This window comes from Carboxylicivirga linearis, assembly GCF_018271995.1.
Classification (GTDB): Bacteria; Bacteroidota; Bacteroidia; order Bacteroidales; family Marinilabiliaceae; genus Carboxylicivirga; species Carboxylicivirga linearis.
In genome coordinates this window covers 115343-173013 of sequence record NZ_JAGUCO010000002.1, presented here as the reverse complement: position 1 = coordinate 173013, position 57671 = coordinate 115343, and the positions used below count along the sequence as shown (strand labels likewise).

Sequence of the window (57671 nt, the reverse complement as noted above, 5' to 3'; positions counted from 1 at the left end):
AATGAAAAATAGGTTCTGCAACACTCCAGAATAATAACCCTATCCCCATACCAGCACTAAATAACATGGCAAACCATCCTTTTTTCGAAAATTCCGGCTTTGCTCCTTTTCCTCCAAGTCTGATATTACCATATTTACTGAATCCCAGATACAAAGCAAACATCAGTAGTATATTTACCAGTAGTATAAAAAACCAACCAGTATTATTAGCTACTTTAGTCTGAATCAGCGAAAAGTACTTTTCCATTGGTTTACCAACTATCAGTGTAGTAAGCACTAATATAAAGATAACCAACAAGGACGTGACAAAAACAGGTCCGTTTGCTTTAATTCCAAAAAATGTACGCTTATCGCTTCTTTTATATTTTTGATCCATATTATCTTATTTTCACCTAAATAGAAAACACCAAGGTTATTATTCCTAATTGCTATCAATAAAATCCACTCAAAACTCAACGTTATCGCATTTGAGCAATAAAAATTATTCTCATACAAACAAAACAGGTATCGTAAGTAAAGGTTTTACCTGCTTTTAAGTATTTCAATGAATGATTCTACCAGAAGTTAATTTAGCGGCACAAAAGTAGATATATCCTCTCAAATGAACAAATGTGTCGTATGCAAACTACAGCTAGCAAAGCATTCAGCATACAAATCCATATCATGTTTAAAGATGATTATCAATACAACACCATCGCAATCGGTGAGATTATTAAGGCTTAACATCCTTTAATCCTAAAGAACGTATTAAGCTTGAATTACACTTCAGAAATTCCAGGTTGATAGGCAAACATACCAAAATACGATCCGAAAAATATTTTATCCATTGGAATAGTAACATGGTTATCTTCTGTAAAAACAACAAACAATTGATCAGCGTCTTGAACAAAGTCAACATCCAACTAGATTGAAAAGTTATTTCCTCCTTACACTGTAGATGAGCGTTCACTACTTGTTCAACTTTAAAAAAAAGATCCCCAACCTTTATACGTTTATAAAAGTTGGGGATTAAGTTTTATTAATTGTCCTATTCATTAATAAAAACGACTCAAATATAATAGAACAACTGTTCAGAAAAATGAACTTTTATAATTATTTTACAAAATATTTATCAATTTGTAATATTATAGGAAGAACTACCTTATTAATTACCTGTTTCTACAATTTGAATAGGATCTACAACTCTAATTTTCTTTGATCCATCATAATAATAGCTTCTTTTTCTTTTATCATACTTTATTGATACCCCCATCGATTCAATTTCTTCAAACAATTGATACATTGATGTTCTTGATATATTAACTCTCTTTGCAAACTCAGTAGATGTACCTGTTTGCTCTTTTTCAATAAGTTCACTTATTTGTTTGATAATCTTAATTTTCGCAATTATTTTCATGCTATTAGTTTTGGTCGTAGGATTAATATGGTTAATTATGCACAGCTACGCGCAACGTTATATATCAATAATAATTACAATTATTAAACACAAATATAATAAAGTTCCTTTCCTAATCCTCAAAAAACTAACAAATGTCATGTTTTATTGATAATCTCAACACTACTACCAAAAGCTTTAGCTATTTTTTTATGAACCTGACTATTTTCAGCATATTTCTGATTCATCTCAAATTCCAAACCAAGATATTTTTCTTCTTCTCGATCCCTAAAATATCGAACATGGCCATCGGGTTTGCCTCGATAGGGATAATTAAATCGTACACAAAATTCCGGCAACAGTTTCACTAATTCCTGCTTCCAGATTTTAGCAAATTGTTTCTCTTGTTGACGACCGGGATGATATAAAATACCAAAATCAGTTTGCCGAATTTCACCGTTTAATTCAGGAGCAAACGAATGAATCGATAAATGTAAAACCGTATGATTTTGCTTCCAGAATTGATAGATTTTCTCTTCAAACAGGCGACGAAAACCGTAATAATACTCTTCTAAAATTTCATCTTTTGCTGACTGATTCAGAGGTTTGGTAAATTCAGAAAAAAGCGTCCTCCGATATGGCGAACGGTTTATATCTATTAATAAACGTGACACCGTAGCGAACTGACTAAATGCAATATCACTATTTTGAAGCATTTTAAACAATTCCAGTGCTCCCAGATCGTATCCTCGGTGTGTTTGAAGTATTTTTTCAGCCCCTTGAAACAGAAATTTATACTTTTCTGGAACGGTATTTACAGCATGCTCGCAACTTAAAACTACTTTCATTTACATCAGACTATTTATTTAAATATGCTCAAAAATTAATCCTTTTTAAGCTGTTGGATTAACAAATCGCGATTCAATATTTTTATACTTTTTCCATGCGCCTCAATTATTCCATCGTTATGCAAATCCCTTAATGCTCTTCCTAAAGATGGCCTGGTAACTCCAAACAACGAAGCCAACTCTTCCTGACTTTTTGGAAGTATAATTTCACCTTCTAATGGACCAGCCAACTGTAATAAATAATGAGCCAGCTTTCCTCTAATGGTTTGAAATGTCAGAAACCGAATTTTATCAGATAAGAATTGAGCCCTGTTGGAAATGTTATTCATAAAATTCTGCAGAAAGGGTGCACTTACCTGCATCAACTGAATAATAGACTCTTTAGATAACTTAAAAATCTCAACCTCTGTATTGGCTATAATATTCACAGGATAATAGTTATTCTGTCCAAATATAAAGGCTATTGCCAAAGGTTTCGGAGGTTCTATATCTTCAATTTTAATAGCTTTCCCCGAAGGATCAATCATCTCCCCTTTTACACTTCCTTTTAACATGATCATCAATGAATTGCACTGATCTCCTGCCTGAGCTATAATTTGATCCTTATTGTATTTCTTTACCTGGTAATGAATATTAGATAAGTATTGATCCAAATCATCGGCATTAACACCTTTAAATAGCGGGCATTTGTATAATTTATCCATATATTAAAGTAATAAAGTTCCAAAATATGAATTAAATTCGATTTTGTAACAATTGTTACAGCTTTCTGGTGAAGCACGTCTTACTTTTGCTAATGTAAAACTGATATAAAAACATTAAAAAATATATACAATGATTCGGGAAGTAGTAAAAATCGACGAGGAGAAATGCAATGGTTGTGGGGTTTGCATTCCGGAGTGTCATGAGGGGGCTCTTCAGATAATCGACGGTAAAGCTCGATTAGTAAGCGATTTGATGTGCGATGGATTAGGCGCCTGCCTGAACCATTGCCCACAAGACGCAATGACCATCGAAAAACGAGAAGCAGAACCCTACGATGAAATTAAAGTGATTGCATTAATGGTTGAAAAAGGTATCAACACAGTTGTAGCCCACCTGAAACACCTTAAAGATCATAACGAAACAGTTTATCTAAAACAGGCAGTTGGCTGGTTGAGAGAGAATGAAGAAAAGCTTGATTTTAAAGTAGAAGATGTAACTCGTCAGGTTCATAAGCCAAAAATATCTGTGATGAATTCTGGTCATGTTGGTGGTGGATGCCCCGGATCGCAAGCCAGAAGCATTGAAAGACCAACTGCTGTTACCACTCCTTCTGCAAATACTGATGCACCTTCAGAATTGCGTCAGTGGCCGGTTCAGATGCACTTGATCAATCCAATGGCCAACTACTTTATTGAATCGGATATGGTATTAGCTGCCGACTGTGTTGCTTTTGCAATGGGTAATTTCCACAGCAAATATTTGAAAGGGCGAAGTGTTGGTATTGCCTGCCCTAAATTGGATGAAGGCCATAGTGTTTACATCGACAAGCTGGTAAAACTGATTGATGATGCAAAAATCAATACGCTGACCGTTACCATTATGCAGGTTCCATGTTGTGGAGGCTTACTTCAAATGGCCAAACAAGCCGTTGATTTGGCTTCGCGCAAAATTCCATTAAAGAAAGTGGTGGTATCCATCGAAGGAGAAATTCTTTCTGAAGAATGGGTATAAAACATTAATCAAAATATAATTAAAAAGGTAAAAGGTTAAAGCCCTTAATGGGATTCGTATGCTCTATTCTAAAGCTTCTTAACAACTGCCATCTACCTTAAAACGAATCAACTAAAAGAATAATAACCAAGTAAAAAAAGAAATCATGAGTATGTTCTGTTATCAGTGCCAGGAGGCTTCAAAAGGCGTAGGTTGTTCAATAAAAGGTGTATGCGGGAAAACACCGGAAGTAGCCAATTTGCAGGATTTATTATTGTACACTACAAAGGGGGTAGCCATTTGGAGCCAACTGGGCGCTGATAATGGCATAAACACAGATAAAGCCGACAAATACATTATTGATGCTTTATTTATCACTATCACCAATGCCAATTTCGATAGTAATAAAATTCTAGAAAAGATTAAAGAAGGATATGCCATTCAAGATGAATTAAAAGCACAACTTGATGCACCGGTAGAATTACATGATTCAGCTGTATACCGCGCCAAAGATGAGAATGAAATGGAATCGAAAAGTTTGCTTATTGGTATTCTTTCCATTGAAAATGAAGATATCCGATCATTAAAAGAGCTTCTGACATATGGTTTAAAAGGAATGGCTGCTTATGGCGAGCATGCCTGGAACCTTGGATTTGAAAATCCAGAAATTTATGCTTTCATCCGCAAAGCTCTGATTGCAACAACAAAAGGCGACATTACGGCCGATGAATTATTGCCTTTAGTGTTGGAATGTGGAAAATTTGGCGTTGATGTAATGGCATTGCTTGATAAAGCTAATACAGAATCGTTTGGACATCCTGAAGTAACATCAGTAAATATTGGGGTTGGTAAAAATCCGGCTATTCTAATCAGCGGACATGATTTAAAGGATTTGGAAGAGTTATTGGAGCAAACTCAGGGAACGGGTGTTGATGTATACACGCACAGCGAAATGTTACCGGCTCATTACTATCCAAAGTTCAAAAAATACGAAAACTTCGTTGGTAATTACGGAAGTGCCTGGTGGAAACAAACTGAGGAGTTTGAAACCTTCAACGGCCCTATCCTGTTCACTACTAACTGCATTGTTCCACCCAAAGCATCTTATAAGGACAGAGTATATACTACCGGAGCTTCAGGTTTTGGTGGCTGCACTCATATTGCTGATCGCCAGAACGGACAGCCAAAAGATTTCTCAGCCGTTATTGAACATGCTAAGAAGTGCGCTGCTCCAACCGAAATTGAATCCGGTTCAATTGTGGGTGGCTTTGCTCATAATCAAGTATTGCAATTGGCAGACAAAGTTGTGGACGCTGTTAAATCGGGCGCAGTTAATAAGTTTGTGGTTATGGCTGGTTGCGACGGACGTATGAAAGACCGCGAATACTACACCGATTTTGCCAATGAATTACCTAAAGATACCGTGATTCTTACAGCAGGATGCGCTAAATACCGTTACAATAAGTTGCCGTTAGGCGATATAGGTGGAATTCCACGCGTATTAGATGCAGGTCAATGTAACGATTCTTATAGCTTAGCGGTTACGGCTCTTAAATTAAAAGAAGTATTTGAATTGGAAGACATTAACGACCTGCCAATTGTTTATAATATTGCATGGTACGAACAAAAGGCGGTAATTGTATTATTAGCCTTGTTACACCTAGGAGTTAAAAAAATCAACCTGGGGCCAACATTGCCGGCATTCTTATCTCCTAATGTGGCAAAAATATTGATTGATACATTTGGTATTGGAGCCATTTCTACGGTTGAAGAAGACATTAAAAATTGGATAGTATAACGATAAGATGACTTATCCATATCTGATATAAATAACACACTATCTGTATTTTCCACTGGAATTTACAGATGGTTTTTTTATTTTAAAAAAGGATCCCTTAAATCCTTATTAACTTAACTTATTGTCTATGTAAAAAATGTTCTTCGACTTTCTTAAGCCACCCGAACATTGGAAGATTCCGGTTATTCTTGCTCTCGGTATCTTTATGGGCTTAAGCTTTTACTTGCTCTATGTATCCAGAGCTCACTCCTATCTTTCGTTCCAAAATTATTACTTCAAAAAAAGCAGGATATCATCATAATATCCCGGGATACGACATTTATATCCCAGGATATTATGATGATAATTCGGGATAGGAGCACAATATCTCAGGATATGTTCATAATATCTCGAGATAGGAAGCCTCTATCCCATAAGATGGAGATCATATCCCGGGATAGAACCATACTATCTTAAAATATTGTCTTAATAATTGGGGATATGGTAATCATATCCATAGATATTATCCCGACAAATTGAGATAAATAACTAAAATTACATTATTTGGTATAGTGTTTGTTAGATTTAGGCTATTAAATAAACCTACTCAAATAATAGATATGAAAAACCTAGCACCTATAATTATTGCATGCCTGTTTGTTATTTCATTCTCGTCGTGCACCAGTTACCAGATTATTACTTTAGAGAGCACTCTTAATAAACCTTCTTCCGACGGTTTTATATATGAAGATGATACAGTATCGGTACTATACACATTTAATGGTGCCAATGCCCCTTTAGATGTAAACATATACAACAAGTTAAACACTCCTTTATACATCAACTGGAATCAATCTTCTGTAATTATAAACGGACAATCTTTTCCATTAAATCCAACTCAATCAAAAGTAAATATTGAATATTCCGAAGTTAGTACCGAGTATATATACAACTCATATACACAAGGATCGGGTGATGGCACAATATATCATAGTGACAGATCTGGCTTTATTCCACCTCAATCAAATATTACCATTCAGGGAATGAATATTTGGAATTCATTTCTTTCTCCGAATGATGCGATAAGTGAAAACAAAGTAATAAAAGCCAATGGTAGCAAAATCACTGAATATACTTATGATCTACAATCTAGTCCTTTGGATTTTAGGTGTTATTTGACCTACAGCGACTGCCCGGAAGAAACATGGAAATCATTGGATCATCAGTTTTGGATTGAGAGTTACTACAAGTGTATTGACTGTAAATTGCCTACTACTGGTAACACTTTTTACCTTTCAAAAACTACCGGAGCCGGAACAGCTGTAGGTGCTGCCGCTCTAATTGGATTAACTGTGATAGCTATTAGTGCTGATCCCGAACCATTGGACACTGAATTTTAATACAAGTTACGGACATTAGAATACCATCTACAAAAACACCGAGGTAACAATTTATATACCCCGGTGTTTTTATTTTGAATCTATTCTATTTTTTACAATCCATAATCCTTACCATACTTCTCAACCACATAGTCAATGTCTTTATCTCCTCTACCAGATAAATTGACTAAGATAGTTTGATCTGGCGATAAGGTTGGTGCCAGTTTCATTGCATAAGCCACGGCATGCGAACTTTCCAAAGCCGGAATAATTCCTTCTTTTCTGGCTAATTCAATAAACGCATCAATAGCTTCTTTGTCGGTGATAGTTTCGTATTTAACGCGTTCAACATCTTTCAGATATGAGTGCTGAGGCCCCACCCCAGGATAATCTAATCCGCTGGCAACTGTATTTACAGCCGCTGGTTCGCCTTTTTCATCCTGCAATAAATAACATTTAAATCCATGAATCATTCCCGGTTTACCCAATGTAAGTGTTGCTGCATGATCGCCGGTTTTAAAACTGGTACCAGCAGGTTCAACACCAAAAATATTTACATCATCCTGTAGAAAAGCCGAAAATAAGCCCATGGCATTGGATCCTCCACCTACACAAGCAACCAGATTATCAGGTAATTTCCCTGTCATTTCCTGAAATTGCTCCTTAGCTTCGCGACCAATTACAGATTGAAAATCTCGAACCATCATAGGAAACGGATGCGGCCCCACAACTGAACCGATAGCATACAACTGATTTACCGGATCCTGTACATAAGCTTCAAAAGCAGAGTCTACCGCCTCTTTTAATGTTTTTAAACCGTGAGTTGCAGGAATCACATTGGCTCCTAATATTTTCATGCGAACCACATTAGGATGCTCTTTGTAAATATCTACCTCTCCCATATGTATATCGCATTCCAGTCCAACTAAAGCAGCTGCAGTAGCTAATGCCACACCGTGCTGACCAGCTCCAGTTTCAGCAATAATTTTCTTTTTGCCCATTCTTTTGGCCAAAAGAGCTTCTCCTAAACAGTGATTAATTTTATGAGCTCCGGTATGGTTCAGATCTTCGCGCTTGAGGTATATTTGGGCGCCGCCTAATTGTTTTGAAAGGTTTTGTGCATGGAACACAGGTGACGGACGTCCGGTGTAGTGTTTTTGAAGATAGTATAGTTCTTCTTTGAATACAGGATCATCCTTAATCTTTTCATAAGCTTCAGTAATTTCCTTCATAATAGGCTCCAGCATGGGTGGAACAAAACATCCACCATACTCACCGAAGAAGCCATCTTTATTAGGCATCACCGTTTCGCTTAACTGAGCATTGTTTTTATTATCCATATTTTACTTTGTTTATATAAAATAAAAGCCGTAGGCGGACACCTACGGCTTAGTATATTTTAAATGTAAGTTGGCCCACCTAAATGCAATTTAAGTTGCGCCAATAATATTTGCTATCTAATTCAATCATTTATTTCTATTATTGAAACAATGATAATTATTTAAATCTTAATCTCAAAGCATAGATTGAATTTTACTTTTACTTCTTATATAATAAAAAACCCCGCTAAAAAGCGGGGCTTCATATAATAAAATCTTCTTTTTAGTAGGAGAAAGTTGTAAAAATAGGCTGTATTCCAACTTCGTATTCACTATTAAAAATATATTGTTGCTCATCATCATAAGTAAATAGCAGCAAACTACCGTTACTACCTCCATTTTCGATCAAACCATATAAATTTCCTGTGCTATAATCGAAATCAATACCATTTAAAATAACATCACTATTCTCACCAACAAAAGCCTCTTTATCAGCCGAGTCATCTTCTTTATGAACACTTCTAACAAAGGTTTTACCATCTATATAATAAAGATAACGCCCTGTTCTTGACATAGCCAAAGCATTTGGCCCCGTTGCTTTTTCTGCACCTAAATCAATCATTAAATGCGGAATATGAACCAAACTATCAGTTACTATTGTATCTGTTACAAATTTTCTTTCTATCTTAAACAGGCTTCTAGCATTGCCCACTTCACCACCATTACAATACACCCATATATTACGATCAACATCCACTTCCATATCAATAGGTTCAATTCCCACTTCAATTTGATCAATTAATGAATCTTTACTCATGTCGTAAACAGTGATTGTATTTCCATTTTGGAGCTCTCCGCCACTATTTGCAACGTACAGGAACTTACCTGATGTAATCATTTTAGTTGGACCTTCACCAACAGGCAAACTATTTGTAACAGTATATGTTTCTAAATCAACCTTGGCAACAATATTATCTTTGTCTGAGTCAGTAACTCCATTTCCACAACTAACATACGCTGTATTTTCATTGGCCAAAACAATATCGGTTGGATAAGATAAACCATCAATAGAACCCTCAATTTTATAAGTTTCCATATTGATCATATCAATACTACCGGCTTCCGGAAAAACAATATAGCCTTTGCCTTTGGTATAATCTTCATTGGGTTTAATGGTAAACGTAGTAGCGCCAGCACCCAACTGCTGACCATTGTTATTTTCTTGAAAAATATTATTGGTAACTTCTTCCGTTTCGTAATTAAAACGACTGATAGTACTTGTTTCACTATTACCTTTATTAAGTATAAATGCACCTTGGTGATCTTCTAAGGTTAAAGTATTTATTTCATTGCAGGAAGACAATACAAGTGCACCCAGGGTTAGTATAAGGAAGCCTTTCTTCATAATTTTCATCAGTTTTTAAATTCTTATGCAAACTCTATGCAAAAAACGACTTCAAAGATAATCTTCCTTTTTAAATTATTGGTTGTATCGATTGAATTTCTGATTATACTTTCATGTATAAAGCAACAAAGGCCTGCCGAAGCAAGCCTTTATACAAGGTTAAGGTAGAATTCCAAGAAGGAATTTCATAAATAATCTATTATTAATAACTAAAAACTACTGATCTGGGATATGTTGCGGTTTCGGTTAGTGATGAAATAACAGATGCATCATCTGCATCCATAATTACAACTTCATTATTGATAGCATCCATACAGTATACATTCCCATTCTCTGGGTTAATCTCTATTCCATAATATACAGTTGATGTCCAGGCTTCAACAGGTAATTCTTCATCATTAATTCCCATCTTATAGGTAGCATCAGCAAAGTAATATACATAACCGTCATCCGATGTTGTCAATAAGTTACTTCCCCAAGAATAGAGTGTTTTACCAATATTATAAGACTTAGTCACTTCATCAGTGATGGTATTCACCTTAAATATTTGTGGATTTGTATAGTTCCAATTTACATCCATTTCGCTTCCTTTACTATATACCCATAAGTTGTTGTCCTTATCAGCTTTCATTGTAACACTAGCCTGGCCTACTGTAATTGTCTTAATAACTTTACCTTCTGTAATATCAATAACTGAAATAGTATTGTCTACATCCCAGCCACCAGAATTTGCAACATACATTTTATCACCTACCTTTACCATCATTTCAGGACCATTGCCAACCGCAATATTTCCGGTTAATTCCAATGTTTCAATATTATATACCAGAACTTGTCCTGCAAAACTACCATTACTGATATAGATAGTATTTTCAGTTGCCTGTTTTACAAAACGTGGGTACGATAATTCTGCATCATCAAGGGTTGCAACACTTACAAAGTCACGCATTCTTACTACTTCTACCTTTTGTGAATTATTAGCCACAATAAATCCTAAAGTATCAACAACGGTAAAATCTTGTACTACATCACCCAATATACGACCGTTAACAGAATTAAATAGGTCATTTTCTTCAACTTCATCGTTATAAAATCCAATAGCGCCATTGTTATTACCATAACTACCTTCACTAATTACAAAGGTTCCTTTTAATGCTGGATAAGATGGTGTTGGATCATCCTCGGAACAAGATGCTAAAACAGCCGCTATTGCTATTACGGCCCACTTTAGTTTAAATAAACTTTTCATGATTTGTATTAATTATTAAATGAATATTTCAGATTTACTTGCCAGATTCTTCCTGGCATTGGATATGATCGAACAGTCTGGTAACGATGATTAAAAAGGTTATCTACATTAATCATTGTTGCGAACTTATTTTTTCCAAAATTGATTTCTTTAGCCAGATTCAGGTTTATTATCCAATATGGATCGAGGTATTTTTTCGAATCATCAAAATAACTTTTTGAGGCGGTTCGGAATCCAAAGTCCAATGAGTATCCACTATTATGAGATATGGATGAGTTAACATTACTAATCCATTCAGGAGCATAATATAATGGTCGGCCTTCATTTCGCCCGTCTGCCGATGATTCAATAGTTGCCTTATTATATGAAACAGAAATTACATTGTGCCAATTTAAAGCTGAGCCAGTTATGGAGTGATCCAATCGAAAATCAATCCCCCTTGATAAAACGTTACGGTAATTATTTGCATACCACGTGGCACCTTCAGGACGCCACACTATCATATTATCAATAGGTGAATAATAAAAGCCTAAATCAAATGAGAAAAGCCCAAATAAATCACTCTGCTTCTTATACACTAAACCTGTTTCAATAGAATAACCGCTTTCGGGCTGCAAATCAGGATTACCTCCGGGAATCCAATACAAATCATTGAAAGTAGGACGACGAAATTTTTGAGAATAAGCCCCTCTTACATTTAATTGATTTTGAATTAATTCATAATCAACACCCAAATTTATTAATACATTTGAATTAACCGTATTAGCCCAGTCTTTCCTTACCAGCAAATTAACTTTTAATGCTTTGTTATCATACTTCAAACCGGGTATTAATCCTAAAACCTGTTCATGTTGATCACCACCATAAGCATCAACAATAGCTGTTGTATATTGATAGGCAAATCCAAAATCAAAACTTAAATGATAAGGTAAATAAACACGGTAACTGCCATCGGCAAACCACGTTTTACTTTTTATCCTTGATTCTGTGGCATAAAAATCATCATCTGGTTTTGTCTTTTTTATATAATGCTGATCGGCATAAAACCAAGCAGCCTTGGCATTCAATACACCAATAGTAAAAAGCTTTTTATAATGTAAGAAAATGCGTAATGTCGAATCTTTTTGATTTTCGTAATTATCTAACGAAGCCCCCTCAATGGATGGTAGATTTAAATCTTTTGCCTGCGCCCAAATACCACCTTTTAATTCAGAATAATTACTATTTTTAAAACTGAAATATTGTTGCACGCCCATTTGATGGTAGTCTGCATTTTGTCGTTTGAATTCATCTTGCTTTATAGCATCATAGTAGGTAAAATCGCCATCGGATATATCGCCCCAAACCGTACCAGACAATTGCAACTTTGAAGCCTGAACCTGATAACCTGCAGCTCCTTTGAAAGTGCCCATTGAACCAGTAGCCAGATTAATTAAAGCATTGGGAGCATCTGTTTGATTACTTTTCCAATCAATATTAATAGCTCCTCCAATTGCTCCACTTCCATAACTGGCACCTGCGACACCAGTAGCAATTCCCACAGATTGCCCCGATGCTAATGGAATATTAGATAAATCGGCTGAACCTAAGGTGACCGAGTTAACAGGAAAACCATTCCAGTTAACTTGCGTTTGGGAGGATCCTAATCCCCGGAATGATATAGAAGACAATGCACCTGGCGATCCGTTAGAACGAATATTTAAACCACTAGAGTATTGGAGTAATTCACCTAAAGTTCGATTAGCGAAATTCTTTAACAGTTTATCTGTTATTTCTTTATAATTATAGCCTTCGATAAAATGCTTCTTACGTGGCGCATCAATCTGTACTTCTTCTACCAATACTGAATCACGAAATTCGCCTTCAGCATAAGCAAAAAAACTCATACCAAATATTAATAATCCGACTACAATAGTTCTATACATCCAACATCACTTTTTACAAAAAGCCGGATATCAAAAAAGAAAAGGAAAACCTATCTTGTGTGATCGCCTAGCTCCCGAAGCATTAGTTAAGTTTATTGGCAGGTCTTCTGACTTATTCCGACTACTAACCGCCTTCCCGTTTTTAATTTCTTGTGTGTTCAGAAACCCTATCCCCATTCGGACCTTAGAGGTAACAGTGGCATTGTTGGTTGTAGCATACTATCCTGTTCTTTTACAGGATCGGAACTTACAGCAGCGGGTACTGTTGCCGAATCTCACGGCATTCCCTATTATCTCAGAGTGCTGATACACACCCCTTGAACCAAATTCGTGGCAAAAGTAATGGTTTTTTTTAACCTGAAGAATGGATGCTTATTTATTTTCTGAAATTTTACTTTAATGATTGGTTTGTTAGATATTAGCCAGTGGTCAGTAGTTTATAGAGTTCAAAGTACTAAAAATACATCTAACACAAAATCTCACTAAACACCTATTAATCTACGATATATCAACCACAAAACTTCCACACCAACAATATTCAACTATTCTAAGCCTTATAAAATTTGCTCTTAATTGGCACGTCAAATAATTGAAAATTGTCAAATCAATAGATAAATAAATTGAGAAAAGGGCGATTATCCTACTGCCTCACTACTGAATACTCACTACAGACTACTTATTACATTAATGACAGCAGGCAGGTTTGCTCATATCGGGACTGATAAACGGAATACCCAAATTCATTCCTCTCAGAATAAAGATGATTCCTAATAGAATGATAAACACAGGTATAAACTTCTTTAAATGATATAAATACCGGCTTTTTATAATATCAGAAAAGAATGCAACGGAAAACATCATGGGTAAGGTTCCCAAACCAAAGAAAAACATTGATAAAACACTTTCGGCCAGACTTAAAGATAAAACTGCTTTTGAAATGGCTACATAAACTAATCCGCATGGTAAAAAACCATTCAAAATTCCAATAATAAACAGGTTTCCTATTTTTCTACGATTCAATGAATCACCAATCTTCTTTTTCAGCGTGTTGTAAATTGAATTAGTTACTTTATTGCTTCCTTTAGGTAATTTTATAATACCTGGAAGAACCACTGAAAGTATCATTACAACGCCACATAGAATAGAAACAACCTGCTGAATACCAGAATGCTTTAAACCTACTCCCACAAAACCAAAAATTAATCCTAATACACTATAGGTTATGGCTCTACCTAAATTATACAATAAAGCACCCACAACCTTTTGCCATACTGAATTGGTTGGTAATGGTAAAGCTAAAGCTAATGGTCCACACATACCTACACAATGCAGGCTGCCGAAAAAACCAATTACAAATCCTTCTAAGATTCCCATGTTAGTTTATAATTAATCGATGTATAGTGGCATTTTGGCAAAATATGGTTGATTATTGGCTTGCCATTCAATTATTACCTCGTATTTACCTGACTGTAAAGCTGATTTATTAAACATTGTGGTAAAAGTAGTATCTAATTGTATTTCTTTTTGAAGATCTAAGCGTTTATCTGAAGGACGATAGATATGAATATTACCAGTTATACCTTCAGGTTTATCTGTCAATTTTGGAAAAACCACTGCCAAATCACCATTCACTTTTAATTCAATTTTCTGTGTCAGCGCATTATAGTTTTTAGTCTTTTCAATCTGCTTCTGGTATTTTAATTCCTTTGGATAATATTCATCAGTAACCATATCAATACGCTCCTGCGTGGTAATAAATACTAATGTCAAAAAACCAGTTATTCCCAGTATTATCACTACAAACAAACCGTGTCCCCAGTTAAATTTCATATTATTTTGCTTTTCTTTTAACTACTTAATTTGGTCCAACAAAGGTAGATTCTATGGTATCTATTAATTCATCTTCATCATATATACCAATCAGCACTTTGGTGCTAGATCCATCCAATTGGTCTTTTGATAGCTTTAATAAAAAGGCTCCCTGAAGTTTTTCCTGTTCTTTTATTTTATTCATACTACCAGCCAATTGCACTTCGCCTCCTTCCGGAGAAATGAGCTTAATTGATAAATCCGCTTCTTTGCTGGTTTTATTAACAATTTTGTAATTATAAATGTTGCTCAAGCGCCCATCCTCTAATGTTTGATAGAGTGATCCCTGCACTCTTAGGATGGTAGTTTCAAAGTCGGAACGCAAATTAAATAACACTACTAACACCCCAACCAAAGCAACCAATAACGCTGTGTATGAAATTATTCGGGGAGTCCATCGGAAACTTTGTCCATTCTCAATATTATTCATTGAGGTAATACGGATGAGACCTTTAGGCAATTTATATCTTTCCATCACACTGTCGCAAGCATCTATACAAGCTGTACAATTAATACATTCTAATTGAATACCGTCCCTGATATCAATACCCGTAGGACAAACGGTTGAACACTTATGGCAGTTTACACAATCACCTTTACCAAGAGCTTTACGATCTTCATTTTTGCGCATTGGTCCACGTGCCTCACCTCTTTTATAATCGTAAGTTACCATTAAGGTATTATTATCGACCAGAGCACCTTGCAGCCTTCCATACGGACAAACCAACGAACAAACCTGTTCGCGGAAAAAGGCAAATACAAAATAGAAAGCTCCGGTAAAAATCATTAAGGCGATAAACACGCTAAAATTCTCGGATGGCGATCCTGTAATGTATTTATGAACTGTTTCCACTCCCACAAAATAGGAAAGCATGGTATGCGTAATTAGCAATGATATAAGAATAAAAATACCATGTTTAAGTACTTTACGCCAAAGTTTGTCAAAGCTATCTTCACCATTATTTCTTATTCGTTGCTGATCGCCACTTCCTTCAATCCAATATTCAATTCTGCGGAAGATAAGTTCCATAAAAATAGTTTGTGGACAGGCCCAACCACACCAAACTCTTCCATATACAACTGTAAAAGTGACAATTGAAATAATGATTGTTATTAATCCTATCACAAACAAATGAAAATCCTGTGGCCAGAATACTACTCCAAACAAAACAAATTTTCGATGAATGATATCAAACAATAGCAAAGGCTCGCCATCAATTGTAATATGAGGTGCTGCAAATAAAAAAGCCAGTAGAATTATTCCAACTAAAGTGCGGGCATTATAATACTTTCCTTTGGGTTGATTAGCATAAATCCAGTTCCGCTTTCCTTCGTCATTCATAGTTGAAATCCGATCGCGAAACGTTTGGTTCTTTTCATTAGTCATGGATATGGATTTAATTCGGATTGTGTTGTAATAAAAATAGCAATTTTATATGAAAACAAAACGGGCAATGCCTTAACATCGCCCGAATAATTTATAATCTAGCAATACATTTTACATTATTCTGCTTCCGGCACGTATTTTTCGCCTTCAGGAGCCTTTGGATTAGGAGGATTCGTACCTTGAAGAGTAGTAACATAACTGGCTACCTGGTGTATTTGCTTATCAGACAGCTGTCCTTTCCAGGCAATCATTCCCTTTTCAATAACACCATTATTAATAATCGTCATGATATCTTCGAAACTACCCCCATGAATCCAGTATTCATCCGTTAAATTAGGCCCAACTAGTCCCTGTCCTTCAGCCAAATGACAAACCGCACAATTGGTAGAAAAAACCTTAGCTCCTTTGTCAATATCGGTCTGAGCAGTTAATGGTACACTATAATCCACTTCCACCGTTTCAATGGAAATACCACCTCCTTCACCTGTTGCTGCAACTTGAGCCCCCTCAGCTTCCAGCTTGGCCATTTCTACTGCATATAATTCAGCTTCATATTCATTTACTCCTACTTTTCCATCACTAAAAAAATGATATTTAGCCAAATAAACGTAGGCAAATAAAATGCTGAAAATAAATATAAAGGTCAGCCACCACGGCGGATTATTAGCCAATTCGCGGATACCATCAAATTCGTGTTCCGGAACAAATTTGTCGTTGGTTAAGGGATCAACCTCCGGCATTTTTTTGTCTTTTTTATTCTCTTCCATAGATGTGAAAAATATTTTAAAGACTGTTTTTTCTTTTGTCTTTGTATAGATTTAGTTAACTCTGATTCTTATGTGGCATTTCATCATTTTCATCAAGGGCATAATTCGACACTTCTTCTATCACATCCTTATCCATTTTAATTACATACCACGTGATAAATAAGAACAGTGTAAAAAACAGTACAAACGAAATAATCGGATACACCTCTATTCCTGCTATGTTTTCAAGATAATGCCTAACTAATTTCATATGCAACCTTTTATTCTGTTTCTTCTTCTACCGGTGCCACCTTATAAATATCTGTACCTAAGCGTTGCAGATAAGCAATTAAGGCAATTATTTCTTTCTCGCTACTTGTTTCGATACCCGCTGATTTTAATCCGGCCGTAATCTTATCTGCCTGACTCATATAATCCTCAATAGCTTTCTCATCATATCCCTCTTCGTAAGGAACTCCCATTGTTTGCATAGCTCTGATCTTAGCTGGTATGCTTTCAATATCAGCATCATCGCTAATTAACCATGGATATTTAGGCATGATTGAGTTTTCGTTTAACACCTGAGGATCTAACATATGGTTAAAATGCCAGGCATCCGGTTTGTATATCTTTCCTGTCATCACACCTTCTCGAGCCAAATCAGGACCGGTACGTTTTGATCCCCACTGGAATGGATGATCATACACAAACTCACCGGCTTTGGAATATTCACCATAGCGTTCTGTTTCCGACCTAAACGGACGAACCATCTGAGAGTGACAATTATAACACCCTTCGCGCAAGTAAATGTCTCTTCCCTGCAATTCTAATGGTGTGTAAGGTTTTACACTTGCAATAGTTGGAACATTCGATTTTATTAAAAAGGTTGGAATCAACTCAACAAAAGTACCTATCAACACAACCACTAGTGAAAGCACCATAAACTGAACTGGTTTTCGTTCTAGCCATCCATGGAACTTCTCTCCCGGCTTTTTCTCGGTGTGCGTTTCGTCCACCGCAGTGGCTTCCTCATTGGCTTCAGATTTACCTAACCGAGCTGTTTTAATAAGGTTAAATGTCATCAGTATAGCTCCTGACAAATAAATCAAACCACCAAAGGCCCTCATATAATACATAGGTCGTATTTGAGTAACCGTTTCCAAAAAGTTTGGATAAGCCAATAATCCGTCAGCCGTAAATTCTTTCCACATTAAACTCTGTGTCAAACCGGCCCAATACATAGGTATCACCCAGAATAAAATACCTAAGGTACCAATCCAAAAGTGAGCATTGGCTAATTTTTGAGAATATAATTTGGTTCTGAATATTTGTGGTACCAACCAATACAAAATACCGAAGGTTAAGAAACCATTCCAACCCAACGTTCCAACATGAACGTGTGCCGGTGTCCAATCGGTATAGTGACTGATGGCATTTACATTCTTTAATGATAACATAGGACCTTCAAAGGTTGCCATACCGTAGGCTGTAACTGCAACTACCAGGAATTTTAAAGTAGCACTCTCGCGAACCTTATCCCATGCACCTCTTAAAGTCAATAATCCGTTTAACATACCACCCCATGATGGAGCTATCAGCATAATTGAAAAAACGGTCCCCAGCGATTGAGCCCAATCAGGTAATGCTGTATACAATAAATGATGCGGTCCGGCCCATATGTATACAAATAAGAAAGACCAGAAATGCACGATGGATAAACGATACGAATAAACCGGACGATTAGATGCTTTCGGTACAAAATAATACATCAACCCTAAATAAGGGGTTGTTAAAAAGAAAGCCACCGCATTATGTCCATACCACCATTGCACTAATGCATCCTGCACACCGGCATACCATGAATAACTCTTCATTAAAGATACCGGTAACTCAACAGAGTTAACCACGTGTAATAATGTAACGGTAACAAAAGTTGCGATGTAAAACCATATGGCAACATATAAGTGCTTCACCCTACGTTTAACAATGGTTCCAAACATATTCCAGCCAAAGGCGAGCCAAACCACTGCAATCATAATATCAATAGGCCATTCCAGCTCGGCATATTCTTTGCCCGTAGTAAAACCTAAAGCCAGCGTTAAAGCAGCCAATACAATAATAGCCTGCCAGCCCCAGAAATGAAACCAACTAAGTGCATCACTAAACATGCGGGTTTTTAACAACCGCTGCAATGAGTAATAAGCACCAGTAAAAATTCCATTACCTACAAAGGCAAAAATGGCAGCATTAGTATGTATCGGGCGCACCCGACCAAAGGTGGTAAATTCCAATTCAAAATTAAATACAGGCATTGCCAACTGAAGTGCTGCTAAAACGCCGGCGAGCATTCCAACAAGTCCCCATGTTACAGTGGCAAATAGAAAGTACTTGACAATTTTATTGTCATAATAAAACGTCTCTTGCTTCATTTGAGATTTTGGATTTTGTATTAGACTTTTTCTTTTTGTTCTCTTGCTGATCAAACAGGATGCGTACAGACGGAGAATAATCGTCTTCATATTGCCCCGATTTTACTGCCCATATAAACAATGACAGAAAAAACAGTGCTATTAATAAACTGGCAATTACTAAAACAAAAATAATCTCCATACGCCTAATTAGTTATCATTGAAAATGATAGAATAAACTGCGTAAATATAAAAATATTTCAGATTTTAACGTCTTTATTTCTCTATTTACTTTTCAGTTTTTCGCCTTTAAATACAATCTGATAATGCGAATTGTTCTATAGAAATCAGACTAATTGCCTTTTTTTTGCAACCAACATTACACTCAAACTGGTAAAAACGACTACCGAAGCGCTACTCAACGGCATTAAAACGGCTGCAAACAAAGGGCTTAACTGCCCTGCAACCGCATAATACATACCTATTACATTGTATAAAAATGATATGGATATAGCCAAATAAACAATTTTTTTAGCTGACCGCGCAAACCGAATAAATTTAAGCAAACGAACTAACTCCGAAGCGTTAATTATTGCATCGCTCGAGGGTGAAAATTGATATACATCATCGGCCACAGCAATTCCAACATTAGCTTCTTTTAGGGCAGCAACATCATTCATTCCATCACCTAACATCATTACGTATTTGCCTTGTTTTTTAAGGTCAGCAACATATTTTTGTTTGTCTTTGGGCGATTGAAAAAAGTGTAAATTACTTTTATTCTTTAGTTCCTGTTCTAAAACTTCCCTTTCTGCATCATTATCACCCGATAAAACATGAACATCCGACGACTCCTGCACGCTCGCCAACATTTCTTTCCAGTTAGGTCGATAAAAATTATGAATTACAAAGTAGCCTAGCTGATTACCATCCACAGAAATATAAACTTTTGCAGCCTCATGCATACCTTCTTTCTTATTGCCAGTGTATGATGCAGAGCCCAGCCTTACTTTATGAGTCATTATTACAGCCTCAACTCCTGCTCCTTCCGACTCTTTAAAATCTAACACTTCAAATTCTCCGGCATCCTTCAAATGCTGAAATAAAGCTTTACTTAAGGGATGACGAGATTGATGAGCCAATGATTTAATTAAAGATGAATTAAAATGATCGAGTTCCTTACCATAATATTCCACTTCAAATGCATCAGGATCGGTTAATGTACCTGTTTTATCAAAAACAATAGTATTTGTTTTAGTTAATCCTTCTATAACGGCAGTAAGTTTTAAATAGAAGTTGTTTTTCCCCATTATTCTGCTGGTATGCCCAAATGCAAAAGGAACAGACAAAGCCAATGCACACGGACATGCAATAATCAAAACCGAAGTAAATGCCAACACAGCTTTTGATGGATCGGTCCACAACCAATATAAACCGGTTAGAGTCGCAATTAATAAAATAGCTATGGTAAAGTATTTACTTACAGCATCCAAAGTAACAGAAAGCATAGACTCTTTACTTTCCTTATCCGTTTTTTCTTTCCAAAGCTCCGCCAAATAGCCCGTTTCCACTTTTTTCTCCACTTTCAAAAACAAGGCATTTCCAATCACTCGTCCACCTGCGTAAATTAAATCGCCTTTGTTTTTTCTCACCGGAACAGACTCCCCCGTTATAAAACTATAGTCAATCGATGCTCCTAAGGATAACAAAGTTGCATCGGCCGGTATAATTTCACCGTTACGAACGGATATCTTGTCACCCGATTCCAGTTGATTAATAGGCACAATACTTTCCTCATTATCTTTAATGCGAGTAATACCTAAAGGGAAATAGGATGAAAAGTCATTATCAAAGCTTAATGCTTCATATGTTTTGGCCTGATACCATTTACCTATTAAAAGAAAAAAAACTAATCCTGTTAATGAATCCAGATAACCCGGGCCGGTAGAAGTAACAATTTCATAAGTACTTCGAAGAAATATGGCCAATATTCCTATAGCAATAGGTAAATCAATAGATATTAGCTTCTTTCTTAGATTCTTCCAGGCAGTAATAAAATACTCATTACCCGAATAAACCATTACCGGAATGGATAAAAACCAGCTAATCCATTTAAATAAGCCAATCAGTTCAGGATGAAGTGCAACATCTTCCGATAAGTAATCCGGAAAACTCAACAACATTACATTCCCAAAAACAAAACCGGCTACCCCCAGTTTTACAATTAGCTTTCGACTCTTCTTAACCGCTTTTTTCTGTTCTTCTGTTTTGATATGAGGCTTGTAGTTAATGGATGATAAAAGAGCCATTAGTTCACTCAGCTTAATTTCTTCCTCATTAAATGTAATACTGGCTTCTCTTCTGTTAAAATTAACCGATGAGTTAATTACTCCACTATGAAGCTGTTGCAAGTTTTCAATTAACCAAATACACGAACTGCAATGAATAGAAGGAATATAGAGCTTCACACGTGCTACCGATCCGTCATAAAAGTCCAAAACAGACTTTTTTATATCCTCCTGATCGAGATAATCATAGTATTCAGCACTTACTGCCTTTTTTCGAATACCGGGAGCCTTATTTATGTCATAATAGGTTCCCATTTCTTTCTCCTTCAGGATATCATAAACCATCACACAGCCATCGCAACAGAAATCTTTTCCGTCGTGTTGAACCCATGTTTGTGAGGGACTTCCACAGTGGTAACAGGTTTTGCTCATTCGTCTTTATAAGAAGTTAGCTGTTATTACAGCCTTCAAATTATATAAAAATATGACTGATTGTAAATTTCAGTCTCTTTTTTGAACAATCTAATGAGCAAAATGATCTGCTGTTACACGCTATAAATTGTTGTTCCTAAACAATGAGATGTTCCGGGTTGAATAGTAATCGTGTCATTTAAGCTATTGGCAGATTCTACACAAACCATCTTTTTATAATTTTCCTTACCTAAATCAGCCATTTGAGAAGCTAATTCAGCACCAGGATTCCAAACTACTGTAATCTTACTACCTTTTTTTCCTACTTTAATGGTTTTATTAGCATCAATAATTGAAACTTCAGCTTCTGTTTCTTTATATCTTCTATCGGTGCGCCCGGAGAATGTTACCATTTCATCTTCTTGTAATGCATCAATTCCTAATACATCATCTTTATAGGCCATTTTATGCAACCCTCGTAGTTTAACGGTTGCAATATCAGATATATTAAAATAGGTATGCAATGCTGCACTCACATCAAAAGGTTTAGAATCCACATTTTTTGTAGTTAACTCTACATTAAGCCTTTTGCCAACAGTCACTTCAAGCACGGCTTCAAAATCATAAGGTAAGAAGTCTTTAGTTCTGTCATCCGATTTTAATCCTAATGAAATAACAACTTCATCACCTTCCTTCTTTGTGGATAACACTTCCCATCTTGAAATACGTGCAAATCCATGGGAAGGCTTGGTACTATCTGTTGGATGCGCATTGAACCAAGGCCAACAAACCGGAATTCCACCCCGGATCGCTTTACCTTCCTTATAAACTGATTGACTACTTACAAATAACAAATCATCTTTTCCTTTAGGAATAAAACTAAGTACCTGAGCACCATAGATAGATACTTTAGCTGTTGAGTAAGCTGTTTTAATATATGCCATTTCAGTATGTTGCTCTGACTGAAATTCCAAAGCCCCATCAATTCCGTATTGTTCGTTTAGTTCTTTAAGTCGCATAATAATCTCTTAAGGTTTAAATGCGAAATTACTCATTTTTACGTTCTACTTCCAGATATCATTAATTTGAAAACATATAAGCATTTAGCCTTATATAATCACTTTATAAGTTTATATGCTTATATTTTGCCTTTATAAGTTGTTATACTTATATATTTATTCTATATTTGGATAAACCCTATTGAAATTATGTACGTTGCAATTACTGGAGATATCATCAACTCAAAACAGCTTGATGAAGAACAAAGAGATATAGTTATCTCTGAAGTTCAGAAAGGTTTCATGACAATAAGTCAGAATGTAAACTTTGTTTTTCAACCCGAATTTGTTCGTGGAGACAGCTTTCAATGTGTTCATAATAAAACCATTAAAACCCTGCAAATAACTCTTTTATTTAAAAGCATCTTTAAAATGCAGGCATCTGATTCACAAACAAAAGATAAGAGTGGAAGCGATATTACAAGGAAAAGCATACGATCATATAAGAACCTGGATATAAGGTTATCTGTAGGAATTGGTGAAATTGAGTATTTAAAAGATAAGCTCTCATTATCAGATGGTACTGCTTTGCAAATATCAGGGAGAACTCTAGATACTATGAAGCGAAAAGCGCAAAAAACCATTATCACAACAGAGATTGAGAAGCTAAATAAAGAACTAGAAGTTGAATTAAAGCTTTTAGATGCCATCATGGATAAGTGGACACCCCAGTCTGCCGAAGTTGTATTTTATTTATTACAAAACAGAAAAGAGACTGAAATTGCCTCTATCCTATCCATTTCACAATCAGCTGTAAACCAACGCAAACAAACAGCCAACTGGGATGCCATCCTCCTATTATTAAAACATTTTGAGTATCTTGCTCAAATACATTTAACCTGAACTTATGCATATCATTATATTGTTTAAACTGCTACTTGCTCATTTTATCGGAGATTTCGTAATTCAAAGAGATTCGTGGGTTAAAAACAGGCAAGAAAAAGGTTTGAAATCCTTTTATTTTTATCTCCACATATTTTTAACAGCTGTATTATCGTACATGTTAATTGGTCAATGGCTTTTGTGGTGGATAATTCCATTAATTTTTGTTGTTCACCTTATAATTGATGTTTGGAAAAACTTCCGAAAAAGCACTATAACTACATTTGTTATAGACCAGATTTTTCATATTATATCATTAATAATAATCTGGCTGTTACTGTTTTCTGAATTGAATTATATTCACTTGACAGATATTTGGGCAAATGCAGACAAATTCTGGATTTACTTGTTTGGCTACGCATTTATTATCTGGCCATGTGGTATATTTATAAGAGAATTCACTTCAAAATGGCGTGCTCAACTCGAGACTAAAAATCCAGAAACCGAAGGATTATCAAATGCCGGAAAATGGATTGGATACCTTGAGCGCATTCTGGTTTTAACCTTTATTTTATCTAATATTTATTCTGCTATAGGCTTTTTAATTGCCGCAAAATCAATTCTCAGACTTAATCCTAAAGAGGAAACCAAATCAAGGCAATTTTCAGAATATATTCTGGTAGGAACCCTTTTAAGCTTTACAATAACTATCATTTTAGGGTTATTATTAAAGTTGTTAGCAGAAAATTAAAGAAAATAAATCTATACTTAATGAAAAGATCTAAATTAATCTACACAATCATCTTTATATCAATAGGTTTATATATCAATGCCCAATCCAATATTCCTATAGATTCAAGTTATAATATTCCGCGAGAACAACGCAAGTTTGCAAAAAAATATCCTTATGCATTTGCAGCTAAAGACAGCTTACCACAAGGTGTTGACGAATACAGGGATGTTGTTTACCTGACATTAAACGACACTCCGTTTGGTAAACGAGACCTGCATCTTGATATATTTAAACCAGAGAAAAAAGGACTTTACCCTGCTTTAATAATGGTTCATGGTGGAGGTTGGCGATCAGGAAATAAAAACATGCAGGTTCCCATGGCACAAATGATAGCCCAACAAGGATTTGTTACTATTGCAGTGGAATATCAATTATCGCTGGAAGCCCAGTACCCTGCAGCAGTACATAATATTAAGGCTGCCATTCGATGGGTGCGGGCCAATGCTGAAAAATACAATATCAATCCGGATAAAATTGCTATCTCAGGATGTTCAGCTGGCGGACAATTAGCGGCATTAATTGGCATGACCAATGGTATTGATCAATTTGAAGGAAATATGGGCAATTTAGAGTATTCAAGTGATGTTCAAGCCATATTGGATATTGATGGTGTTTTGAATTTTCTTGCCCCTTCATCACTTAACCTGAAAAGAAAACCCAATTCAGCCGATATCTCATGGTTTGGTAGTAGTTTTTACGAAAAACCCGAAATATGGAAAGAAGCCTCTTCAATTTACTGGGCAAACGAAAACTCAGTTCCCATACTCTTTTTAAATAGTGGATATTCGAGATTTCATGCCGGACAGGATGAATTAATTGGCATGCTAAAAGAATGGGGTGTTTATCATGAAGTATATAAATTCAATATCAAAGTTCATCCATTCTGGCTTTTCCACCCTTGGGTTGACGAAACAGTTTTATACATGACTGATTTTTTAAATAAAGTTTTATAAACAGACAAAAGTGGGGAATTTACCTCCCCACAATCATTTCCATAACCTTATTTGTACGAGCCGCCGATACCCCTGTACTTACACAGTTACCTTTACCCTGCAGTTGTTCAACTACTTGTTTGATTAAATTATACTGTATATTTTCAGGATTCAGATAAGGAAATTCAAACTCTTCACCATTTTTGTACATCATAATTGGATGATGCTTAAAACCTGAGAATATAATTTTTCCTTCCGATCCTACGATCTCCATCCTATCTTCATCAACATGATCATTCGTCACAAAAGACCATAAGCCATTGCCCAAAACACCATTTTCAAAACGAAACGATGCACTTACTGTGTCTTCAACAGCATAATACCCACCCCTGTTGGCAGTTAAACCTGTTGCTTCCACAATGTGTCCAAATAAATAATCTAAATAATCGAACTGATGGGAGGCCAAATCATAAAAAATACCGCCACCAGCCTTCTCTTTATCTAAACGCCAAAAAGAATCACCTCCCTGAACTTCGGAATCCAATGCCGGACGCGTCAATCGAATATTTACATACAATGGTTTACCTATCTCACCATTATCTATCAACTCTTTAACCTTTAAAAATCCAGGCAATGATCTTCGGTAATAGGCTACAAACAATGGCACCCTCGTTTCTTCCGATACTTTTATCATCTCAAGACATTGCTCATAAGTAGCACCCATTGGCTTCTCAACATACACAGGTTTTCCTGCTTTCATAGCTTTAATAGCATATTCAGCATGACTTCCAGGCGGGGTAGCTACATAAATAGCATCCACATCATTATTATTTATAAGAGCATCAGCATTAATGGTCCATTCAGGTACATTATGTCTATTCGCATAATCCTGCACTTTCAATAAATCGCGACGCATGACTATTTGCAATTTACTTCCTTCAACCTTGCTAAATGCTGGTCCGCTTTTAAGCTCAGTTACATCTCCGCAACCAATAATACCCCAGCGTATATTTCTCATACTCTCAACTTTTTTATGTTTATTTCTATAAAGAATAACTATCTGTAGTGTTTTAAAAAAGTAAAATTAATATCAAATGAATCTTAATTTACGAATGATTTTTGAATATACTTCATCAATTTTTATTTTGCGCATTATTCAGATTATTTATTTTTGAATTGTGAATTTTAGGGATAACATAGAGGTAAAAGATATCAACGACAATAATAACTACTCTCAAAAAGGTGGTTATGACATTATTGGAGATGTTCACGGGCATTATAGTGAATTGAAAATGCTTTTAAAAAGAATGGGATATTCCAGAGACAATGGTTTTTGGGAACACCCTGAAAGAAAAGCTGTTTTTGTTGGCGATTTCATTAATCGTGGCCCAAACAGCCTGAAGGTGATTCAGGCCATTAGAGCTATGGTGAGTAATGGCTCTGGTTATGCTATTTTAGGAAATCACGAAATTAACGCTATCACCTACTTTACCAAGAGAAGTGACGGACGTCCGATAAAAACTCCACGAAACAATAACCGCAAATTACTAGATAGCTTCTTTGCGGAATACAAAAACAATTACGAAGAATTACAAGCTGATATCAAGTGGATGCGTACTTTGCCTTTATTTCTAAATTTAGGGAAAATAAGGGTGGTTCATGCCTATTGGAATGATAATCACATAAAAAAGGTAAGCCGAATGTATGAAAATGGCCGACTAAGAAAGAAATTTCTCAGGGATGCCACACGAAAAGAAAGTTCACTTTACACTCCTTTTCTTCAAACCATTAAAGGAGTTGAAATAAACCTACCTAAAGATTTGGTTATTAAAGATTCAAACAATATTGCACGAACCAATTTCCGGGTTAAATGGTGGGTAGAACCTCATGGACATACATTTGACAGCTTGAGCTATGGAAACAAATTTTCGCTACCCAAATACACTATTCCCAACGAGTTAATTACCCAGTATGATATCTATCCAGAAGAAGATCCTTTGGTTTTTATTGGACATTATTGTGCTGGAAATGGAGGAATGATTCCGCAGAAAAACATATGCTGCGTTGATGCCTGTGTTGCCAATGGAGGTAAATTAGCAGCTTACCGATATAGTGGTGAAAAAAGTATGGATCCAAACCGACTGGTGTTTGTTGACAAAAAAGTAAAAATAAGTAATTAAGCTCTAACTAATTCTTTCTCACAAAGAAGGCTACCACAGCGGATGTTAAAAAACCCATCATTAAAGCACTCATCACACTTATATAAATATAGCTTGTTAGATTAAAATAGCCTTCTGCTTCAACCTGGGTTGCATTTCCCATTTTTACCGAATAAGCAATAATGTTCTCGAAATAATGAGGTGATAATAATTTATGTGTAAGAATCTGTCCAAAAGGAGTCAACAATGCTACAACTAAAGTAACTATCAAACCACTTACAAAACCTTGTAACCAGGTCATCTTGTTATTGAAATCTTTTTTCCTTTTATCAATTAAGGCTAAAATAAAGATTAGGACGGCTGGTATAGCAAAGAAATTTGTAATGGTTGAATGCATATCAATATTCACATCGTGCAAGCCAATTAACTTTTCAAAAACAGTCCATAACAATGTCATGGCAAAGAAAATAATCCCCCATTTAATTTCGATAGCAAACTTCTTCATTTCTGCATAAATTGATTGTAATTATTTTATAACAAATCTGTATTCAATTAGTTTATTAATCAATTAAATATAGCCTAATATCTTAAGTATTTGTTTTACAACTTCAATTCTCCGGTTATTATTAAACTCTTTAAATTCATCAGCTAACATATTCATTGCAAACACATAGGGTCCCCGCGGAGTCTCAACAAAACCTACATACCAGCCAATAACCTGATCAGGCCAACACTTACCTCCACCCGTTTTGCCATACAATGTATAGTTTTCACCTTTCTCATATAGCATTATGGCCTTTACCTTTTTAATATTCTCTTTTGAAAAACCTGTCAGCTTTTCGTTATAAAGCTTTCTAAGGAATTGAGTTTGCTCAACTGCTGATATACGCATTGATCCGCACAACCAAAATCGATCTAATGCACTAGAAATATCTTTATTTCCATAGTTTAAATCATTAATAGCTGATTGCATTTGGCTTTCGCCAACTCTTCTGGCTATCTCCTGATAGTACCAAACGACAGAATACTTCAAAGCCGATTGCATCGTTTGATCCTGACACCAAAATTTAAATGGAGCTTGCTTATCCATCCAGGCTTCATGAGGATTACGAATACTATCCCATTTTATAACAAAATTGGTATCTATTGCCACACCCGTCTGCAAAGCAATTAACGAGTTTGGCACTTTAAAAGTTGAGCATGGCGAATAACGCTGTAAACATTGCTCCTTATTGAAGTAATAGTGTTCAGAATTATCAAACTTTGAGATAACAAAACAGCCTTTCGATCCTTTAAAGAGTTTGGCTATTTCAATTTCTTTCTGCTGAGCGATAATTGCACTGGCTAAAAAGGTAAAAATGATGACAAAATGGAAGATTTTGGGCTTGAGATACATACTTAAAAGTTATTTAGAACAATTCTTTTATCAATATTAAGGATTTAAAATATTTTTTCAAACAATTGATACATAATAATTAAAGCAATAATTCCTAATCTAAAAATTTGTTATTAATCAAAAAAAATATAAAATGGAACGAAATTTGTTTGTTTTTTTATAACCTATTTAAAATTAGGCAGTATAAAGACAAAACAAATTAATTAAAAACTAAAAAAGGGAAGCTTATGAATTTGTATATAACACCAGTTGCTAAGAAGAGCCAGATTTCCTTTTTACTTGCGCTTGATAACTATCTTTCAACAAGAAAGCAAAATCACACATCGCAATTGCTTAAAAGATTGCATCAATTTATAGCCAAGCACAATCCGGGATTTAAATTTCAGGTTCAGGAAGCATCAAATCAAATTGAATTATATGCCGAAGATGCATTGATAGGATATTATCCAAATAACTAGAAAAAATCTGAAAGGTGGCCATGTGTCACCTTTTTTTAACTCTGCATGAAAGATTAAGCTTTTAAGATTAGCCATTAAAAAAGCTTAACCGAAATAAATAGGACAATTAAAAATGCAAAAGCCGACTTAATTCATATTAAGCCGGCTTTTTAAGTATTTGGTAAATTCTTTTATCCTATAGCTTTGCCAAAATTGAATTAAATGTTTCACTTGGTCTCATAGCCTTAGAAGCTAAGTCAAACACAGGTTGGTAATATCCACCAATATCCATTGACTGCCCCTGAACTGAATTTAATTCTTCAACAATCTTACTCTCGTTAGCTGCTAATTCTTTAGCAATTGACTCAAAGGATTTTTTCAGCTCTTCATCTTTTGTTTGATTAGCTAAAGCTTCAGCCCAATACATAGCCAAATAAAAATGACTACCACGATTATCCAATTCGTTTACTTTACGCGAAGGAGATTTTCTGTTATCTAACACCTTACCTGTTGCCTCATCTAAAGTTTCAGCAAGTATTTGAGATTTAGCATTATCATTTACCTTACTTAAATGTTCTAATGAAACAGCTAAAGCCAAAAATTCACCTAATGAATCCCAGCGTAAGTGATTCTCTTGTTCAAATTGCTGCACATGCTTAGGTGCCGAACCACCTGCACCTGTCTCAAACAATCCACCACCGTTCATTAATGGTACAATCGACAACATCTTTGCACTGGTACCTACCTCTAAAATAGGGAATAAATCAGTAAGATAATCGCGCAATACATTACCTGTTACCGAAATAGTATCTAAACCTTGTTTGATTCTTTCCAATGAAAACTTAGTGGCTTCATACGGTGATTTAATTAAAATCTCTAAGCCATCTGTATTATGATCGGCCAAATAACTTTTAACCTTTTTGATTATTTCAACATCATGAGCTCTGTTTTCGTCTAACCAAAATACAGCAGGAACACCTGTTGCTTTTGCTCTGTTAACAGCCAATTTCACCCAATCCTGAATTGGTAAATCTTTTACCTGACACATACGGAAAATGTCGCCTTCTTCAACAACTTGCTCCATCACAACCGATCCGTTGTTGTCAAATACTTTTACTACACCCGATTCTGCAATCTGGAAAGTTTTATCGTGCGAACCGTATTCTTCTGCCTTTTGAGCCATCAAACCAACATTTGACACACTACCCATTGTTGAGGGATTAAAGGCGCCATTTACCTTACAGAAATCGATCACTTCCTGGTAAACTGAAGCATATGACCTGTCTGGAATTACATAAAGAGTATCTTTCTGATTTCCGTCCGGTCCCCACATCTGACCTGATGTACGAATAGCAGCAGGCATTGAAGCATCAATAATTACATCACTAGGTACATGAAGATTGGTAATTCCTTTATCAGAATTAACCATTGCCATATCAGGACGCTTAGTGTATACTTCTTTAATAGCAACTTCAATTTCGGTACGTTCAACTTCAGGTAAATTCTGAATCTTTGCAAATAAATCACCTAAACCGTTATTAGCTGTAATTCCCAACTGCTCAAACTTATCTCCGTATTTAGCAAAAACATCTTCGAAGAACACTTCCACTACCTGACCAAAAATGATTGGGTCTGAAACCTTCATCATGGTAGCTTTCAAGTGCACTGAAAATAAAACATCCAGCTTTTCAGCTTCTGCAATAGCATCAGAAAGGAAGGATCTTAATGCGTTTTTGCTCATAACAGCAGAATCGATTATCTCATCAGCCAATAACGAAATCTTTTCTTTTAATACAGCTACCGTTCCGTTTGATGAATGCAATTCAACTTTAACATCACATGCACCATCAACAGTTAATGATTTTTCGCTTCCATAAAAATCACCTTCAGTCATACTCATTACCTTTGACTTAGAATCAGCTGACCAGGCACCCATTGAATGTGGATGCTTTTTAGCGTAATTCTTAACCGCTTTTGGAGCACGACGGTCTGAGTTTCCTTCACGCAAAACAGGATTTACCGCACTTCCCTTCACCTTATCATACTGAGCTCTAACAGCTTTTTCTTCGTCTGTTTTAGGCTCTTCGGGATAGTTAGGTAAATTATAACCTTTTGCCTGTAATTCTTTAATGGCAGCCTGCAACTGCGGAATAGATGCACTTATATTTGGTAGTTTTATAATATTAGCTTCCGGAGTCTTTGCCAATTCACCCAATTCAGCTAAGGCATCGCCAATACGCTGATCTTCTTTCAAGTATTCAGGAAAATGAGCAATAATACGGCCAGCTAGCGAAATATCCCTGGTTTCAACTTCTACACCTGATGATTTAGTATACGCTTCAACAATAGGCAACAAAGAATACGTTGCTAAAGCTGGTGCTTCATCAGTTTTTGTGTAGATAATTTTTGATTTTTGTGTTCCCATTTCGATTTTATCTTTTTTTGATGCATGATAAGTTTAACACTTAAGATGTATCTACTGTTTTAGAGTATTTTAATTTATTAATTATTCAATCTTAAATTCAAACAAAACTAAAGCATCTATTCAATAAAACACATGATTTTAAATGAATAAATACATTAAAAAGATCTTTTTTCAGTCTTGAATTATATTTTGTCAATTGAGTTACTCTAAATCCAAACCAAATTCTTGTTTGAATTTTATCAAATCAGGATTTTTTTCCAACATCAGTTTAAACTTATCAGCCACAGTATAAGCTCTTTTTGGCGCATCACTTTCATCAAACGAAATTTCAAATTCCAATTCAAGACGTGCGTTTTTCAATGCGCGCTTTAAATATCCCGACATTGCACTTTTTTCCTTCTGCAATTCGGTCTCTTGAAGCTTATTTTTTAATTTAATAAGCAACTTTCGCTCACCCACTAAATTGGGTTTGTGATTATCAACAATACTATAAAGACGTGGGTTACTGCTTTTAACCGCCATGCAATATTTTCGCCATGCTTCATCAATACCTTCCTGGGTAATTAATTCATTCCACGACATATCAATAGGTTCCTCCTGAGGCTCCTCAACCTTTAAAGAAGAACTTGAAGCAGGGGTTTGTTGAACCTTTTTAGCTAAGTTTTTAAGCGACATAGAACGCAATCCTGTTCCTGCACCCTGAGAACTGGCTGATGTGGGAGAAGCCGGTATCTTAATATTACTTTGAGGTGATTTAGGCGTCGCTTTAGCTTGCGGCTTTGGAGTTGGCTTTGCAGAACCAACTGTAATTATTGGAATATCATCTATGAATTCCTCTTTTTTTTTTCGGTTTCGATACGTGAAAGACGTATCAGAGCAAATTCAAGATGAAGACGTTTATTTTTTGCAGCTTTATATTGCTGTTCGCTTTCGTTAATTACTTTTAAAGCATAGTATAAGAAATCAATATCGCATGAAGCAGCTTGTTTTACATACTTCTCTTTAGCGGAATCTCCTATTTCCATCAACGCAGCTGTTGACTGATCTTTACACATCAGCAAATCACGAAAATGACTATTTAGTCCTGCCATAAAATGCTGAGCATCGAATCCTTTTAAAAGAATATCATTAAAAATCAATAAAGCCTGCTTATAATCTTCGGCCAGAAAAGCATCCACCAACTTAAAGTAATAATCGTAATCTAAAACATTAAGATTCTCTATTACTTGCTGATATGTGATTTCTTTTCCTGAAAAAGCAACAATCTGATCAAATATCGAAAGCGCATCACGCATGGCTCCATCAGCCTTTTGTGCAACAACAGCTAACCCTTCTTCTTCAACTTTTACTCCTTCACTTTCGGCAACATATTTCAAATGACCAACAGCATCAGCAATGGTGATTCGGTTAAAATCAAATATCTGACAACGTGAAAGAATGGTAGGTAGAATCTTATGTTTTTCAGTTGTTGCCAACACAAAAATAGCATGGCGAGGCGGTTCTTCAAGTGTTTTCAGGAAGGCATTAAATGCCGCCTGAGACAACATATGAACCTCATCAATGATATATACCGAATAAGAACCTAACTGAGGCGGAACGCGCACTTTATCAATAAGGCTACGAATATCATCTACCGAGTTATTACTGGCAGCATCCAGCTCATGAATATTGTATGATCGATTTTCGTTAAACGATTTACACGATTCACACTCATTACAAGCCTCAAAATCTTCGCTTACATTGGCACAATTGATTGTTTTGGCAAAAATACGGGCACAAGTTGTTTTACCTACTCCACGCGAACCACAAAAAAGGTACGCATGCGCCAAATGATTGCTTTTTATAGCATTCTTTAGCGTTGTAGTTATATTTCCCTGTCCTACAACCGACTTAAATGTCGCGGGTCTGTATTTTCGTGCCGAAACAATATATTCCATTCTGCTCTTATTCTGCGCCAACAAATATATAATTTCCGATCAGGCCAGCCAATTCAGCCTGAAGGAAGTTATCAACAATAAACAGAAAGTTCTTAAAATCAATCTGTAGATATTCCCTTTACCATTCTTGAGTTAGTCTCAATTTTACGTCAAACCAAGTTTATTAATTACAAGGAACCAATGTGCAGGCTTTTTGCATGGCGTCGTTAAAATTATCTAATATATATTCTTCCGAAACCAGATCAACAAGATCTAACTTTCTTAAATCTTCTTTTACTTCAGCATTAATACCTGAAAGAATCACTTTAACACCTTCTTTCTTTAAAATCTGAATGGTGTCTTTAAGGTTGTGCAATCCCGTATCATCAATAAACGAAACATGACGCATACGGATAATCAGGACTTTACTTTTCAAACCAATTGACTCTAACAATTCAGAATATCTTCTGGCTGAGGCAAAAAATAACGGCCCACTGATTTCATAAATATTCAACTCCTTAGGAAGACTTGAGTAATCATCAATTATATCGTTGTCCACTAAATTATCAATACGCTTTTCGCTAATATCAGACATGCGTTTCATAAATAATATTGCAGAAAGCACCACCCCTACTTCGATTGCCAGCGTTAGATCAAAAAATACAGTGATAAAGAAGGTTGAAAGCAAAATGAGAATATCAAAATAACTTCCTTTTAAAATAGCCACAAACGATCTCCATTCGCTCATATTATAAGAAACAACAATTAGAATACCGGCCAAGCAAGACATAGGTATTAATTTGGCCATTGGCCCAAGAAATAACATTATCAAAAGTAAAGTAACTGCATGTATCATACCGGCCAACGGCGTTCTTCCACCATTCTTAACATTAGTTGCTGTACGAGCAATGGCTCCAGTGGCAGGAATTCCACCAAAGAAAGGTGTAACAATATTGGCTATTCCCTGAGCAATCAACTCGGTATTTGACCGGTGCTTACCTCCGATCATGCCGTCTGAAACCACCGCAGATAACAAAGACTCTATTCCTCCCAACAAAGCAATTGTCAAAGCAGGTGCCAAATAGTTCTGTATTTCCGATAACTGAATAGACGGTAAACTAAAGCTTATTCTGTTAGGAATATTTCCAAAGAATGTTTCGATGGTTGACACATCTATATCAAAGAAATAAACAAGGGGTGTAATTATTACGATTGCCAAAAACGATCCCGGAATACGATTGGTTATCTTTTTAGAAAAGACAGTAATAAGGATGGTTACGATGGTTATAGTGAAAGCTATCCAATTTACATTTGACAGCTCGCTGAAATACAATAACCATTTTTCATGAAAAACGGATGGTACTTTTTCGATAGGTAAACCCAGGGCATCTTTTATTTGAGTAGAAAAAATTACCAATGCAATACCACTGGTAAAACCAACAATTAATGGATGCGGAAAGAATTTTAACAGTGAACCCAACTTCAGCAGTCCAAAAGCTACCAATATAAAACCGGCTAAAATAGTTGAGATAATCAATCCATCAATACCGTACTGCTCAAGTATTCCGTATACAATTACAATAAAGGCACCTGTTGGTCCCCCTATCTGCACTCTGCTTCCTCCCAAAAGTGAGATAATAAAACCAGCTACAACAGCCGTAATTAATCCTTTTTCGGGAGATACACCCGATGCTACTGCAAACGCAATAGCCAATGGCAAGGCAACAATACCTACAACAACTCCAGACAGAATATCTTTAGAAAGATTCTGCTTGACCAAACCCGACTGCAATAGCGTGAAGAATTTGGGTTTAAAGATTTTGATCATTTTGTTTAAGTTAGATTACAAAAGTAGAGCTTAATTGCTCTCGTTGTCATCCAACTTGTATTAAATGATGTTAACACCGCCTTTTAATTCGCTTCTTCACGCCATTTAGTACTATTTATTTTTTGCTACTCCCCACAAAATAATCTTCCTTCTCAGCAAAAAGCACATTAAAAGTAGTTAAGCTACCATAGGCTCTTGTTATATATTGTTGGATATGTACTTTTTCTTCATCATTTAAACTGGATGATGAATTAATATTCTGTTCCAGTACGCGCAATCGATCACGCAACATCACTATCTTTTTAAAGAAGGTTTCCATTGGAATTTCTTTAGCCTGAAGCGATTCATCCGCTGGTTGAAGAATCATTTTTCCACCAATCCACTTATTACCCAATTCAACCTCCGAAGGAAGAGTTCCATACTCATCTAAAACCGAAGCAATGGCTTTACGCAGGTCTCTGGCAGTAACGGTCTCACCTTTTCCTTCTTCCGGACTTTCAATAATAGTTAAGTTATCGCTTGTTTTAGGAATTTCCATTTTACCACCCTGCTCGAAATAAACAACATAAGCACCCAGTGTAATTTTAGCAATGATTCCTTCACCATATCTGGGATGCTCCACTCTTGTTCCTACTTTAATATCTATTGAATCCATAAACTGATTTATTTATCTATACGTTAATTTTGGCATGATTTTTATGCCTAATTTAGCCAAACAATCTAAATTGACAGGATTATGAAGAATTTATTTTTAGCAGTTCTTTCAGTATTTATTATGACAAGCTGTAAAACAATGCAAAAGAATACACAAAGTGCATCGGAACTTTTTACAGAAGATAATCAATGGGAAATGACCTTATTTCAAGGACAAACCATTGAAGAGGCTGGTTTTAATCAAAAAACACCACATATAACCATCAATAAAGCCGAAAGTAAGATAGGTGGTAACAGTGGTTGTAACTCTTTTGGAGGTAATATCACAATAAAAGAAGACGCCATTGAATTCGGACCACTTATGTCTACCAAAATGTATTGCGATGGAGTGCCTGAGGTGGAATTTTTTCAGATTCTAACAGGTGAAGTTGTTTATTCAATCAAAGGAAAAACACTACTCTTTACGAAAGAAGGTAAAACAGTAATGGAATTTCAGCTAAAAGAAAATTAAACCATATAAAAAAGCCATCCTTTTGAGATGGCTTTTTTAATGTTTTACCCTTTAGCTTCGGTTATTCACTAATTAATACCTTATCCTTAAAACTATTAGTCAGATCCTTATAGTTATTAAAGGCTCCAAGCACTTCCAAGCCATATTCCAGATAGTTTGCAAATCTTACATCCGTAAATTCAATATCTGACACATTCTCAATTTGAACAGCTGCTCCTGATTGAGGATAAATAGCTACATTATTTAAAGTAATATTCTCAGCTTCACAAAACTGTGCTCCAATTTTAGCCGACATTACGGCATTTTCGATATGAATTCCACTGATCTTCAATTCGGGCAAGCCATTAAAATACATGGCTCTGCGAGAATCTTTAGATACAATATTATTAAAGTACAAATTTCTAAAGCAAGGCGTCTCTTCAGTCACCTTCGGAATATTCGTTTTTGCAATCATTTTTCCTCCTTTACTCAACTCTTCGGAAGCCGAACGCCCGCCATAGTATAAATTAAAGGACAATGCATCTGTTACAATGTCCTGCATGGTAATATCTGAGACATAAATATTCTCAACTACTCCACCACGGCCTCGCCGGCTTTTAAAGCGTAAACCCACATCGGTTCCCAGAAAAGAACAATTACTTACTTTTATATTTTTAACACCGCCCGACATCTCGCTTCCGACAACAAATCCACCGTGACCTTTATAAACAACGCAATTCTCAACAATTACATTTTCCGTTGGACGACCACGACGGCGACCATCTTCATCCTTACCTGATTTAATGCAGATTCCGTCATCACCCACATCAAACTGACTATTTACAATTATTACATTTTTACATGATTCTAAATCCAATCCATCACCATTTTGGGCATAAGAAGGGTTACGCACTGTAATATTATCAATGATTACATTTGTACACATCAGAGGATGAATATTCCAACTTGGCGAATTTGAAAAACAGGCATCTTGCAAAAGCACATTCTCACATTCTATTAAGCTCACCATCACAGGGCGCAGAAAATCTCTTATCTCCATCCATTCTGCTTCTGTGTGTAAATTCTGTGGTACATTCATATTACTTAACGCATCACCTTTTAGCGCACCTACGCTTGGAAACCAATAATCATCGCGCTTAAAAGCACCGCCTTTGGAAGTAATCTGTTTCCAATGCTTTGCTGTAACCTTTTGCTTTTTCACGGGGCGCCAGGCATCGCCAGAACCATCAATACTTCCGGGACCTGTTATGGCAATATTTTTCAAATTTCGTCCCGATAGAGGCGACTGACATCGACGAGTATCCAGACCTTCAAAACTGGTTTCAACAATAGGATAATCATCAAAATCGCGACTAAAAACAATTAGTGCACCTTTTTGGAGATGAAGGTTCATATTGCTTACCATTTCAATCGGTCCTGTCAGCCATATGCCTTGAGGAACAACCAAAGTTCCACCACCGTTTTCGTTAAGCGCTTCAATTGCTTTTTTAAATGCCACTGTATTTTTGAATTCGCCATCTCCTTTTGCACCATAATCTGAAAGGTTAAATTCCCGTTCAGGAATCTGAGGCTTTTTCACCTCCTGCATTTCAAAAGGCAAGTTCTCATACAGATATTTATAACCATTCTCTTCCTCTTGCTTATTAATTGAACAACCTACGAGTAGCAGGCAAAAAACTAGCGTTCCTAAAAATTTCATGACTGATTTTTTTCTGTTATTTCCCCAATTCTAAACAGCCCATAATAAATGGTCCGGTTGCTTTACTGTCGTTTTCTCTTATTCTTTCGTTGATGTAATATTCATAACTGCCATCACGGTATGGTTTTCCACCCAAGCCTGCTACTGCACAACATTGAGTTAAAGTTAAAGTACCATCTTCATTTTCAACAATCAGATTTTTCATTAATCCTTCATAAGCTCTAAGAGCAATTTTTCGATACTTTTTATTAACGTATTTTTTGTTTACCGCTTTAGCTATACTGTACATAAACATTGATGATACTGACGCTTCCAGATAGTTACTTTCTCTACCTCCCTGATCTATCACTTGATACCACAAACCGGTATCATCCTGATATTCTGGCAAGGTTTCAACCAGGCCTTTAACCATATTAATTAGTTCAGTTCTTTGCGGATGATCTTCCGGAACGAAATCCAATACATCAACCAAAGCCATAAACCACCAGCCTATGCTACGGCCCCAAAAATTAGGCGATTGACCTGTTACTTTATCTGCCCATTGCTGATTTTTGCTTTCATCCCAGCCATGATAATACAAGCCTGTTTTTTCATCATATGTATGCCTGGCACAAACTATAAACTGATTAATGGCGTCATCCATTAATTCTGGTTTATCAAAAGTTACCGCATACTGGGCCATAAAAGGAGCTCCCATATACAAACCATCTAACCAAAGCTGATGCTGATAAATAAGCTTGTGCCAAAACGCTCCTTCTGTGGTTCGTGGATGCATACTGAGTTGTTTAATCAATCGATCCATGGCCAGTTTATATTTCTTATTACCCGTCTGCTTATAAACATCAAAAAGCACCTTGCCTGAATTGATATAATCAATATTGTATGTTTCAACTTTGTACTTATGTATTTCTCCCTGGTCGTTAATTAATGTATCGGCCCAGTCAACCACATAGTCAAGATACATAGTATCATTCGTCTGCTTCCACATTTTTAGCATAGCCAAACAACCCAAACCTTGTGAATAACCAAAGTACAACCGTTTACCATGATCGAGTTGCCAGGCTTCAGGAAATCGCTGCATCTCCGATTCAGCAAAACGAATTGCTGTTTTCTGTGCTAAGGTGGATATCGTAATTATCAATAAAAAGAAAAGACTTATGTATTTCATGTTCATTTATTTCATAAGAGTTAAACTCATCAAACCTATTACCACATCGTTGGCAAGAGTTTCCAGCGTTATATTCTTTAATTTTTTGTTTGAATCCAGTGGAAGATCTACAAATATCCCTGCACCTCCATCAATTGTTCTTCCGTATACTTCTGTGGGGTTTATATTGAGAGCTGTATCTAAGTCGCGACTGATGATCCCGCTTTTTAATGCAATTCGGTAAGGTGCAGGACGATCTAACTTGAAAGCATAATCATCCACAAATAAATCCTGCTCAATAGGCAACCAATTATCAGGATTCACCAACTTTAATTCTTCATAAGTGCCATCAAAATAATTTATTCTAATTAAGCCATTTGGAATATGACATTGCATGTGATTGGTACTTCCGCCCATCATTAAATAAGCATGCGAAGCTGAACCTTGCAAAGGAACAACAACACTATCCGGGTAATTATCCCAAAGTGTGGTGTAGATGATATTCTTATCATCCTTAGTACCAACCGTTGAAAAAGGAACATTAAACGGAGTTTGGAGCTGGTCTTTCTTAGCCAATGCTCTTAATCCACTATCATCAATATTAGCTGTTAATGTTGGATGACACCATTCACCAATTCCCTGTGTAGGTATTTGTAAGGTGGTATAAGGCGACCTAGGAGATAAATATTGATTGTCGAAAATATCGGTTATCGATGCATTATAAAACTCTTTCAGGTTTATGGTTTTATACTTGGCATCTGTATTTCTGATATTCCAATTGACAATCTTATCCTTATAAATACAATTATCATCTTTATATATCTGAACTAGATTAGACCCAAACACGGCAGCATAATGCGGAAATTCAATTTTATTTGATTCTTCTCCTGCTCTAAGAGTTAGTGAAAATTGATGCTTTCCATTATTTATAGTCACCTCTCCTCTAAAATCAGTATTTCGGTTATTTTTTATTGTAAAAACAATAGTATCAGATTCAGAATCAGAAGAAATTGTAAAGGGTTCCTGCATTTCTATTTCAATGGGTTCCCACCAATACATTTGTCCTTGCTGCATTTTGACAAAGGCTGTTCTATTCCCCAATTCACCATTTAGTACAGCCTGAATTGCATCATCAGTAATATTCAAATCAGATAACACATTTTGAGGGTCATACACTTCCTCAACCTTATTTTCTGATGTAAGAGTCCAGGCATCCCCTTTTACACCTATCCCTGAATATCGTGACTTTTTAAATTCATCTCCACTCCATTTCACCTGAATCACAACACTATCCAATAGACCAGTATTTATTTTAATCAAAGGATTACCAATATTTTCCTCAATAGTCCACGAAGCTATCTCATCATTAGCCCTAACTTCACTAATTTGATCCCGAAAGGCAGGTATTTTCAAATCCAGCTTAATAGTTTTATCCCATTTATTTTTTATGATGTAAGTAGATACATTATTTACTCTTTGATAGCTAAAAGCAATATCTGAAGTTTCAATATTGGCACTCTCCCAATCCGATGGAAAACCCGGACGAAGCTCCAGACGATTATTGAGTAAATCGGGATTTATCCCAAACAGACCTTGAACCAATGCTCTTGAATACATCCCTACCGGATCACCAAAATCGCGATAACATTCGCCTCTTGCCTTATCGTAATAACTTATCTGACCAATATTTCCAGGACTTGCACCCATGTACATTCCATCCAATACCGCACTTTTAAATAACGTAAAGGCTTTATCGTATCGACCTGTTTGCCAGTAAGCCAATGCTGTATGTGCCACTTCGGCAAATGCCACATTATTTATCGACCAGGAATATGGGAACCAATGCGTGGTAGAAATTGTCTCGTACTTAATTCCATCGTTTAAACCATCGGCTTTCAACGGAATATGCGGAATTTCTGTATCAATATAACGGGTTGCCTGGTAAGCCTGAAAAATATCATGAACCTCCGAATCAATAGCATGATAAACCGTCCAAATGGCTGGATCAGGATGTATATTCTGATGGCCCATCAAATCGATGAATTCAGACCATCTGCCTTTATCAGAAAGCCATAGCCTATCGTTTATGGCATTTAGTATTTTATTTACCTCCTGCTGGTAAGGAAGTGGATCTTCTCCTATCTTTTCAGCAATTATGGCTACCATTTTATTGGCTCTGTAATTATAAGCAGAAGCATGCGTTACCGCACCACTGTTATAATACAAAGCATCGCTGGCCCAAATGCTTGCATAGGCATCATACAAACCATCATTGTTAGGATCGTAATTTCTCTTTTCCCACTCTAGGTGCCTTTTAACAAGCGGCCATATCTCTTTGGCATAATCCCAATCGCCTGTCCACTTTAAATGCCACAACAACTCATCAACATAACATTGATTCATATCGTAGTGATGCATTTTGCCTGTTTGATTCGGATTACGACAAATATATCCATTGCTATACATCTGAGTTCCCCATATTTTTGCAGCACGGGCAAAATTCCTTGCTGTATCCTGTGCCGGATGAGGAATTGTAGGTTGCACATTGGTTACTTGTGAATTAGCATAATTATTAAAATGCTCACGTGCCTTATCGTGCCACCCCACACAATCACCTACATAACCAGCTCTCCATCCATTTAAGGGCATCCGCCAGCCAATGGCTCCATGCATCCAACAATCGTCCCAAATGGCATCTGCGGCAGTACTTACCAATGCCCCTAAAGGATTCATGTACTCATCAGGTATGGATATCTTTATGGTATTTGCGATACTTTTTCGATAAGCATCAGCTTGAGCATAAGTATCTTTCAAATCTATATCATTAAGATCTGTTTCATCTTTTCGTTTAATAAGAACAAACTCCTCTTTATTTTTAGCAATTGAAAACCTGGCTGTTAATATCGGTTTATTATCTATTGGCTTTGAGTTCCATACTTTAATAGGGGTTTCTGTATGATTAGGAGAGCTTAATTTAAGATGAGAATCAGACGAAAAACATCCTTCTATAATTCGCGGATGCTTTGTTTTTTGTCCATAATTCAGAATAAATTGATTGTTACTAATCTCATATTCGTTGTTCAAACATTTATCCGGCTGCAATTCAAAGCAATCGGTTTTATCCACGCCCAGATCGCCATTGCGTGAAAAACGACGATTGGTAGCACCTCCAAACATGATCAGCAGCTCTGTTTCTTTCGGAACGTTTTCGGTTTCAATCTTCATGATCATACCATCCATCTCAGCCATTGCTAAAACGGATATTATAATTAATCCATTGACCAAAAAATCATCCTGTATCTCGTAAACTCTGCAACCCGGATAATAAGTACTTTTAATCTTTGAAGCATCATTCAACCATAAGCTTTTATCTCGTTGAATTAATCCTATTTGAAGATTACCGCCTTCGTTGGGCATAAAAAAGCCAAACTCAGGCATATCACTTGTTTCTATCCTAAAAGCGGAATGACCTCCGTAAAGGGCTTTGTTAAAACGCTTATCGCCATTTACTATTTCAAAACCGCCATTGGCATTAGGCGAATAACGCAGCTCACGGTCGTAATTGACTTTAGCACCCGTTTTAAACTGGGCATAGGCGCTTAAATAGATTAGTGAAAGTATGATCGCAAAAGTGATTCGCATTTCATTTAGTCTTTAACATTTAAGGCATCTTTGCCAGATCTTCCCAAACTACGTTCCAAGAGCCATCTTTCGGAAATCCGGGAGTATCAACCGTATTATTATCCCAACCTGCACACATCATGGCAACCGCGGTAAGCAAACCTCCATTTCCGGGTAAATAAACACGTAAACGCTCATCCTGATAATTATGACCATTAACCAGGTAGGTGTTGGTTCTTTTGTCCATTAACAATGCATCAACGGCTTTTTGGGCTTCTCCTAAACGAGCTGCAGACATGGCTGTCATTGGATAATCCCATCCCCAGGTATGATCCCAATTCCAATTGGCTAAAATCCAATTCAGGGTATTTTTCATCAATTCCTGTTCAATTAGGTCATTATCAGGCAACATTCCCAAAGCACCTAACACTGCCGGGTGATCAGAAGTAAACCTGATATCTTTATAGGTATCCACAGCATCTTCAGAGGCAAGATACAAGCCACCTAATGCTGTTAAAGGCGATAATTCTTCAATCATTTTATCCCATTGAGGGTTACGACCTTCACCAGTTCTTTCCAGCCATTGCTGGGCTATTGACATACCCAAATGCCAATAAGCCAATTCGAAGGGAGGATTAACCGTTTCGCGAGCGCGAAGAGTTTCCTGAGCAGGAATTATTCCTTTTAGAATATACCTGCTGTTAATGCTATCATAATCGGCAAAAGAATACATAAACTCAGCCGTAGCTTTTACCAAATCTTTATATTTAGCAAGTACTTCGTCAGAAGGGTTGTTTCGATACACTAACTCAGCAAAATAAATAAAATGAGGTTGCTGCCAAATTAAAAACGACCCGACCTTTGATGGTGCCTCAATAGATGACGGATCGGTCATTTTCATCCACCTTACTCCATCAAAACCTTGTCGTTCAGCTATTGATTTAGCATTATCATACGCCTGATTGTACCAATCCAGACTACGTTCAAGCAAATCAGTACGATTCCAAAGGGCAAAATGAACAGCATGCCACCAGTGCATTTCAAGGTGAAACTTACCAAACCAGCTATTATATGTCAGCCCGGTTTCCTGCGGTGGTAAATTACCCGCACACTGAATAGCCATTAAATACTGCGACAACACTACCCTTCTTTCTAATTCAAAAGCACGCTCATCGGTGCATCTAGAAAAATCTACGGCTCCACCATTCATCCAAAACGATTGCCAATAGTCTGATGACAATTCAAATATATTCTCACCATTGCTTGTATTGTTTTCGGGGAGATCATTTAGAAATTCACATGAAAAGGTCAATTCCTCTTGCTTAGATTCTAAAACATAGTAATGAGCACCTTTTTCAAGCACCTGAGCCTCACCTTTCCAATTGATATTTAAATAATACACTGTATTATCCAGTTTGCGCTGCAAAACACAAAACCCATCTCCTTTTGCAACTATAGATGTTTCGTGTTTATCCGTTTGCTTCCAATCAGTTGCATAATCAGCGTGTTTGCCTGTAGGGTAAGGGAATTTAAAACTGATTTTAAGTTGATTCTGCGCCAAAAGATCAGATACCACACGTGCTTCAATTTTATCTTCTTGGGGATCACACGCTGTTGAAACACTTACCTTCTGCCCCTTTAAATTAAAAACACTATTAATGATGCCCTTCCACAAATCAAGTTGCTGGTTAACATCAGTAATATCTTTTTGAAGCATTGTAGAATCAATATCAAAACCAATATACCCTAGATGCAATCTGTGTGGATTTGCTCTATACCAATTGGCAGCCCTTTTAGGTCTTCCGTCCTCGTTAAACTGAGCCGCGTATAATTCATCTTTACCTCTGAAATTATAGACTTTAAAAGTCTCTTCAATTTTGTATTCTTCAGGATTTGGAAAACTGTGCCACCCCCATTGTGATTGTGTTCCCAGAGGCACTCCATTTTTATAATATTCGGGAAATGTTTGCAATCCAGTAGCATCAACGGTGAAAGCAAAATTGCCGTTACCCACCGATAATGATGCCAGCGAGTCGAATTGACGAATGGATGGATTATGGCGCGCGACCAAGCTATAGCGATCTATTGATTCATTACTTTTATTGCAGGCAAAACAAAAACTGATACAAAGTAAAAATAGAAAAATGTGATATTTCATAAAATTGGATTTGATTCTGATGCTTCAAACAAAATTATGCGACATACCACTTTTTTACCTATACGATTGTCCAAAACACTTTAAAATTGTACATCCCTTTATATTAATGAAGGAAACCATTATTAATATGGTACATTGGTAAGTTCCTAAATTGTAGTTTACACCATATAATTTGAAGACAATATTTCCATCAATGAAACCAGAATTACAGTGAGATCACCATTTTTTATATCACTTTTGTTTTACTGTTGAAGTTAATTAATTATGTACCTTAGAGCGTATCAAATAAATAAAGAATCTTATCAGAATTTTAATTCTAATTTTATGAAATCTATACTTTTTTCCACTGTATTTTTATCATTCATATGCTTTTCGGCAATGGGTCAAAATCAAACCGATGCCAGCTTATTTATGCGAAGTGATTCTCTTCAAACGAATATGATTCAGGATGAATCAGGTGATATCTACCGTGCCATCGGTCATCATGGACCGGCTGTTGAAAATGAATGGTTGGCACTTCGCCTTTATTTTAATAACAGAGCTACCTCAATAGACGCTTACAACAAGCAAAAGAAAGGTTTGGAGCTTAAAAAAGCACTTTGGTATCCAACCGAAAAAGAACAGAAAAAAGGATTAGGAGCCGATTATTATAAGGTTGGATCAACAGTAGGCTTAGGAGGCGTTCGTCTTTGGGACGGCGAAAAAGAAGTGATGCTGGCTCCGGTTTCTAATCGCATTGTTCAGGTGAAAAAAGAAGGGAATTTTTCGCAAATGGAAATGATTTCGAAAGATGTTCCATATAAAGGCAAAAAAATTGATGTAATGGTAAGAGTGACTGCATACAGCGGATTAAGAGAAATGAGAGTGGAAGCTTTTGCTTTTTCCGAAGAGGATGTTCAATTTGTAACCGGCATCAATTATTTTGATAGTCAGAAAGTACTAAAAGAAGAGGATCGTATTATTACCTGGGGATTACATCCTGAAGATGTGGCTGCAGAATCGGTTCAAGTTGGAGCGGCTATTGTTATTAATCATGATGATTTTGAAAAAACAGTGGACGACGGCAAACAGCATTTATTTGTTTCAAAGCCGTGTAAATACATCAGCAGCTGGGTAACGTCAACCATTGAAAAAGATAAAAAACTAGGTACTTTAGAAAAGTTTAAAGCTTACGTTTCTGAGCTTTAATCAATATAAAACCAAAGCCTCAAATACTTCAACATGTATGTGTAAGCATTTGGGGCTTTAACCTTCCATCCGATTAACATTTTCAATCAATTATTGCTCTTCCATAAATCAATAATTTTCTCGAAGAATTTTGGATTTGAATAAAAATGAATATGAGCATATCCAGCCAGGCAGTTCTTATATTTCAAACCACACTTCCATTCTAAGTCTCGATCAGGCTTTTTTAATTGATAGTTTAACTCATAATTATTCGAACTTTCGTCTTCGATTATTTTTGAATGATGAAACTCATGACATGGAGTGATCTCTCCTGAATAAGATAACTCTGCATATCCAAAACGCTGCAGTTTTTTTGTCATCTGAACAGAAGAATTAAATACCCCAACCATGGGAAATATAACATCATCAACACCCATTATTTTATCGGTCAGATACATCAACCCTCCACATTCGGCATAGGCTGGCATTCCCTTATCAATCTTCACTTTAATATCTTCCAGTAACACTTTATTTTCAGAAAGCTCCTTTGCAAATACCTCAGGATATCCGCCTCCAATATAAAGGCAATTACATTCATCAGGTATACTTTCATCTTTTAATGGGCTAAAATAATGAAGCTTTGCTCCCAACTCTTTCAAAAGCTCTATATTATCCTGATAATAAAAACGAAATGCTTTATCACTGGCCACACCAATAACCAATCCGTCAAGATTAATAACAGGGAATTTATATGTTGAAGGCGCACCATCTTCAATCTTTGATATTTCCATTAAACCATCCACATCAATGGTTTCTTTTAAGGTGTTGGTTAGTTTTTCAATTTTATCAGAAAGGTGATCTACTTCTTCGGCCTGCACCAATCCTAAATGACGACTTTCCAATTCAAAATCTTTATTTGCCGGAAGATATCCAACACATTTAACATTGCACTCCCGCTCCACAATCTCTTTAAGAAACTGATAGTAATCCTTGCCGGAACAATGATTAAATATTACTCCTTTAACTCGTGCATTGGGTTGCAGAGTTGTAAACCCCTTGACAATGGCTGCCACCGACTGGTATAATCCTTTACAGTTTATAACCAACACAACCGGTAAGTTAAGAATTACACTTAGTTGGTGGGTACTACCAATTGCATTAACGCCCATACCATCGTACATCCCCATCACTCCTTCAACAATAGCTACATCCTTCTCAAAGCAATGTTTTTGAAATAAATAGTTAATGGCAGACTCAGAAAGTAAATAGCTATCGAGATTATACGATGATGTACCCAATACATTACTATGAAAAATTGGGTCGATATAATCAGGTCCTGTTTTAAAAGGTGCAATACCTTTACCCAAGCTTTTCATCAGGGCCATTAAACCAATTGAAATTGTTGTTTTTCCACAACCACTATTTGTACCAGCTATTACAAATCCATACATACCTTAAGCCTGTTATAAAAATCATTTGAATTTTAATACAATACTAATGAGATCAATACAAAAGCTAGCAACCATTGTATATTTTAAGAAAAAATGATGTGCTATTATTATCATTTTGCTCGTATCCCGAAAGCATAAATGTTATTGGCAGGTCTTCTGGCTCGTCCAATTATTGTTACCTTCCCATCTGTTATATCCAGACAGTGGCATGAGTATTACAATAATAATTTTATGGACTTACAGCTGCGGGTACAGCTCCGGAATTTTCTATACAGAATCACCGGATTCCCATTTTAAGATTTTTCCTGATAAGGAAAACTTCACCATAACATTGCAAAAATAGTAAAATATCTTTCTGATGATTGAATTCAACTATATCCTGCACTAATGAACTCTACTTTTCAAAACAAATAAAAAAGGGATATAAGCTAGAAAGCAAATATCCCCATATAAAGCTTAAACTAACTTCTACTATATTTTAGCTATTCCAAAGAGATCGTAATCTTCTGCATCTGTAATTTCAACCTGATAGAAATCGCCAATAGTCAGCTCTTCGTTCTCTTCCTTATGAAGTAATACTTCCTGATCTACTTCCGGAGAATCATATTCGGTGCGTCCGATAAAGTAATCACCTTCTTCACGATCAACAATTACTTTCAGATCCTTGCCAATCTTATCACGGTTTAACTCAGCTGCAATACCGTTTTGAATTTCCATAATACGATCAGCACGCTCTTGTTTTACTTCCTCCGGAATATCATCCTGATATTTTTTAGCAGCATAAGTATCCTCTTCATGCGAATATGGGAAGACTCCCAAACGCTCGAAACGAACATCTTTCACAAATTCTTCCATTTCCCTGAAATCCTGTTCCGTCTCGCCCGGGTGACCTGTAATAAAAGTAGTTCGAAGATGAATATCAGGCACTTGCTTACGCATTTCTTCAATCAGTTTATAAGTCTGACTCTTACGTACATTTCTGCGCATCTTTTCCAACATATTGTCAGAAATGTGTTGCAATGCAATATCAATGTAATTACACACCTTTGGATTATCATGCATCACCTTTAGCACATCCAAAGGAAAACCTGCTGGATAAGCATAATGCAAGCGAATCCATTCTATGCCATTAATTTTGGCTAATTCATCAACCAACTTTGGCAAACGGTATTCTTTATATAAATCATATCCGTAGAATGATAAATCCTGCGCAATTACCTGCAACTCCTTTACTCCTCCATCAGCCAGTCGTTTAGCTTCATCAAGCAAATCTTCCATTTTACGGCTTTGATGCTTACCAGTAATCAATGGAATAGCACAATAGCTACAAGTACGATTACACCCTTCGGATATTTTTAAATAGGCATAATGATTCGGAGTGGTTAAAGAGCGTTCATTCATCAAGTCGCGACGATAACTGGCTCCTACCTCAGTAATAATTTCTTTCCAATTAAATTTACCAAAGAACTTATCTACTTCGGGTAATTCTTTCTTCAACTGCCCAGGATAACGTTCCGACAAACATCCCATCACATATAGTTGTTTGATATCGCCACGTTTTTTGGCTTCAACAAATTCAAGTATAGTATCAACCGATTCTTCTTTGGCATCACCAATAAAACCACATGTATTTACAATGGCCACTTCACTATCGGGTACTTCCGGATCGTGGGCCACCTGTATATTATTGGCTTTAAACTGACGAATTAAAAACTCACTATCGACCAGGTTTTTGGAACAACCCATGGTCACCACATCCACTTTCTTAGCTTTCGCCATCTTATTAAGTACTTAATTATTTAAATACAATCATAAAAAAGGACTACTTAAGCAGCCCTATCTAATATTATCTGAATAAAGAATCTACAAATTCATTACGGTCAAACACCTGCAAATCATCAATTCCTTCACCAATACCAATGTATTTTACAGGAATACTGAATTGATCAGATACACCAATTACAACTCCACCTTTAGCAGTACCGTCCAATTTTGTAATAGCCAATGATGATACTTCGGTAGCTTTAGTAAATTGTTTAGCTTGCTCAAATGCATTCTGCCCGGTTGAACCATCCAACACCAATAATACTTCATTTGGTGCACCAGGCACAATCTTTTGCATTACTCGTTTTACTTTACTCAACTCATTCATTAAGTTGATCTTATTGTGTAATCTACCAGCTGTATCAATAATTACCACATCGGCACCCTGATTTTTAGCTGACGATAAAGTATCAAAGGCCACAGAAGCAGGATCAGAACCCATGTTTTGTTTAACAATAGGTACATCAACTCGTTCGGCCCAAACCACTAACTGATCGATAGCAGCAGCACGAAAGGTATCCGCAGCACCTAAAACCACTTTTTTACCGGCAGCTTTAAATTTACTGGCTAATTTTCCAATGGTAGTGGTTTTTCCCACACCATTAACCCCAACAACCATTATGACGTATGGATCATCGGATTTCGGCAGTTCAAAATCAATGGGTTTATCAGAAGAATTTTCAGCCAAAAGCTCAGCAATTTCTTCTCGCAGAATATCATTCAACTCATCCGTACCTAAGAATTTATCTTTCGATACACGAGCCTCTATTCTTTCAATAATTTTAAGAGTAGTATCCACCCCAACATCAGATGTAATAAGTACTTCTTCCAATTCATCAAGTACATCATCATCAACCCTGGTTTTACCAACCACAGCACGGGTTAGTTTTTTCAGAACACTCTCCTTGGTCTTTGCCAAACCTTTGTCAAGACTTTCCTTTTTAGCCTTGGTAAAACTTCCAAAAATACCCATAAATCAAATATTTGCTGCTAAGATAGTAATTGCTAACTGAACTTATACGGATAAACACAAAAAAGCTCCCTCGTAAAAGGAAGCTTTTAAGTTATACGGTTATCCAACCTTATTTATTGAAAAACTCTTTTGTCTTTTCATTAGGTACAATCTCTTCACGGAACGAATAAGATCCTGTTTTTTCAGATTTTACCATTTTGATCACTTTTGTGTGACCTTTACCTTCACCTTTTTGCAACGATGCAACTGATTTCTTTGCCATTGTTTATCAGTTTTATTTGATTTCGCGATGTAAAGTTACACGCTTCAAAATTGGATTATATTTCTTCAACTCCATACGATCAGGAGTATTTTTTCTGTTTTTTACGGTAATATAGCGACTAGTTCCTGGTTGTCCGCTCTCTTTGTGCTCAGTGCACTCAAGAATCACCTGTACGCGATTACCTTTTGCTTTTTTAGCCATTTCTTACTCCCTTTATTAATAGTTTGTAATAAATCCTTTTTCTTTAGCACCTTTCAATGCTGCACTTACACCAACTTTGTTGATCATGCGCAATCCAGCTGCAGATACTCTTAAGTTTACCCAACGATCTTCCTCAGGTAAATAAAACTTTTTCTTGAAAAGATTAATATCGAATCTTCTCTTGGTTCTTCTTTTCGAGTGAGAAACATTATTTCCCACCATGAATGATTTACCAGTTATTTGACATACTCTTGACATCTCTCAACAGTTTTTTTCGGATACATTTTTCAAACAGAGCGCAAAATAAGTCATTTTTCTGCAATTTCACAAATACTACGACTATAAATATTCTGTTTTTTAATTTTTTAATGCTTTTTATTCTTTCTAAAACAAGCCACATCTTAAACTTTAGATAAAGATAACAATAAATAACTACCTGTTTATCTTATCTCAATGAATTAGTTAATTGCTGAAATAGCATTACCATTCCTGTATCAGCTGACCGGTGAATATTTCTTTCTCTCATTTTTCCAAATTGATATTTTTGGCTGATAACACCAAAATCGCCTGCAATTGCAATCCATACGGTTCCAACAGGCTTTTCCTCAGATCCTCCATCAGGACCGGCAATTCCCGAAGTTGCAATGGAGTAATCTGTACCTAATACCTTTTTAGCACCCAATGCCATTTGCTCTACCACAGGTTGACTAACTGCACCATATTTCAACAAATCGTTTTTACAAACACCTAATAGCCTTTCTTTAATCTCATTTTCATAAGCTATGATACCTCCTCTGAAATAAACAGAGCTACCCGGAATACTTGTTAATAAATGCCCAATGTAACCACCGGTGCAACTCTCGGCAGTAGCAATGGTCTTGCCTTCTTTCTTAAGCATCTCTCCTAATAGCTGATGAACAGGCTTATCTTCTTCTGCGAAAATATTATCTCCAACAATTGGGTACAACGACTTAACCAAGTTCTCAATATCTTTATGAGCCTTACTATCATCAAGTGTTTTAGCCGTTAATCGCAAGCGAATTTTACCCGGAGATGGCAAATAAGCCAATGAAATATATCCTGGAATCGTTTCTTCCCAACTACTTAATTGTTCTGCTAAAACGGCCTCCGGAATATTAAATATCAAAACTGTTTTATGAATGATATGTTGAGTTTCGTACCTTTCTTTCAATCGAGGAATAATCTCGTTGTTTACAGCGTGCTTCATCTCACCCGGAACACCCGGCATTGAAACAACTACTTTCCCATCCTTTTCGAACCACATAACAGGTGCTGTTCCCACAGGATTATTGATGACAGTACATTTATCAGGCACTAATGCCTGCCCTCTATTCAACTCATTAATATTTTTAACGCGTCCCTTCAATAGGGTACACACATTATCATAAACATCCTGATTAAAAACCAGTTTTGAATCGAAATAATCAGCCAGAGTTTGTTTTGTAATATCATCTTTTGTAGGCCCCAAACCTCCTGTCATCAATACGATATCAACTCTACTCAGGGCTTCATCAAGACTTGCCTTAATGGCATCAACCGTATCCTGAACGGAAGTTATCCTAACAATATCAAATCCTTCTTTATTCAATTGCTGTCCCATCCAGGCTGAATTGGTATCAACTACCTGTCCTATCAACAGTTCATTTCCTATGGTGATTATTTCAAGATTCATTATTTTAGAAATTAGCTTTAGAGATTAACAGTTAGATTACTTATTACGAATTGCTTTAATACGTTCCAATAAAGGTGGATGTGAATAATGAAAAAACACATACAAAGGATGTGGTGTTAGATTACTCAAAGCATTTACGGATATGGTTTTTAATCCACTAATCAGATGCTCACCCAAATTAAAGCCTGCCGCATATGCATCGGCAGCATATTCATTTTTGCGCGAAACAACAGACATAACTATACTGGTAACAAAAGAAATGGGTGAATACAATAATCCAAATGCCAGCATACCGATATGAAAATTTGGCTCTTCCACACCTAAGGCTTGCGATAACAAAGGGGAACCAACCACCAAACCAAAAATAAACAGAATAACACCCGTTTGAAATACACCGGTTAATGTACCCCACAATGTGTGTTTAAGCTTATAATGACCAACCTCATGCGCCAGAACTGCCACAATTTCATCAGTCTTAAGATCATTGATTAAAGTATCGTAAAGTACAATTCGTTTTTTGGCTCCCAAGCCACTGAAAAAGGCATTTGCCTTAGTACTGCGTTTTGAGCCATCCATCACAAAAATATTATCCAACTTAAAACCTGCTTTTATAGAGAACGCTTCAAGAGCATCTCTTAATTCACCACCTTCAAGAGGGGTTTGTTTATTAAATAAAGGTAATATCAATGAGGTATAAAACATGGTCATAAATATCATAAAAGCACTTGACACCATCCAGGCATACAGCCAAAAATAAGATCCGGCTACTGAATAGATCCACATAATTAGTGCTAACAACGGGCCTCCAATTAAAGCAGAAACAAGGGTTGATTTAATAATATCCAACACAAAGGTTTTAGGAGTAGTTTTATTAAAACCAAATTTCTCTTCAATAACAAAAGTACCGTAAATACTAAAAGGAATACCAATAATACTTGAACCTAATCCAATAACTGCAAAAAACAAAAGCGATTGAACTATACTGTTTTCACTCCATTGCATTACCCAACCATTTACCAATGCAAATCCGCCAGCCATCAGAAAACCAATCATTACAACAAAACTAAACACCTCGCTTAGTACTCCAAATCCATAATTAGCTTTTCTGTATTCGTGTTGTTTACAATACTTATCAGCTTCGTATATCCCTTCTAATTCAACTGGAATTTCGGCTTGCCAACGCGTTTTATTCAGCCATTCCATCCATTGATCAAATACAAACTGAGCCACCAAAATGGCTATTATAGTATAATACATTGTTTCTGCTGTCATCTTACTTGTTTTAAGCCTGCAAAGATAGTTTAGAAAGTTAAAAGGCAAAAGAAACATCTCTTGATCACAGTTTGGGAGCAATTACTCACCTTCAAAAGTATCGCATCCTAAATATCCATCTTAAAAATCAATATACAATCCTGATAAATACCTAGAAATAAACAAAGAGTATGAACAGCTCTATAAATCCACTTACCAATACATTGACAAGCCAGTGTAGCACTCCTACCTTTGTATCCATCTATTTGAAAACTGATAATTAACAATCAAGGAACCAACACCCCTACTTAAAGTATATCTAATTTAATATCAATCACTAAAACCAAATCATAACCAATTACACCCTACTATTTCAGTACGTTGAATTGCTTTCGAAACCCTTAAAAACTAATCCTTTAATATTAAACACTAATCCAACGACTACAGAGGCATTTCTAATTTACTTTGCTTAAAACAACCAAGACGATGAAAAAATCAAACAAACTATTATTGCTATTTACATGCATGGCAATTGTTTTGGGATGCAATCAACATGAAGGTGTTATTACACCAGACGAAGCATCCTTAATAAACAACCGTGTAGAAGTTAACAAAAGAGTCAGAGGGCTTGATCAGGATCGGTATGTTACTATGAAAAAGAACGAACTAAAAGTTCATTACCGCATTATCGGCAAAGGTCCTATTGATATCGTTTTTATACCCGGATGGACAAATCCTGAAACTGTATATTCAATGCAGTATGATTATTTCAGAGAAAAAGCCCGATGCATTTACATTGATTTACCAGGAACAGGATTAAGCGATGCTCCTACACCCAACACACCGTTAAATCCAATTGAAGATGGCATGGAGTATACTATGCAACTAATGGTTGATGCCATTCAAACAGTTCTAAAAAAAGAAGGTATCCATGAATTTGTTGGCGTTGGCTTTAGTATGGGAGCTATTGTACTGCCTCTATTTGAAAGGCTTCATCCGGATATGATGACCAAACTGGTTATTATTGACGGAACCTATTCTCCCTGGCCTACAGATCCAGCTGAAAGAGAAGCTCTACAAACCCAAAGAGAGGAAACTTACCTATTTCAACTTACATGGGATGAAACTTTCAAAACAGGTCTTCTTAACGTTCTAGTCCCTCCATCTTTAATAGGCGATTTAGCTGATGAACTAAAAGATTGGGCACAATATTTTATTACTTTCCCTTCTGATGTTTTAGCTAACACTCAATACTATAGTAGTGCTGAAGATGCCAATGAACTTGTTGAGTTTGACTATCCGATTCTTTGTTTCTATTCCAACCCTGCTGTAAACATTGATTTTATTGATTATATATTTCCTAACAATGAAACCTATTTCTACCCTGATGGTGGACATGTTATTCATTGGATGTTTCATGAAGATATAAATCCAATAATATGGGAATTTGTCAAAGACAAACCGGGTAAGAAATATTAATCTTTTTGTAGGATCGCAGCTTAATAAAGCATCACACAAATCTTAAGCTACGATCCTTTTATTTTTTACTCAAACAAGATACATACCGGGGAAAAAGCTTTTATTTCACTGGTATATGAAAGCAATCCGGTTGCGTCATCACGCTTAAAAACCACAATATTTTCGGTATCCTTATTAGCTACTAATAGAAACTTATCATCAGGCGATAATGCAAAGTTGCGAGGATGATCACCTCTTACTGATTCATTAGCTATTAGAGAAAGAACTCCCTCCTCGTCAACCGAAAAAACAGCAATACTGTTATGTCCACGATTTGAAGCATAAACATATTTACCATCATTGGAAATATGGATATCAGCACAAAAACTAAAACCTTCAAAATTATCAGGAAGAGTTGATATGCTTTCTTGCGCTTTCCATCCCTCAGTTTGGTTCGAAACTCTCGTAACTGTATTATTCAGCTCATTAACAACATATATCCATTGCCCATTAGGATGAACACATAAATGACGAGGACCAGAACCGGCTGCCATTTTAACCTTTTGCTTCAGATTAAACAATTTATCGTATATCCATAACTCATCCGTTCCCAAATCACAACTAATAATATCATCTCCCACAAACCAGGCAGAATGAGCATGCGGAGCCAATTGACGATCGGTAGGACCAGAACCTTCATGCTGAGTGACCGATAGTAAGTTAGATAGCAAACCATTACTTGTAACAGATAGCCAACCAATATTTCCTCCGGTGTAGTTGGCAACTACAATTTGTCCATCATCACTTACACTAACATGGCAAGGGTGTGCACCACCGCTTGAAGCAGTTGATAATAAGGTTAAAGTATCGCCTTCCACTTTAAATGACTTAACGGTACCTGTACTATCCCTGTTCACTTCATTTACAGCAATCAAAGCCTTTTTATCTTTACTTAATGCTATAAAGGATGGATTATCTGCCTTCGCTTTTAACCCCAAAGGATGAATATTCCCATCATCATCAAGGCTATATTTATATATGCCTTCACTATTTCCTTCTGTATATGTACCAAGGAAAAACACATTCCCTTGTGTATCATTTTGTTTTGCAGGTTGTTTACAAGAAGTAATTACAGCCACTGCAACGATGGCAACAAACAATAAATTCTTCATTATTATTTTTATTTGGGTTTATCTCTTATTATGAATTAGCAAGATAAGAAATTGTTCGAACAGCCACAGTTAATAAAAGATATTTAGAACTTTTTAAGAATATGAGCGTATTCACTTCAGGAAAGAAAACAAACATATAAAACAACTAATGAAACTTCTAAAATTTGTTTTTCTGATGAGCTTCGTAAGCTTCATCAATTTGCATGCTCAAACCAATGCCGAAAGGGTTAGTAGCTTATTCAGCAATGTACTAGATCTTAGCAATGCAAAACTCAACGCAGACCGCCCCATTGCTAATATCAATCAGTTAGCCGCACATCAGGCAGACACTATGTTCATTCTGAATAAAGAAAATGCAACATCTGTTTTTGATTTGGCTAAGAATTATAATTACTGCATTATTTCAGTAGAACGCCATACAGTTGTATTGGTTGATGGATGGAATGATTGCATTCAATCTGGATCGTGGAATTATTGTATGCCTAAAGGAAAGGGTTTTATACAACGAAGTGGCGAGATGACTGAGAAAGAAGATTACATCAACAATATTATAGGGATGCCTAACTCGCAGCGAAGGACGGT

At 36.2% G+C, this 57671-nt stretch carries 51 protein-coding genes and 2 riboswitches (2 of these 53 running past the window's edge); of the genes, 12 read left to right on the top strand and 39 right to left on the bottom strand.

The annotated features are described in order from the left end of the window. The 5 genes from KEM10_RS04085 to KEM10_RS04065 form a co-directional block, all read right to left on the bottom strand. Nucleotides 1-376: the 5' portion of a BCCT family transporter gene (locus tag KEM10_RS04085; RefSeq protein ID WP_212213856.1), read on the bottom strand. 1178 nt of this gene lie to the left of the window's left edge; the window shows 376 of its 1554 coding nt (coding positions 1-376); its start codon is at nt 374-376; its stop codon lies beyond the left edge, outside the window. Nucleotides 377-758: 382 nt separating this feature from the next. After that, nucleotides 759-902, bottom strand: coding sequence for a hypothetical protein (locus KEM10_RS04080; RefSeq protein WP_212213853.1), 144 nt, complete (start codon nt 900-902; stop codon nt 759-761). Between the two features lie 242 nt (nt 903-1144). Next, nucleotides 1145-1396, bottom strand: coding sequence for an HTH domain-containing protein (locus KEM10_RS04075; RefSeq protein ID WP_212213850.1), 252 nt, complete (start codon nt 1394-1396; stop codon nt 1145-1147). 137 nt (nt 1397-1533) lie between these two features. Beyond that, a complete protein-coding gene (locus KEM10_RS04070; RefSeq protein ID WP_212213847.1) occupies nt 1534-2223 on the bottom strand; it encodes an N-formylglutamate amidohydrolase in 690 nt (229 codons plus the stop codon). Nucleotides 2224-2258: 35 nt separating this feature from the next. Next, on the bottom strand, nt 2259-2927 hold the full coding sequence (locus KEM10_RS04065; protein ID WP_212213844.1) for a Crp/Fnr family transcriptional regulator: 669 nt from the start codon (nt 2925-2927) through the stop codon (nt 2259-2261). Between the two features lie 130 nt (nt 2928-3057). Here KEM10_RS04065 and KEM10_RS04060 point away from each other — a divergent pair, with 130 nt between their 5' ends. The 3 genes from KEM10_RS04060 (at nt 3058) to KEM10_RS04050 (ending at nt 7095) form a co-directional block, all read left to right on the top strand. Next, entirely contained in the window at nt 3058-3939 is an 882-nt protein-coding gene (locus KEM10_RS04060; RefSeq protein ID WP_212213841.1) for an ATP-binding protein, read from the top strand. A gap of 145 nt (nt 3940-4084) precedes the next feature. Beyond that, nucleotides 4085-5716, top strand: a complete 1632-nt coding sequence (gene hcp, locus KEM10_RS04055; protein ID WP_212213838.1) for a hydroxylamine reductase — start codon at nt 4085-4087, stop codon at nt 5714-5716. 599 nt (nt 5717-6315) lie between these two features. Beyond that, the gene (locus tag KEM10_RS04050; RefSeq protein WP_212213835.1) at nt 6316-7095 is read left to right on the top strand and encodes a hypothetical protein; all 780 of its coding nucleotides are present in this window, start codon (nt 6316-6318) and stop codon (nt 7093-7095) included. 92 nt (nt 7096-7187) lie between these two features. Here KEM10_RS04050 and trpB read toward each other — a convergent pair whose 3' ends face one another. From trpB to KEM10_RS03985, 13 genes are all read right to left on the bottom strand, one after another. Beyond that, nucleotides 7188-8414: a tryptophan synthase subunit beta gene (gene trpB, locus KEM10_RS04045; protein WP_244825544.1), complete on the bottom strand. Its 1227-nt coding sequence runs from the start codon at nt 8412-8414 to the stop codon at nt 7188-7190. Nucleotides 8415-8676: 262 nt separating this feature from the next. Beyond that, complete coding sequence (locus tag KEM10_RS04040; protein ID WP_212213832.1) at nt 8677-9798, bottom strand: YncE family protein; 1122 nt, start codon at nt 9796-9798, stop codon at nt 8677-8679. Between the two features lie 202 nt (nt 9799-10000). Continuing rightward, nucleotides 10001-11047, bottom strand: a complete 1047-nt coding sequence (locus tag KEM10_RS04035; protein ID WP_212213829.1) for a YncE family protein — start codon at nt 11045-11047, stop codon at nt 10001-10003. An 8-nt stretch (nt 11048-11055) separates the two neighbouring features. Next, nucleotides 11056-12972 (bottom strand): TonB-dependent receptor, encoded by a 1917-nt coding sequence (locus KEM10_RS04030; RefSeq protein ID WP_212213826.1) that lies wholly within the window; start codon nt 12970-12972, stop codon nt 11056-11058. Between the two features lie 80 nt (nt 12973-13052). After that, nucleotides 13053-13314, bottom strand: a riboswitch (cobalamin riboswitch). Nucleotides 13315-13656: 342 nt separating this feature from the next. Continuing rightward, on the bottom strand, nt 13657-14346 hold the full coding sequence (locus tag KEM10_RS04025) for a sulfite exporter TauE/SafE family protein (protein WP_212213823.1): 690 nt from the start codon (nt 14344-14346) through the stop codon (nt 13657-13659). Nucleotides 14347-14358: 12 nt separating this feature from the next. Continuing rightward, nucleotides 14359-14802: a FixH family protein gene (locus tag KEM10_RS04020; RefSeq protein WP_212213819.1), complete on the bottom strand. Its 444-nt coding sequence runs from the start codon at nt 14800-14802 to the stop codon at nt 14359-14361. Nucleotides 14803-14827: 25 nt separating this feature from the next. Continuing rightward, nucleotides 14828-16228 carry a cytochrome c oxidase accessory protein CcoG gene (gene ccoG, locus KEM10_RS04015; RefSeq protein WP_212213816.1) on the bottom strand — a complete coding sequence of 467 codons (1401 nt, stop codon included), beginning with the start codon at nt 16226-16228 and terminating at the stop codon, nt 14828-14830. Between the two features lie 116 nt (nt 16229-16344). After that, nucleotides 16345-16995: a c-type cytochrome gene (locus KEM10_RS04010; RefSeq protein WP_212213813.1), complete on the bottom strand. Its 651-nt coding sequence runs from the start codon at nt 16993-16995 to the stop codon at nt 16345-16347. 55 nt (nt 16996-17050) lie between these two features. Next, a complete protein-coding gene (locus KEM10_RS04005; RefSeq protein WP_212213809.1) occupies nt 17051-17245 on the bottom strand; it encodes a hypothetical protein in 195 nt (64 codons plus the stop codon). A gap of 10 nt (nt 17246-17255) precedes the next feature. Further along, nucleotides 17256-19403, bottom strand: coding sequence for a cytochrome-c oxidase, cbb3-type subunit I (ccoN, locus tag KEM10_RS04000; RefSeq protein ID WP_212213807.1), 2148 nt, complete (start codon nt 19401-19403; stop codon nt 17256-17258). Continuing rightward, the gene (gene ccoS / locus KEM10_RS03995) at nt 19378-19584 is read right to left on the bottom strand and encodes a cbb3-type cytochrome oxidase assembly protein CcoS (protein WP_212213805.1); all 207 of its coding nucleotides are present in this window, start codon (nt 19582-19584) and stop codon (nt 19378-19380) included. The genes ccoN and ccoS overlap by 26 nt, the downstream gene beginning before the upstream one ends. 145 nt (nt 19585-19729) lie before the next feature. Further along, nucleotides 19730-22102, bottom strand: coding sequence for a heavy metal translocating P-type ATPase (locus KEM10_RS03990; protein WP_212213803.1), 2373 nt, complete (start codon nt 22100-22102; stop codon nt 19730-19732). A gap of 113 nt (nt 22103-22215) precedes the next feature. After that, on the bottom strand, nt 22216-23100 hold the full coding sequence (locus KEM10_RS03985; RefSeq protein ID WP_212213801.1) for a D-hexose-6-phosphate mutarotase: 885 nt from the start codon (nt 23098-23100) through the stop codon (nt 22216-22218). 189 nt (nt 23101-23289) lie between these two features. On the opposite strand from KEM10_RS03985, the gene KEM10_RS03980 reads away from it, so the two are divergent. Genes KEM10_RS03980 through KEM10_RS03970 form a run of 3 tightly spaced genes read left to right on the top strand, consistent with a single transcriptional unit; the run spans nt 23290 to nt 25707 of the window. Then, nucleotides 23290-23982, top strand: coding sequence for a hypothetical protein (locus tag KEM10_RS03980; protein WP_212213799.1), 693 nt, complete (start codon nt 23290-23292; stop codon nt 23980-23982). A gap of 4 nt (nt 23983-23986) precedes the next feature. Beyond that, nucleotides 23987-24712, top strand: coding sequence for a DUF3307 domain-containing protein (locus KEM10_RS03975; protein ID WP_212213796.1), 726 nt, complete (start codon nt 23987-23989; stop codon nt 24710-24712). Between the two features lie 20 nt (nt 24713-24732). Then, nucleotides 24733-25707 (top strand): alpha/beta hydrolase, encoded by a 975-nt coding sequence (locus KEM10_RS03970; protein ID WP_212213793.1) that lies wholly within the window; start codon nt 24733-24735, stop codon nt 25705-25707. A 19-nt stretch (nt 25708-25726) separates the two neighbouring features. Here the strand turns inward: KEM10_RS03970 and KEM10_RS03965 are convergent, their stop codons facing one another. Further along, nucleotides 25727-26704 (bottom strand): Gfo/Idh/MocA family protein, encoded by a 978-nt coding sequence (locus tag KEM10_RS03965; RefSeq protein ID WP_212213789.1) that lies wholly within the window; start codon nt 26702-26704, stop codon nt 25727-25729. A 160-nt stretch (nt 26705-26864) separates the two neighbouring features. On the opposite strand from KEM10_RS03965, the gene KEM10_RS03960 reads away from it, so the two are divergent. Then, nucleotides 26865-27866, top strand: coding sequence for a metallophosphoesterase (locus KEM10_RS03960; protein ID WP_317196622.1), 1002 nt, complete (start codon nt 26865-26867; stop codon nt 27864-27866). A 7-nt stretch (nt 27867-27873) separates the two neighbouring features. On the opposite strand, the gene KEM10_RS03955 is transcribed toward KEM10_RS03960, so the two are convergent. Together KEM10_RS03955 and KEM10_RS03950 are read right to left on the bottom strand one after the other, a co-directional pair. Next, entirely contained in the window at nt 27874-28350 is a 477-nt protein-coding gene (locus KEM10_RS03955; protein ID WP_212213786.1) for a DUF4199 domain-containing protein, read from the bottom strand. A gap of 63 nt (nt 28351-28413) precedes the next feature. Then, a complete protein-coding gene (locus tag KEM10_RS03950; protein WP_212213783.1) occupies nt 28414-29241 on the bottom strand; it encodes a class D beta-lactamase in 828 nt (275 codons plus the stop codon). 227 nt (nt 29242-29468) lie between these two features. Between KEM10_RS03950 and KEM10_RS03945 the strand changes: the two genes are divergently transcribed. Continuing rightward, nucleotides 29469-29699 (top strand): hypothetical protein, encoded by a 231-nt coding sequence (locus tag KEM10_RS03945; RefSeq protein ID WP_212213780.1) that lies wholly within the window; start codon nt 29469-29471, stop codon nt 29697-29699. 175 nt (nt 29700-29874) lie between these two features. On the opposite strand, the gene KEM10_RS03940 is transcribed toward KEM10_RS03945, so the two are convergent. From KEM10_RS03940 to KEM10_RS03920, 5 genes are all read right to left on the bottom strand, one after another. Beyond that, entirely contained in the window at nt 29875-32103 is a 2229-nt protein-coding gene (locus KEM10_RS03940) for an NADP-dependent isocitrate dehydrogenase (protein WP_212213777.1), read from the bottom strand. A gap of 201 nt (nt 32104-32304) precedes the next feature. Next, entirely contained in the window at nt 32305-32778 is a 474-nt protein-coding gene (locus KEM10_RS03935) for a hypothetical protein (RefSeq protein WP_212213775.1), read from the bottom strand. A 149-nt stretch (nt 32779-32927) separates the two neighbouring features. Further along, complete coding sequence (locus tag KEM10_RS03930; RefSeq protein ID WP_212213773.1) at nt 32928-34040, bottom strand: DNA polymerase III subunit gamma/tau; 1113 nt, start codon at nt 34038-34040, stop codon at nt 32928-32930. A 163-nt stretch (nt 34041-34203) separates the two neighbouring features. After that, a complete protein-coding gene (locus tag KEM10_RS03925; protein WP_212213770.1) occupies nt 34204-35847 on the bottom strand; it encodes a SulP family inorganic anion transporter in 1644 nt (547 codons plus the stop codon). Nucleotides 35848-35962: 115 nt separating this feature from the next. Beyond that, nucleotides 35963-36502 (bottom strand): hypothetical protein, encoded by a 540-nt coding sequence (locus KEM10_RS03920; protein ID WP_212213767.1) that lies wholly within the window; start codon nt 36500-36502, stop codon nt 35963-35965. A gap of 81 nt (nt 36503-36583) precedes the next feature. On the opposite strand from KEM10_RS03920, the gene KEM10_RS03915 reads away from it, so the two are divergent. Further along, the gene (locus KEM10_RS03915) at nt 36584-37012 is read left to right on the top strand and encodes an META domain-containing protein (RefSeq protein ID WP_212213764.1); all 429 of its coding nucleotides are present in this window, start codon (nt 36584-36586) and stop codon (nt 37010-37012) included. Between the two features lie 61 nt (nt 37013-37073). On the opposite strand, the gene KEM10_RS03910 is transcribed toward KEM10_RS03915, so the two are convergent. Genes KEM10_RS03910 through KEM10_RS03895 form a run of 4 tightly spaced genes read right to left on the bottom strand, consistent with a single transcriptional unit; the run spans nt 37074 to nt 45637 of the window. Further along, a complete protein-coding gene (locus KEM10_RS03910; protein WP_212213762.1) occupies nt 37074-38711 on the bottom strand; it encodes a glycoside hydrolase family 28 protein in 1638 nt (545 codons plus the stop codon). Nucleotides 38712-38727: 16 nt separating this feature from the next. Continuing rightward, nucleotides 38728-39879: a glycoside hydrolase family 88/105 protein gene (locus KEM10_RS03905; RefSeq protein ID WP_212213761.1), complete on the bottom strand. Its 1152-nt coding sequence runs from the start codon at nt 39877-39879 to the stop codon at nt 38728-38730. Between the two features lie 6 nt (nt 39880-39885). Further along, nucleotides 39886-43500 (bottom strand): DUF4450 domain-containing protein, encoded by a 3615-nt coding sequence (locus KEM10_RS03900; protein WP_212213760.1) that lies wholly within the window; start codon nt 43498-43500, stop codon nt 39886-39888. A 19-nt stretch (nt 43501-43519) separates the two neighbouring features. After that, complete coding sequence (locus KEM10_RS03895) at nt 43520-45637, bottom strand: hypothetical protein (protein ID WP_212213759.1); 2118 nt, start codon at nt 45635-45637, stop codon at nt 43520-43522. Nucleotides 45638-45961: 324 nt separating this feature from the next. On the opposite strand from KEM10_RS03895, the gene KEM10_RS03890 reads away from it, so the two are divergent. Beyond that, entirely contained in the window at nt 45962-46825 is an 864-nt protein-coding gene (locus KEM10_RS03890) for a DUF4861 family protein (RefSeq protein WP_212213757.1), read from the top strand. 86 nt (nt 46826-46911) lie between these two features. On the opposite strand, the gene KEM10_RS03885 is transcribed toward KEM10_RS03890, so the two are convergent. The 8 genes from KEM10_RS03885 to KEM10_RS03850 form a co-directional block, all read right to left on the bottom strand. Then, complete coding sequence (locus tag KEM10_RS03885) at nt 46912-48255, bottom strand: cobyrinate a,c-diamide synthase (RefSeq protein ID WP_212213755.1); 1344 nt, start codon at nt 48253-48255, stop codon at nt 46912-46914. Between the two features lie 128 nt (nt 48256-48383). Then, nucleotides 48384-48598: riboswitch (cobalamin riboswitch) on the bottom strand. A 128-nt stretch (nt 48599-48726) separates the two neighbouring features. Continuing rightward, a complete protein-coding gene (gene rimO, locus KEM10_RS03880) occupies nt 48727-50034 on the bottom strand; it encodes a 30S ribosomal protein S12 methylthiotransferase RimO (protein ID WP_212213753.1) in 1308 nt (435 codons plus the stop codon). 67 nt (nt 50035-50101) lie between these two features. Continuing rightward, nucleotides 50102-51052: a signal recognition particle-docking protein FtsY gene (gene ftsY, locus KEM10_RS03875; protein ID WP_212213750.1), complete on the bottom strand. Its 951-nt coding sequence runs from the start codon at nt 51050-51052 to the stop codon at nt 50102-50104. 109 nt (nt 51053-51161) lie between these two features. Beyond that, nucleotides 51162-51314 carry a DUF4295 domain-containing protein gene (locus tag KEM10_RS03870; RefSeq protein WP_212213747.1) on the bottom strand — a complete coding sequence of 51 codons (153 nt, stop codon included), beginning with the start codon at nt 51312-51314 and terminating at the stop codon, nt 51162-51164. 12 nt (nt 51315-51326) lie between these two features. Beyond that, entirely contained in the window at nt 51327-51515 is a 189-nt protein-coding gene (rpmG, locus tag KEM10_RS03865; RefSeq protein ID WP_200465062.1) for a 50S ribosomal protein L33, read from the bottom strand. A gap of 15 nt (nt 51516-51530) precedes the next feature. Further along, entirely contained in the window at nt 51531-51773 is a 243-nt protein-coding gene (rpmB, locus tag KEM10_RS03860; protein WP_212213745.1) for a 50S ribosomal protein L28, read from the bottom strand. 187 nt (nt 51774-51960) lie between these two features. Continuing rightward, nucleotides 51961-53208 (bottom strand): competence/damage-inducible protein A, encoded by a 1248-nt coding sequence (locus tag KEM10_RS03855; protein WP_212213742.1) that lies wholly within the window; start codon nt 53206-53208, stop codon nt 51961-51963. Nucleotides 53209-53244: 36 nt separating this feature from the next. Beyond that, on the bottom strand, nt 53245-54480 hold the full coding sequence (locus tag KEM10_RS03850; protein WP_212213739.1) for a M48 family metallopeptidase: 1236 nt from the start codon (nt 54478-54480) through the stop codon (nt 53245-53247). Between the two features lie 465 nt (nt 54481-54945). On the opposite strand from KEM10_RS03850, the gene KEM10_RS03845 reads away from it, so the two are divergent. Then, nucleotides 54946-55938: an alpha/beta fold hydrolase gene (locus tag KEM10_RS03845; protein ID WP_212213736.1), complete on the top strand. Its 993-nt coding sequence runs from the start codon at nt 54946-54948 to the stop codon at nt 55936-55938. Nucleotides 55939-56003: 65 nt separating this feature from the next. On the opposite strand, the gene KEM10_RS03840 is transcribed toward KEM10_RS03845, so the two are convergent. Then, nucleotides 56004-57089: a lactonase family protein gene (locus tag KEM10_RS03840; protein WP_212213733.1), complete on the bottom strand. Its 1086-nt coding sequence runs from the start codon at nt 57087-57089 to the stop codon at nt 56004-56006. A 148-nt stretch (nt 57090-57237) separates the two neighbouring features. On the opposite strand from KEM10_RS03840, the gene KEM10_RS03835 reads away from it, so the two are divergent. Next, nucleotides 57238-57671, top strand: the 5' portion of a protein-coding gene (locus KEM10_RS03835) for a hypothetical protein (protein WP_212213730.1). 16 nt of this gene lie beyond the right edge of the window; the window shows 434 of its 450 coding nt (coding positions 1-434); the start codon lies at nt 57238-57240; its stop codon lies beyond the right edge, outside the window.

Excerpts from the sequence above, each read along its gene's own strand:
- KEM10_RS03840 (WP_212213733.1), bottom strand. The coding sequence starts at position 57,089 with ATGAAGAATTTATTGTTTGTTGCCATCGTTGCAGTGGCTGTAATTACT.
- KEM10_RS03925 (WP_212213770.1), bottom strand. The coding sequence starts at position 35,847 with ATGATCAAAATCTTTAAACCCAAATTCTTCACGCTATTGCAGTCGGGT.
- KEM10_RS04050 (WP_212213835.1), top strand. The coding sequence starts at position 6,316 with ATGAAAAACCTAGCACCTATAATTATTGCATGCCTGTTTGTTATTTCA.
- KEM10_RS04030 (WP_212213826.1), bottom strand. The coding sequence starts at position 12,972 with ATGTATAGAACTATTGTAGTCGGATTATTAATATTTGGTATGAGTTTT.
- ccoS (WP_212213805.1), bottom strand. The coding sequence starts at position 19,584 with ATGGAGATTATTTTTGTTTTAGTAATTGCCAGTTTATTAATAGCACTG.
- KEM10_RS03980 (WP_212213799.1), top strand. The coding sequence starts at position 23,290 with ATGTACGTTGCAATTACTGGAGATATCATCAACTCAAAACAGCTTGAT.
- KEM10_RS03975 (WP_212213796.1), top strand. The coding sequence starts at position 23,987 with ATGCATATCATTATATTGTTTAAACTGCTACTTGCTCATTTTATCGGA.
- KEM10_RS03990 (WP_212213803.1), bottom strand. The coding sequence starts at position 22,102 with ATGAGCAAAACCTGTTACCACTGTGGAAGTCCCTCACAAACATGGGTT.
- ccoN (WP_212213807.1), bottom strand. The coding sequence starts at position 19,403 with ATGAAGCAAGAGACGTTTTATTATGACAATAAAATTGTCAAGTACTTT.
- KEM10_RS03850 (WP_212213739.1), bottom strand. The coding sequence starts at position 54,480 with ATGACAGCAGAAACAATGTATTATACTATAATAGCCATTTTGGTGGCT.
- KEM10_RS04075 (WP_212213850.1), bottom strand. The coding sequence starts at position 1,396 with ATGAAAATAATTGCGAAAATTAAGATTATCAAACAAATAAGTGAACTT.
- rpmB (WP_212213745.1), bottom strand. The coding sequence starts at position 51,773 with ATGTCAAGAGTATGTCAAATAACTGGTAAATCATTCATGGTGGGAAAT.
- KEM10_RS03855 (WP_212213742.1), bottom strand. The coding sequence starts at position 53,208 with ATGAATCTTGAAATAATCACCATAGGAAATGAACTGTTGATAGGACAG.
- KEM10_RS04070 (WP_212213847.1), bottom strand. The coding sequence starts at position 2,223 with ATGAAAGTAGTTTTAAGTTGCGAGCATGCTGTAAATACCGTTCCAGAA.
- KEM10_RS04020 (WP_212213819.1), bottom strand. The coding sequence starts at position 14,802 with ATGAAATTTAACTGGGGACACGGTTTGTTTGTAGTGATAATACTGGGA.
- rpmG (WP_200465062.1), bottom strand. The coding sequence starts at position 51,515 with ATGGCTAAAAAAGCAAAAGGTAATCGCGTACAGGTGATTCTTGAGTGC.
- KEM10_RS03870 (WP_212213747.1), bottom strand. The coding sequence starts at position 51,314 with ATGGCAAAGAAATCAGTTGCATCGTTGCAAAAAGGTGAAGGTAAAGGT.
- hcp (WP_212213838.1), top strand. The coding sequence starts at position 4,085 with ATGAGTATGTTCTGTTATCAGTGCCAGGAGGCTTCAAAAGGCGTAGGT.
- KEM10_RS04060 (WP_212213841.1), top strand. The coding sequence starts at position 3,058 with ATGATTCGGGAAGTAGTAAAAATCGACGAGGAGAAATGCAATGGTTGT.
- KEM10_RS03985 (WP_212213801.1), bottom strand. The coding sequence starts at position 23,100 with ATGCGACTTAAAGAACTAAACGAACAATACGGAATTGATGGGGCTTTG.
- KEM10_RS03900 (WP_212213760.1), bottom strand. The coding sequence starts at position 43,500 with ATGCGAATCACTTTTGCGATCATACTTTCACTAATCTATTTAAGCGCC.
- trpB (WP_244825544.1), bottom strand. The coding sequence starts at position 8,414 with ATGGATAATAAAAACAATGCTCAGTTAAGCGAAACGGTGATGCCTAAT.
- KEM10_RS03915 (WP_212213764.1), top strand. The coding sequence starts at position 36,584 with ATGAAGAATTTATTTTTAGCAGTTCTTTCAGTATTTATTATGACAAGC.
- KEM10_RS03910 (WP_212213762.1), bottom strand. The coding sequence starts at position 38,711 with ATGAAATTTTTAGGAACGCTAGTTTTTTGCCTGCTACTCGTAGGTTGT.
- KEM10_RS03930 (WP_212213773.1), bottom strand. The coding sequence starts at position 34,040 with ATGGAATATATTGTTTCGGCACGAAAATACAGACCCGCGACATTTAAG.
- KEM10_RS03950 (WP_212213783.1), bottom strand. The coding sequence starts at position 29,241 with ATGTATCTCAAGCCCAAAATCTTCCATTTTGTCATCATTTTTACCTTT.
- KEM10_RS03970 (WP_212213793.1), top strand. The coding sequence starts at position 24,733 with ATGAAAAGATCTAAATTAATCTACACAATCATCTTTATATCAATAGGT.
- KEM10_RS03885 (WP_212213755.1), bottom strand. The coding sequence starts at position 48,255 with ATGTATGGATTTGTAATAGCTGGTACAAATAGTGGTTGTGGAAAAACA.
- KEM10_RS03935 (WP_212213775.1), bottom strand. The coding sequence starts at position 32,778 with ATGTCGCTTAAAAACTTAGCTAAAAAGGTTCAACAAACCCCTGCTTCA.
- ftsY (WP_212213750.1), bottom strand. The coding sequence starts at position 51,052 with ATGGGTATTTTTGGAAGTTTTACCAAGGCTAAAAAGGAAAGTCTTGAC.
- KEM10_RS03920 (WP_212213767.1), bottom strand. The coding sequence starts at position 36,502 with ATGGATTCAATAGATATTAAAGTAGGAACAAGAGTGGAGCATCCCAGA.
- KEM10_RS04040 (WP_212213832.1), bottom strand. The coding sequence starts at position 9,798 with ATGAAGAAAGGCTTCCTTATACTAACCCTGGGTGCACTTGTATTGTCT.
- KEM10_RS04025 (WP_212213823.1), bottom strand. The coding sequence starts at position 14,346 with ATGGGAATCTTAGAAGGATTTGTAATTGGTTTTTTCGGCAGCCTGCAT.
- KEM10_RS03940 (WP_212213777.1), bottom strand. The coding sequence starts at position 32,103 with ATGGGAACACAAAAATCAAAAATTATCTACACAAAAACTGATGAAGCA.
- KEM10_RS03945 (WP_212213780.1), top strand. The coding sequence starts at position 29,469 with ATGAATTTGTATATAACACCAGTTGCTAAGAAGAGCCAGATTTCCTTT.
- KEM10_RS03955 (WP_212213786.1), bottom strand. The coding sequence starts at position 28,350 with ATGAAGAAGTTTGCTATCGAAATTAAATGGGGGATTATTTTCTTTGCC.
- KEM10_RS04010 (WP_212213813.1), bottom strand. The coding sequence starts at position 16,995 with ATGGAAGAGAATAAAAAAGACAAAAAAATGCCGGAGGTTGATCCCTTA.
- KEM10_RS03890 (WP_212213757.1), top strand. The coding sequence starts at position 45,962 with ATGAAATCTATACTTTTTTCCACTGTATTTTTATCATTCATATGCTTT.
- KEM10_RS03845 (WP_212213736.1), top strand. The coding sequence starts at position 54,946 with ATGAAAAAATCAAACAAACTATTATTGCTATTTACATGCATGGCAATT.
- KEM10_RS04005 (WP_212213809.1), bottom strand. The coding sequence starts at position 17,245 with ATGAAATTAGTTAGGCATTATCTTGAAAACATAGCAGGAATAGAGGTG.
- rimO (WP_212213753.1), bottom strand. The coding sequence starts at position 50,034 with ATGGCGAAAGCTAAGAAAGTGGATGTGGTGACCATGGGTTGTTCCAAA.
- ccoG (WP_212213816.1), bottom strand. The coding sequence starts at position 16,228 with ATGACTAATGAAAAGAACCAAACGTTTCGCGATCGGATTTCAACTATG.
- KEM10_RS04065 (WP_212213844.1), bottom strand. The coding sequence starts at position 2,927 with ATGGATAAATTATACAAATGCCCGCTATTTAAAGGTGTTAATGCCGAT.
- KEM10_RS04035 (WP_212213829.1), bottom strand. The coding sequence starts at position 11,047 with ATGAAAAGTTTATTTAAACTAAAGTGGGCCGTAATAGCAATAGCGGCT.
- KEM10_RS03905 (WP_212213761.1), bottom strand. The coding sequence starts at position 39,879 with ATGAAATACATAAGTCTTTTCTTTTTATTGATAATTACGATATCCACC.
- KEM10_RS03895 (WP_212213759.1), bottom strand. The coding sequence starts at position 45,637 with ATGAAATATCACATTTTTCTATTTTTACTTTGTATCAGTTTTTGTTTT.
- KEM10_RS03965 (WP_212213789.1), bottom strand. The coding sequence starts at position 26,704 with ATGAGAAATATACGCTGGGGTATTATTGGTTGCGGAGATGTAACTGAG.